Genomic DNA, 57,671 nt, shown 5'->3' with positions numbered 1-57,671 from the left:
ACAACAGTGCAAACGTCACTTCCAGTTCGGTCTTGGCCTGCTCGGCTTGCAACGCGTCAAGGCATTGCCAGAGCAGGTGCAGCCCATCGAACCAGAACATCGCACCCGCCAGGCTGGCCTCGAGTTCAAGCACCAGGTCGGCGTGATGACCCTGGGCGAAAAGCGCCTGGTACCGCTTGAGCTTGTCTGGGGCCGGCCCACGTAGAGCGGTGACGCGTTCGTTGCTGGCGTCCGGGTAGCGGGTCAGTGCCAGCCACATCAATGTTCGACTCAAGCGCAATGCGCGCAGATCAGTGGCGTTCTGACGCAACCACCATGCACACAATGGACGGGCCTGTTCCTGCAAGGTACGCAGTAACCTATGGGCGTCTTTTTCGCTGTCCACCACGGCCTCGGGCTTGAGCAGTTGGCTGGTGGCTTGCTTGACCTGGGCAATGACGCCGCTCAACCCTGGCGTAGGGGAATCGCCCTGCGCAGCACGCTCCAGGCGCTGGGCCAACTGCCTGCGAATCGGCAACAGCAATGGCGCGTCATCCCCAAGGTGCTCGGCCCACACCTCATCGAGGCGCACCAGGTGCTCATGCACGGCGTGAAACAACGGCAGCTGGTTCTGGAGTGCCAAGCCCTCGGTAAACAGGGGTTCAAGGCGCAGGACCAACCAACCGAAGGCCGCCCCACGGGTACGCAGTTTTTCGGGATAGACCTGCGGCCAATGATGGTCGCAGAGGTAGCGCAGCAACCCGAGCCCGGCCAGCAACCCCGGGTAGGACTCACGCTGGTGCAATGCCCAGGTGAGCCACACCGCGACCCTCAGGTCCTTGGACTGCTCGCGTAACACCAACTCGCCGGTCTCCAGCACTTTGTGCCAGTCAGGCTGACCGTTGCCATGCATCGATTGCGTCTTGGCAAGCTCAGATTCTAGAACTTCATACTCACTCGAAAACCGCACGTCTTCGCCTGCAAAACGTGTTTGCATGCAAGGCGAACGTGCAAGTTCAAGGTAATGATCATAAAGTTTGCCTGAATAAGACATGCGGCATCCTGCGCAACTAACGAAATAAGCAGAGGCAACTAATCCCTCTCAACTTCGCTGGTTTTCCTGCGAAGCTCACGAACCTTAGCCATGCCTAAAACATTCAGCAAGCAATGGAGCGTTACTTAATCTTTTTCCTACAGGCTCCTTAATCCCTGCAGTGCGCAGCATCTTGCGCACCCATTCATAGCACTCCCATAAAAATTCTTTTAATTACAGCACCCATAGCCTGAGCAAATAAATGCGCACTAACGCGCACTCTTTTACCTATAAAACCTACTTACACCCTCACAACTAACGAACAATCACTAGCCCAAAAATTTCACACCCCTTATTTCCTTGGCCCGAACACTTTCAGGCACGCTTCTTGTTATAGGCAACTTACCCAGCCGACAAACGCTTCGGTTGGAACTACCTCATCAATCAGACAAGGAACTCCGTCATGCCAACACCCGCGTATCTCTCCGTTACCGGTGTAAAACAAGGTTTGATCACGGCAGGCACGTTTACCCAGGACTCGGTAGGCAACATTTACCAGGAAGGCCATGAAGACCAGATCCTGGTCCAAGGCTTTTCTCATCAGGTGATCATTCCGCGCGATCCGCAATCGGGCCAGCCAACCGGCCAGAGGGTCCACAAGCCCTTGATGATCAGCAAGGTCTTCGATAAGTCCTCACCTTTGCTGTTCAGCGCATTGACCAGCGGCGAAGAGGTCAAGTGCCGGCTGGAATGGCTGCGCACTTCGTCAGCCGGCACCCAGGAGCACTACTTCACCATCGAACTGGAGGGTGCAACCATCGTGGACATCCAGTCACGCATGCCCAACTGCCAGGACCCGGACAACGCCCATTTCACCCACCTGGAGGATGTGTACTTCACTTATCGCAAGATCGTGTGGACCCATGAAGTGTCCGGCACTTCCGGGTCGGATGATTGGCGCAGCCCGGTAGCGGGTTAAACCGGGCCCACCCAGGTGCGGCGCCAAGGACGGCGCCTCACCTGACAGGCGACTAGACCATCGCTAGCGGGTGCTTGCGCTTGGGTGCGCCAAACACGCGATCGATGGCGTCGAGGTCGTGCTCATCCAGCACCAGCTTGGCGGCGGCAGCGTTGAGTCGCACATGCTCGGGGGTGACGGCCTTCGGGATCGCGATTACGCCGTCTTGGCGCAGCACCCAGGCCAGGGAAACCTGGGCGGGCGTGACCTCGTGACGGCGGGCGATTTGCTTGAGGGTCGGGCTGGACAACAGTTCGCCGCCTTGGGCGATTGGGCAGTACGCCATCAAGGGCAAGTGGTGCTGTTGCCACCAGGGCAGCAGGTCGAACTCGATGCCGCGCTCTTCGATGTTGTAGAGCACCTGGTTGGCGGCGCAGGCCGGGGATGCGAGTTCCTGCAGGTCGGCGACATCGAAATTGGAGACGCCCCAACGTCCGATCTTGCCGGCCTCGCGCAGGCGCTCGAAGGCTTCGACGGTTTCTTCCAGGGGGTACTGGCCGCGCCAGTGCAGCAGGTACAGGTCGATGTAGTCCGTGCCCAGGCGTTGGAGACTGGCTTCACAGGCACGGGGCACACCTTTGTGGCTGGCGTTGTGCGGGTAGACCTTGCTCACCAGGAACACTTGGTCGCGGCGCCCGCGAATGGCTTCGCCGACCACCGTTTCGGCACCGCCCTCACCGTACATTTCGGCCGTATCGATCAGGGTCATGCCCTCGTCGATGCCCAGTTGCAACGCCGCGACTTCAGCGCGGTGCTGGTCGGGGTTTTCGCCCATGCGCCAGGTTCCCTGGCCGATGACAGGGACGGGAACGCCCGCCAGATCAATGGTACGCATGACAACCTCCTGATGAGTTCGCGGATTAACAGTGTGGCATTGGCCGGACAAAAGGGTTCAATCGAAGTATGGTTAGCCTCTGCCAAGTCGCCAGGAAGAACCTGCAATGCTGTTTGTCGTCATGCTCGGGGGTAAGCACCCACGGGCGAAAATTGAAGTTCACGATGTGGTGTTTGCAGTGGCGGACACGCTGGAAGCGGCCTACCCGCAACTGCGCGCCGACTGGTTCGGCAGCCCAAAAGGCGTGCATATCGATTCGTGGATGGCGGTGGATGGCGTCGACGGCTGGAAAGTCGACATCAGCCCGCTGGCACCTGCCGCCGGCGCCCATCACCTGTACTTCATCAACCTTGGCGGTTACGAAGCCAACAGCTTTGGCGAAGCCCACCACTACCTGCTGGTGGTGGCGCGCAACAAACAGGAGGCCATGAGCAAGGGTAAGCAACGGATGCTGCGCCATTGGTCCCAGCCCCACACCGATGGCGTGCTGGATATCGACGACTGCCTGCCCATCGACCTGGTGGACGGTCGCTATGTCCACCTGGTGCAGGGCGCCCATCGGCCGATCATCCAGCAAAACGACTACATCGTCCTGACCTGAACCCTACCCGAACGGGGTATGGCGCCTGCCCGCCACCTGCCTGAGAGTGCAATCAGTCCCTCGGCCTGACAACACGCACAACTCAAGGTGGGTCCCCATGCGTAAAGCCCTTATCGCCCTGTTCAGCGTCGTATCGCTTGCTTGCTCCCCCTTGAGCCAGGCCGCCGACGACCCAGGCAACACCTTGCGCATCTACAACTGGGCGGACTACATCGGCGACACCACCCTGGCCGACTTCGAGAAGGCCACAGGGATCAAGGTGATCTATGACACCTACGATTCCTACGAAACCGTGCAGGGCAAGCTGCTGTCCGGGCGCTCCGGCTATGACCTGGCCCTGCTCAACGCCTCCCTGGTGCCGTTGCTGATCAAGGGCAACGTCTTCCAGCCCCTGGATAAGGCGCAGTTGCCAGACTGGAAAAATCTCGACCCCTTGGTGCTCAAAAGCCTGGAGGCCCACGACCCCGGCGTCACCTATTCCGCGCCCTACACCTGGGGCAGCAATGGCGTGACCTACAACGTCGACATGATCAAGGCGCGCATGCCGGACGCGCCCATCGGCTCCCTGGCGATGATCTTCGATCCAAAGGTGATCTCCCGTTTTGCCGATTGCGGCATCACCTTCATGGACTCGCCCACCGATATGATTCCCCTGGCCCTGACCTACCTCGGCCTGGACCCCAACAGCGTCGCCCCCAAGGACTTGAAGGCCGCCCAGGACGTGCTGATGGCCGTGCGGCCCTACATTCGCAAATTCGACTCCAGTGGGTTCATCAATGGCCTGGCCAATGGCGACCTGTGCCTGGCCACCACCTGGTCGGGCGACTACGCCACGTCCCAGGCTCGCGCGACGGAGGCCGGGGCCAAGATCAAGCTGGATTACTTCATCCCCAAGGAGGGTTCGTTGATCTGGTTCGATAACTTCTACATTCCGGCCGATGCGCCCCATGTCGCCAATGCCCACAGGTTTATCGAATTCCTCCTGCAACCCCGGACCATGGCGGGCGTCAGCAACACCATCCATTACGCCAACAGCAACCTGGCATCCAAACCGCTGGTCAACGCCGATGTCCGTGACAACCCCGCGATCTACCCGGACCCGGTGACGATGCAGCGGCTGTTCACCCAGAAAAGCCAGCCACCGGCCGCCGTGCGCCTGATCACCCGTACCTGGAATGCCGTCAAGACCGGCAAGTGACCCCCAGCCATTGAAGGTAAATGCCATGACCCTGCCAAATCCTGCTTTCTTCGCCCAGTTCGACCACGACGCGCTGGACACTGCCGACAAAGCCCACTACATGCACGGTTTCCATATGTTCGACGAACACCGTGAACAGGGTTCGTTGAACATCGCCATGGGCGATGGCGCCTACATCTACGACACCCACGGCAACCGCTACTTGGACGCTGTCGGCGGCATGTGGTGTACGAATATCGGTCTGGGCCGTGAAGAAATGGCCGAGGCGATTGCCAACCAGGTGCGCCAACTGGCGTACTCCAACCCCTTCTGCGACATGGCCAACGTCACCGCCATCGAACTTTGTGCCAAGCTCGCCAGCCTGGCACCTGGCGATCTGGACCACGTATTTCTCACCACGGGCGGCTCAACGGCGGTCGATACGGCTTACCGCCTGGTGCAGTTCTATCAGAACAGTCGCGGCAAGCCGACCAAGAAGCACATCATCTCGCGCTTCAGTGCCTACCACGGCAGCACGTTCCTGACGATGTCCATCGGCAACAAGGCGGCCGACCGCGCGCCGGAATTCGATTTCATGAGCGACGTGTTCCACCACATCTCCTGCCCCAACTACTACCGGGCGCCAGAGGGGATGAGCGAGGCGGACTTCCTCGATTTCCTGGTGAACGAGTTCGAAGACAAGGTGCTCACCCTCGGCGCGGACAACGTGGCGGCTTTCTTTGCGGAGCCGATCATGGGGTCGGGCGGCGTGATCATTCCGCCCAAGGGCTACCACCGGCGCATGTGGGAAATCTGCCAGCGCCACGACGTACTGTATGTCGCTGATGAAGTGGTGACGTCGTTCGGACGTCTCGGTGCGTTCTTCGCCTCCGAAGAGGTGTTTGGCATGCAGCCCGATATCATCACCACCGCCAAGGGCCTGACCTCCGGCTACCTGCCCCTGGGGGCGTGCATTTTCTCGGACCGCATCTGGCAAGTCATCGGCGAACCGGGCAAGGGTCGCTGCTTCACCCACGGGTTCACTTACAGCGGCCATCCGGTGAGCTGCGTGGCGGCGCTGAAAAATATCGAGATCATCGAACGGGAGCACCTGCTGGCGCATGTCGAGGATGTCGGCGTGTACCTGGAACAGCGCCTCAAAACCCTGGCCGACCTGCCACTGGTGGGCGATATCCGCTGCCAGCGCTTGATGGCCTGCATCGAGTTCGTCGCCGACAAACGCACCAAGGCCCTGCTGCCGGACGCCGTCAACATCGGCGAGAAAATCCACCTGCGCGCCCAGGCCAAGGGTTTGCTGGTGCGCCCCATCGGGCATCTGAACGTGATGTCACCGCCCTTGATCATCACCCACGCCCAGGTCGATGAAGTGGTGGAAACCTTGCGCGAATGCATCCTCGACACAGCGGCCGAGTTGCGCGAGAGCGGCGAGTACCAGGGCCGATGACCGCCAGCGCCGAGCCTGTCTCGGCGTGGTGGCCTGGGCACAGGCAGCCGGGTAGACTGGCCGTCATGACGACCGCCAGCCCTGCCCCCACCCTGCAGCAACTGGAAGCCTGGCACCACGCCCTGGGCCAGGCGCTTATTCATGTGGACGAAGCGTCGTTCCTTGAACACCTGGCCACTGCCCTCTGCACCCTCACCCCCATCGAATCGATGATGATCAGCCTGGAACGCCAGGGCCTGCCTCCGCACCTGCTGTATCAACAGGGCATTCCCCGGGCCTACCAGGATGAAATCATCCACCGCTACTTTTCCCGTGGCTACTTGCTCGACCCCTTCTGCCTCGCGGTGGACAAGGGCCTTGCCGAAGGTTTCTACCCCCTGGCCGAGATTGCCCCGGACGACTTCTTCAACAGCGAGTACTACAAGACCTACTACTTGCGCAGCGGCGGTGCCCAAGAGAGCTACTACATTGTCGACCTCTGCCCCCAGAGCAAGATCTCGCTGTGCATGTTCCAGGGCCTGAGCGCCGGCCAGTTCACCGGGCAACAGTTGGCGGTGCAGAAGGCCACCCAGGCCATGGTCCGCGAATTGCTGCGGCGTTTCGGTACCACGGGCGGCCTGGCCAAGGTGATCAGCGACGACGCCTTCACCCAGACCCAAGCGCATCAGCAGATAGAAGCGGCGTTCATGGGGTTCGGCAGCGGCGTGCTCACGGTGCGTGAGCGGGAGATCGCGCACTTGATCCTGCGCGGGCATTCGGTGAAATCCACCGCCCAGGTCCTGGGTATTTCACCGGAAACCGTGCGCATGCACCGCAAGAACCTGTACACCAAACTGGCGATCAGTTCCCAGGCCGAGCTGTTTGCGCTGTTTATCGAATGGCTGACCCGCAGCGGCGCCATGGCCCGCGCCTGAGCCACTCGGGTCATCCGGCGGAACTTTGCCAGGAAATAACCGACTGAATCCGGTAGGCTCACCTTTTTTATTCAAGGAGTTACTTCCCATGGCCAAAGCCACCGCCCGCCACATCCTCGTTTCCACTGAAGACAAGTGCAACGATCTCAAGGCCCAAATCGAAGGCGGCGCCGATTTCGCAGAAGTCGCCAAAGCCAACTCCAGCTGCCCATCCAGCCGCCAAGGCGGTGACCTGGGTGCGTTCGGTCCAGGCCAGATGGTCAAGGAATTCGACACCGTCGTGTTCAGCGCCCCGGTCAACACCGTGCAAGGCCCGGTGAAAACCCAGTTCGGCTACCACCTGCTGGAAGTCACCAGCCGCCAGGACTGATCCAGTCTGTGCTGATGCTATAAACAACGGCCCGCCTTTTGGTGGGCCGTTGTGCATGTGATGACTGGCGACGCTGATGCCGTTAGCGTACAAATCCATTTTCTTCTTCATACGGCGTTCAAGGCTGACAATGCGATTGGCTTTTTCCTACATGTTGAGCTCGACCCTGGCCCTGCTGCTGGCCAGTTCCGCCGTGATCGCGGCGCCCCAACCCTACCTGACGGTGTACGGCGAACCGGCCAAGTACCCCGCCGGCTTTACCCATTTCGACTACGCCAACCCCAACGCCCCCAAGGGCGGTAGCCTGCGCCGCTCGGCCATCGAGATCGGGCGCTTCGACCATGTGCTGCCGTATATCGACAAGGGCATCGGCGTGTCCCAGGTCGACGGTTGGCTCTACGCCCCTCTGGCCCAGCGTTCCCTCGACGAGCCCTACACGGTCTACGGCCTGGTCGCCGAAAAAATGGAGCGCGCCGATGACGGCCTGTCGCTGCGTTTTTTCCTCAATCCCAAGGCACGTTTTGCGGACGGCACGCCGATCACCGCCGAAGACGTACGCTACAGCTTCGACCTGCTGATGACCCAGGGCAGCCTGCGCTTTCGTACCCTGTTCGCCGACGTCAAGCACGTCGAAGTCGAAGGTGAGCGCCAGGTGCGCTTTGATTTCTCCAGCAACGAAAACCGCACCCTGCCCCTGGACATCGCCACCCTGCCGGTCTTCCCGGAACACTGGTGGAAGACCCGCGACTTCGCCAACGGTGGCGGCTATGAAGCCCCACTGGGCAGCGGCCCGTATACCGTCAGCAAGATCGACTCCGGCAGCACCATCACCTTTACCCGCGACCCGAACTGGTGGGGCAAGGACTTGCCCGTCAGCCGTGGCCTGTACAACTTCGATCACCTGAGCCTGGAGTATTTCGGCGACACCGAAGTGGCCCGCCAGGTATTGCGTGGCGGCGCCTACGATTTCAACCGCGAATTTTCTGCCACCGGCTATTCCATCGGCTACAACGGCCCGGCCCTGGATGACGGTCGCCTGCAACGCGCGCACCTGGCCAAGGAGATGCCGCAACCGGCCCAGGGCTATGTGTTCAACGTGCAAAAACCGATGTTCAAGGACCGCCGCGTGCGCCAGGCCCTGGCGATGCTGTGGGACTTCGAATGGGCCAACCGGCAGATGATGCGAAACATGTACATCCGCCAACAGAGCTTCTTCTCCAACAGCCCGCTGGCGGCCAGCCAGCCGCCGACCCCAGAAGAACTGGCGATTCTTGAACCCTTGCGCGGCCAAGTGCCGGACGAAGTGTTCACCCAGGTATTCAAGGCGCCGGTCACCGACGGCAGCGGCATGATCCGCGACAAGCAATTGCAGGCCCTGGCCTTGCTGGAGGAAGCCGGCTGGAAACCGGACGGCGACAAACTGGTGAACGCCGAGGGCGAGCCGCTGGAATTTACCTTCCTCAACGCCCAAAGCGGCCTGGAACGCCTGTTGCTGCCGTACAAACGCAACCTGGCGCAGATCGGCATCACCCTGAATATCCGCCGCATCGACTCCTCCCAGTATGTGAACCGGGTAATGGCACGGGACTACGACATGATCGTCACCGGCTTTCCGGTCACCACATCGCCGGGCATGGAGCTGTACAACTACTTCGGCTCGGCCGCCGCCTTTGACCCCGGCGCCAACAACTACATGGTGCTCAAGGACCCGGCCGTCGACAGCCTGATCAAGGGCCTGGTCAAGGCCGACACCCAGGCGCAGATGCTCACCTACGCCCACGCGCTGGACCGCGTGCTGCAATGGAATTACCTGTGGATCCCCAACTACTACCCGCCCGGCACGTCCGCTGCGTGGTGGAACCGCTTTGGCCGCCCGGCCATCGAGGCGAAAAACGACGAAGCCCTGGAAACCTGGTGGGAAATCAGCCCCACGCCACTGACCAACGAGCAAATGAACGCTGAACTGAAAAAACGCGGAGGGGCGCGCTGATGTTTGCCTATATCGTGCGGCGCCTGCTGCTGATCATCCCGACGCTGGTGATCATCCTGCTGGTGAATTTCGTGATCGTGCAGGCCGCCCCTGGCGGCCCGGTGGAACAGGCCATCGCCCACCTGCAAGGGATCGGCGGCGGCGGTGTCGGCGGCTCGTCCGGCGAAGGCATCAGCGGCGGCTCTCGCGCCAGCCGTGGCCTGGACCCGAAGCTGATCGCCGACATCGAGAAACAGTACGGCTTCGACAAGCCCGCGCCGGAACGCCTGTGGCTGATGCTCAAGAGCTACGCGCAGCTGGACTTCGGCAACAGCTTCTTTCGCGGCAAGACCGTGATCGACCTGATCCTGGAAAAAATGCCGGTGACCATTTCCCTCGGCCTGTGGGCCACGCTGATCACCTACCTGGTGTCGATCCCCCTGGGGATTCGCAAGGCCGTGCGCCATGGCAGCAGCTTCGATGTGTGGAGCAGCACCGCGATCGTCATCGGCTATGCGATGCCGGCGTTCCTGTTTGCGATGTTCCTGATCGTGGTGTTTGCCGGCGGTACGTCGCTGAACTGGTTCCCGGTGCGCGGGTTGGTGTCGGAGAACTTTGAAGAACTGAGTACCGTGGGCAAAATTGCCGATTATTTCTGGCACCTGGTCTTGCCCGTGACCTCGTTGGTGATCGGCGGGTTCGCCACGCTGACCATCCTCACCAAAAACTCATTCCTCAATGAAATCACGCGCCAGTACGTGGTGACCGCGCGCGCCAAGGGCTTGAGCGAGCGGCGTGTGCTCTACGGGCATGTGTTCCGCAACGCGATGTTGCTGGTGATCTCCGGGATTCCCCAGGCGTTCATCGCCGTGTTCTTCGCCGGCTCCCTGCTGATCGAAGTGATCTTTTCCCTCGATGGCCTGGGGCGCATGAGCTACGAGGCTGCGGTGTCCCGCGATTATCCGGTGGTATTCGGTTCGCTGTTTATCTTCACGTTGTTCGGCCTCTTGATAAAACTCATCGGTGACCTCTGCTACACCCTGGTGGACCCGCGTATCGACTTCGCCGCGAGGAACGCCTGATGCTTAAGCTGTCTCCCGTGGCACGCCGGCGTTTCGAGCGGTTCAAGAAAAACCGGCGTGGCTGGTGGTCGCTGTGGCTGTTTATCGGCCTGTTTATCCTGACCCTCGGCGGCGAATTGATCGCCAATGACAAGCCCCTGGTGCTGAGTTTCAAGAACGAGCTGTATTTCCCGGTGTTCAAGCGGTACACCGAGCAACAGTTTGGCGGCCAGTTACCCTTCCAGGCCGACTACCGCAGTGACTACGTGCAAAAGCTGATCAAGCAGGACGGCGGCTGGATGCTGTTCCCGCCGATCCCGTTCAGCGACGACACGCCCAACTACGAACTGACCCGCCCTGCCCCCAGCCCGCCCTCGGCGGTGAACTGGCTGGGCACTGACGACCAGTCACGGGATGTGTTGGCGCGGGTGATCTTTGGTGCGCGGGTGTCGATCCTGTTTGCCTTGGCACTCACCGCGATCAGCGCCGCCATCGGTATTGCGGCCGGCGCATTGCAGGGCTATTACGGCGGCTGGGTGGATTTGATTGGCCAGCGCGTGCTGGAGGTGTGGTCCGGGCTGCCGGTGCTGTACCTGCTGATCATCCTGTCGGGTTTTGTCGAACCGAATTTCTGGTGGTTGCTGGGGATCATGGCGCTGTTTTCCTGGCTGGCCCTGGTGGACGTGGTGCGCGCCGAGTTCCTGCGCGGACGCAACCTGGAATACGTCAAGGCAGCAAGGGCCTTGGGTTTGGGTGACGGCAAGATCATTCGCCGGCATATCCTGCCCAACGCTATGACGGCCACCTTGAGTTACCTGCCGTTTATCCTGACCGGGGCGATTTCTACCCTGAGCGCCCTGGATTTCCTCGGCTTCGGCATGCCCGCCGGCAGCGCGTCCCTGGGTGAGCTGATCGCCCAGGGCAAGCAGAACCTGCAAGCGCCCTGGCTGGGCCTGACGGCGTTCTTCACACTGGCGCTGATCCTGTCGCTGTTGGTGTTTATCGGCGAGGCATTGCGTGATGCCTTCGACCCACGCTCATGAGTGCCCCGCTATGAACCTGATCGAAATACGCGACCTCAGCGTCGCCTTCAGCGGCCAGACCGTGGTGCGCAACCTGAGCCTGGACGTGCGTCCCGGCGAGTGCCTGGCGCTGGTGGGTGAGTCAGGCTCGGGCAAGTCGGTGACGGCTCATTCGATCCTGCAATTGCTTCCGGAGGCCGGCACTGAAACCACCGGCTCCATCAAGTACCGTGGCCAGGAACTGGTCGGCGCCTCGGCTGCCACCTTGCAGAAGCTACGCGGCAACCGCATTGCCATGATCTTCCAGGAGCCGATGACCTCGCTCAACCCGCTGCACAGCATCGAAAAGCAGATCGGCGAAACCCTGCTGTTGCACAAGGGCCTCGGTGGCAAGGCGGCCCAGGCGCGCATTCTGGAATTGCTTGACCTGGTGGGCATCCAGAAACCCCAGGAGCGGCTCAAGGCCTATCCTCATCAACTGTCCGGCGGGCAACGCCAGCGGGTGATGATCGCCATGGCCCTGGCCTGCGAGCCGGAGCTGCTGATCGCCGACGAGCCCACCACTGCGCTGGACGTGACCGTGCAGCGCAAGATCCTGTTGCTGCTCAAGTCCCTGCAACAACGCTTGGGCATGTCGTTGCTGCTGATCAGCCACGACCTCAACCTGGTGCGCAGCATCGCCCAGCGCGTGTGCGTGATGCGCGCCGGCGAGATTGTCGAGCAGGCCGATTGCCAGAGCCTGTTCAATGCGCCGCAACACCCGTATAGCCGCCTGCTGCTGGATGCGGAACCGGACAGTGATGCGCTGTGCAGTGACGAACGCGAAACCGTTTTGCAGGTGGACGACCTGACCGTGCAGTTCCCCCTCGGCGGCGGGTTGTTCCGGCGCAAGACCTACCTGCGTGCTGTAGACGGCATCAGCCTCAGCGTGCAACGCGGCAAGACCCTGGGGATTGTCGGCGAGTCCGGCTCGGGCAAATCCACCCTGGGCCAGGCGATCCTGCGGCTGCTGGACTCCACCGGCAGCATCCGCTTCCAGGGCGAAGCCCTCGACCCGCTGAATAACCAGCAGATGCGCCCATGGCGCAAGCAGATGCAGGTGGTGTTCCAGGACCCCTACGGCAGCCTCAGCCCGCGCATGACCGTGGAGCAGATCATCAGCGAAGGCCTGGAAGTGCACGCACCGTGCAGCCTGGCCGAGCGTGATGCGCAGGTGATCCAGGTGCTCAAGGACGTGGGGCTCGACCCCGCCAGCCGGCACCGCTACCCCCATGAGTTTTCCGGTGGCCAGCGCCAACGCATCGCCATCGCCCGCGCGCTGGTACTCAAGCCGGCTTTGATGCTGCTTGATGAACCGACCTCGGCCCTCGACCGCACCGTACAGAAACAAGTGGTGGCATTGCTGCGCGAGCTGCAAGACAAGTACGGTCTGACTTACCTGTTTATCAGCCACGACCTGGCCGTGGTGCGCGCCATGGCCCATGACATGATCGTGATCAAGGACGGCCAGGTGGTGGAGCGCGGCGCCAGCCATGAGGTGTTCGATGCACCGCAACATCCGTACACCAAAGAGCTGCTGGCAGCGGCGCATATTCCCTTGTAAACACGCCCGCTCCCACAAGGATCGCGATTCCATGTCCAATTTGTGTTGGTAGCCTAAACATGAACATCACCGATAACCTCAAGGACTATCAGCAGGTGCGCGGCCTGGCCATCCAGTCGCTGTTCGAGATCATCGAGCAGTCCAGCGAAGGCACGGTGATTGTCGACCGCGACGCCAATATCGTGTGGATGAACGAGCGCTATGCCAAGCGCTTTGGCCTCAAGAGCGCCGACGAGGCCATCGGCCAGCCGTGTGAACAGGTGATTTCCAACAGCCTGTTACGCCAAGTGGTGCGCAATGACCAGCCGATCCTGCTGGATATCCAGGACACGCCCAAGGGGCCGCTGGTGGTGATGCGCTTGCCGATCCACAACGAAGCGGGCGCGGTGATCGGCGCGATTGGTTTTGCGCTGTTCGATGAACTGCGCAACCTGTCGCCGCTGATTGAGCGTTACTTGAGCATGCAGCAGGAGCTGGCCTCGACGCGCTCCTTGCTGCGTTCGCGCCAGAGCAAATACAACTTCGCGCACTTTATCGGCACCAGCGCCGCCAGCCTCGAAGTGAAACGCCGGGCGCGGCGCAGTGCCAGCGCCGAATCGCCGGTGTTACTGCTGGGCGAGACTGGTACCGGCAAGGAATTGCTCGCCCAGGCGATTCACGGCGCCTCAAGCCGTGCGCACAAGGCGTTTGTCAGTATCAACAGTGCAGCGATTCCCGCTGACCTGCTGGAAGCCGAGTTCTTCGGCACCGCGCCAGGTGCATTTACCGGCGCCGACCGCAAGGGCCGTCCGGGCAAATTCCAGATTGCCCAGGGCGGCACGTTGTTCCTCGATGAAATCGGCGACATGCCCCTGCCGCTGCAAAGCAAATTGCTGAGGGTGTTGCAGGAAAAGGAATTCGAGCCGGTGGGCTCCAATGAAATGCTGCACAGCGATGTGCGGGTGATCGCGGCCACGTCGATGGACCTGGAAGCGGCGATCAAGCGCGGCGAATTCCGTGCCGATCTGTATTACCGGCTGAACGTACTGCCGATCCAGGTGCCGCCGCTGCGGGAGCGACTGGACGATATTCCGGCGTTGAGCGAGGCGATCCTGGAAGAACTGCGCAGCCAGCACGAACTGGACCGCGAAGCCCTGGCATTGCTGGCGCAGCATGCGTGGCCGGGGAATATCCGTGAACTGCGCAATGTGCTGGAGCGGGCGGCGCTGCTCAGTGATGACCTGGTGTTGAATGCCCCGGCCATCCGCGCAGCAATCGGCACCTTTACGCCGGTGGAGCGTGGCAGCGCGGTGGCGGCGGTTGAGGGAGAAAGCTTCAGCGCAGCGCGGGAGCGGTTTGATCGGCAGGTGATCGGCACGGCGTTGCGGGCCTGTGAGGGAAATGTGGTGGAAGCAGCCAAGCGATTGGGGCTCGGGCGGTCGACGTTGTACAAGAAAATGGTGGCGTTGGGCATCGCCTAATCTCCAAATAGAGACAAAAATCTCGAAACCAAGACGCTCCTGTAGGAGCCCGGCTTGCCGGCGATAGCGCCCGCCAGCCCTGTGCACATCATGGGACCGCCATCGCCGGCAAGCCGGGCTCCTACAAAGGGTGCGTCTCCATAACGAGACAATTGAATCAGCGCCATCATAAAAGTTAAGAAATTCTCTTATATTTCAATGCGTTGAAAACATGGCACATATCTCGCTATAGCCCTTCCCCACCGTTACGCCCCACAAAAATAACAATCCGATGGAGACACACCATGAGTGTGATCATTGCCCTGGCAGCCCTGGCGCTGCTGATGCTGGCTGCCTACCGTGGCTATAGCGTTATCCTGTTTGCCCCCATCGCCGCCCTCGGCGCTGTGTTGCTCACCGACCCGTCCGCCGTCGCCCCTGCCTTTACCGGGGTGTTCATGGAGAAGATGGTCGGCTTTATCAAACTGTATTTACCGGTGTTCCTGCTCGGTGCAGTGTTCGGCAAGCTGATCGAGCTGTCGGGCTTTTCGCGCTCGATCGTGGCGGCGGCTATTCGCTTGCTCGGCACCCGCCAGGCGATGCTGGTGATCGTGCTGGTCTGCGCCCTGCTCACCTACGGCGGCGTGTCGCTGTTCGTGGTGGTGTTTGCGGTGTACCCGTTCGCGGCGGAGATGTTCCGCCAGAGCAATATCCCCAAGCGCCTGATCCCGGCCACCATCGCCCTGGGTGCGTTCTCGTTCACCATGGACGCCTTGCCCGGCACGCCACAGATCCAGAACATCATCCCCAGCACCTTTTTCAACACCACCGCCTGGGCCGCGCCGTGGCTGGGCCTGATCGGTACGATCTTTGTGTTTTGCACCGGCATGCTTTACCTGGCGCGCCAGCGCAACAAGGCCCAGCGTGCCGGTGAAGGCTATGGCACCGACTTGCGCAACGAGCCGGAGACCGCCGAGAACCTCACCCTGCCCAACCCCTGGATCGCGCTGTCGCCGCTGATTCTGGTGGGCGTGATGAACCTGTTGTTCACCCACTGGATCCCGCAGTGGTACGGCAAGACCCACAGCCTCAGCCTACCCGGCATGAGCACCCCGGTGACCACTGAAATCGCCAAGCTCACCGCGATCTGGGCGGTGCAGGCGGCATTGCTGGTGGGGATTATCGTGGTGCTGGTGTTCGGCTTCTCGGCGATCAAGAGCAAGCTCGCTGAAGGCAGCAAGAGCGCGGTCAGCGGTGCATTGCTGGCGGCGATGAACACCGCATCGGAATACGGCTTTGGTGCGGTGATCGCCTCGCTGCCAGGCTTTCTGGTGCTTGCGGATTGGCTCAAGGGCATCCCCAACCCGCTGGTCAACGAAGCGATCACCGTGACCCTGCTGGCCGGTATCACCGGTTCTGCGTCGGGCGGCATGAGCATCGCCCTGGCGGCGATGTCCGAAAGCTTTATTTCGGCGGCCCATGCGGCCAATATCCCCCTTGAAGTGCTGCACCGCGTCGCGGCCATGGCCAGCGGCGGCATGGACACCCTGCCCCACAACGGCGCGGTGATCACGCTGCTGGCGGTCACCGGCCTGACCCACCGCGAAGCCTACAAGGACATTTTCGGCATCACGATCATCAAGACCCTCGCGGTGTTCGTGGTGATCGGTACTTTCTACGCCACCGGCATTGTGTGAGGTTTTCATGACGACATTGAACGGCAAGACCGCCCTGGTCACCGGCTCCACCAGCGGTATTGGCCTGGGCATCGCCTTGAGCCTGGCCAAGGCCGGCGCCAACCTGATCCTCAACGGCTTCGGCGACGCCAGCGCAGTGGTCGCCCAGGTGCAGGCCTTTGGCGGCAAGGTCGGCCACCACCCGGCCGACGTCAGCGACCCGGCGCAGATCGCCGACATGATCGCCTACGCCGAGCGCGAATTCGGCGGCGTGGACATCCTCGTCAACAACGCCGGCATCCAGCACGTGGCGGCGGTGGAAGACTTCCCCGCCGAGCGCTGGGACTCGATCATCGCGATCAACCTGTCGTCGGTGTTCCATAGCACGCGCCTGAGCCTGCCGGGCATGAAGGCCAAGGGCTGGGGGCGTATCGTCAATATCGCCTCGGTGCATGGCCAGGTCGGTTCGGTGGGCAAGGCGGCGTATGTGGCGGCCAAGCATGGCGTGATCGGCTTGACCAAAGTGGTGGGCCTGGAGACCGCCACCAGCAACGTCACCTGCAACGCCATCTGCCCAGGCTGGGTACTGACGCCGCTGGTGCAGAAGCAGATTGATGACCGTGCCGCCGCAGGCGTGGACCCGCAGCAGGCGCAGCATGATCTGCTGGCGGAGAAGCAACCGTCGCTGGAATTTGTCACCCCGCCGCAATTGGGCGAACTGGTGTTGTTCTTGTGCAGCGAAGCCGGTAGCCAGGTGCGCGGCGCGGCGTGGAATATCGACGGCGGCTGGCTGGCCCAGTAACCCTCGATCAACCGTAGGAGCCCGGCTTGCCGGCGATGGCGTACTCGTTATTGGCGCAGGGTTCTAGACCGCCATCGCCGGCAAGCCGGGCTCCTACAGGTTTTGTACCAGAACAAGAGACTTGCGTATGTCCGAGATCCTTTGGCAACCCTCCCCGGAACGCATCGCGAACACGCGGATGGACCAGTTCCGGCGCTACATCAACGAACGCTACAGCGTGCAGCTCAGCGACTACCCGGCCCTGCACCAGTGGAGCATCGACCAGCGCCCGGATTTCTGGCGGGCCATCGTGGCGTTCTTCGACGTGCAATTTCGCAGCCCACCCACGGCGGTGCTGATCGAAGACGCCGAGATGCCCAGCGCCCAGTGGTTTCCCGGCGCAACCCTGAACTTTGCCGAGCACCTGCTGCGCCGCCGCGATGATCACCCAGCCGTGGTAGCCATCAGCGAAGACGGCCAGCGCGAACAGTTGACCTACGCCGAACTCGCCGCCCACGTCGCCGGCCTGCAACACAGCTTGCGGGCGGCCGGCGTGACCCAGGGCGACCGCGTCGCGGCGTGCATGCCCAACACCTGGCAGACCCTGGTAGGCATGCTCGCCACCACCAGCCTCGGCGCGATCTGGTCGTGTTCATCGCCGGACTTCGGCACCCAGGGCGTGATCGACCGCTTCGGCCAGATCGAGCCCAAGGTGTTGATCACCTGCGCCGGGTACCGCTATGCCGGCAAGGACATCGACCAGACCCTCAAGCTCAATGAAATCCTCGCGCGCCTGCCGTCCCTGGAACAGTTGATCATCGTGCCGTACGCACGCCCCCAGGCTCGGGTGGAGGACTATCACACCCACGCCCGCGTCTCGCTATGGCAGGACTTCTACCAACCCGGCGGCGCACCTGAATTCGTCGCGGTGCCGTTCGATCATCCGCTCTATATCCTCTATTCCAGCGGCACCACCGGCGTGCCCAAGTGCATCATCCACAGCACCGGCGGCGTGCTGCTCACCCACCTCAAGGAACACGGCCTGCATGCCGACCTGTCCCGCGAGGACTGCCTGTTCTACTACACCACCTGCGGTTGGATGATGTGGAACTGGCTGGTGTCGGTGCTCGCCATCGGCGCCACGGCGGTGCTGTATGACGGCTCGCCGTTTCAACCCGGCCCCGAACGCTTGATCGACCTGATCGACGCAGAACAGATCAGCGTGTTCGGCACCAGCCCCAAGTTTCTCGCCACCCTGGAAAAAGCCGGGCTGCAACCGCGCCTGAGCCATGACCTGGGCAGCCTCAAAGGGCTGATTTCGACCGGCTCGCCGCTGTCGCCCCAGAGCTACGACTACGTGTACCGGGAGATCAAGGGCGAGCTGTGCCTGTCGTCGATGTCGGGCGGCACCGATATCGTTTCCTGCTTTGTGATCGGCAACCCGGTGTTGCCGGTCCGGCGCGGCGAAATGCAGTGCAAGAGCCTGGCGATGGCCATTGAAGTGTGGGACGACCAAGGCCAACCCCTGGTCGGCGAAAAAGGCGAACTGGTGTGCACCCGGCACTTCCCGGCCATGCCCATTGGCCTGTGGAACGACCCGGACCGCCAGAAGCTGCGCGCCTCCTACTTCAGCCAGTTTCCCGGCGTGTGGGCCCAGGGTGACTACGCCGAGCAACGCCCCAACGGCAGCCTGCTGATTCACGGGCGCTCCGACGCGGTGCTCAACCCCGGTGGCGTGCGCATCGGCACGGCAGAGATTTATCGCCAGGTGGAAAAAGTCCCACAGGTGCAAGAGAGCCTGGCCATCGGCCAACGCTGGCAGGACGACGTGCGGGTGGTACTGTTTGTGCGCCTCAACGACGGCGTCGAATTGGACGCCGCCCTCGAACAGCAGATCCGCCAGGTGATCCGCGCCAACACCACACCCCGTCACGTACCGGCAAAGATCCTCGCTGTCACCGATATTCCCCGCACCATCAGCGGCAAGATCGTCGAATTGGCGGTACGCAACGTGGTGCACGGCGAGCCGGTGAAGAACACCGACGCCCTGGCCAACCCGCAAGCTTTGGAGCAATTTCGCGACCGCCCTGAACTGACGGATGGATGAAAGGTTTCAGCCCTGGCGTACTGATTTGAGGACAAACCCCCAATGCATGCTATTTTTCGGGGGTAGTCACCCATTCCCGACTCGCGGGATAATGGGTGTTGTCATCTTTCAAAGCGTTACGCTCAGGGCTTTTACATGAAGGGAACATCCACCGGTAGCGACGCCGCTGCATTGATAGCGCGGCTGGACTGGGCGCAAAGCCCCCTCGGTGAGGCCAATGACTGGCCGCAAAGCCTACGCACCGCCGTGGACATCGTCGTGCACTCGCCGATGCCAATGCTCCTGCTGTGGGGCAACCAGCTCACGCAACTCTACAACGACGGCTTCGCCTTGCTGGCCGGCAACAAGCACCCCGAGGCCATGGGCCAGCCCGCGCACCAGACCTGGCCGGAGCTGGAAAGCTTCACCGCGCCCATCTACGACGCCGTGCTCAGTGGCCAGGTGCGCACCTTCAGCGAGCAGCGCTTCGTGCTGCAACGCCATAATCGCGACACCGAAATCTGGCTGGACCTGACCTACAGCCCGATCCGCGATGAAAGCGGCAGCGTGGCCGGGATCCTGGTCACCGCCATTGAAACCAACGAACGCCGCAAGGCCCGGCACAACACCGAACAGCGCCTGCAGCTCGCGCTGGCCGCCACCGATGCAGTGGGCACCTGGGACTGGGACATCGGTGAAGACCGCTTTATCGCCGACGCGCATTTCGCCTACCTGCACGGTGTCGACCCCAGTGAGGCAGGCCTGTTGCCGATCAGCGACTACCTGCACGGCGTGCACCCCGAAGACCGCAGCATGGTGGCGCGCAGCATCAAGCACTGCATCACCTTTGGCACCGAGTACGCCGAGGAATACCGCCTGTTGCAAGCCGACGGCCAAGTGCGCTGGGTGTTTGCGCGCGGGCGTTGCTACAAGGATCACCAAGGCCGCCCGGCGCGCTTCCTCGGCGCCGCCCTGGACCTGACCGAACGCAAGCACACCGAACAGGCGCTGCGCCAAAGCCAGACCGAGCTGCAACTGATCATCAACGCCATGCCGGTGCTGATCGGCTATGTCGACCATGAACAGCGGTTCCGCCTGAACAACAGCGCCTACCTGGAGTGGTACGGCATGACGCCCCAGGAGCTGTACGGCAAGACCATCCGCGAAGTGCTCGGCGACGAGGTGTATGCCGGGCGCGCCGACAAGATCGCCGCCGCGCTCAAGGGCAAGGCTTGCAGCTTCATGACCGTCACCCCGCACCGGGACGGTCGGCCACGGCATGCCCTGATGAAGTACCTGCCGCGCTTCAGCAATGACGGCTCGGTGAATGGCTTCTACATTTTTGTGATCGATGAGACCGAACGCAAACTCACCGAAGAGGCCCTGCGCCACCTCAACGAAAACCTTGAGGAACGCGTGTCCCAGCGCACCCAGGCACTCGCCGAAGCCAACCAGCGCCTGCAGAACGAAATGTTTGAGCGCGAGCGCGCCGAAGACGCGCTGCGCCATGCGCAGAAGATGGAAGCGGTGGGCCAGCTCACCGGCGGCATCGCCCATGACTTCAACAATATGCTCACCGGCATCATCGGCAGCCTCGACCTGATGCAGCGCTATATCGCCGCTGGGCGCAGCGATGACATCGGCCGCTTTGCGGACGCCGCAGTGTCCTCCGCCCACCGCGCCGCTGCCCTCACCCACCGGCTGCTGGCGTTCTCGCGGCGCCAGTCGCTGGACCGGCGCCCGACCGACCCCAACCAATTGGTGGCGTCGCTGGAAGACCTGTTCCGCCGCACCAAGGGCGCGCACATCACACTCAAGGTGCAACTGGGCAACGATATCTGGCCGGTGAACACCGACGCCAGCCAGCTCGAAAACGCCCTGCTCAACCTGGTGATCAACGCCCGCGACGCCATGCCCGATGGCGGCGAATTGCTGATCGAAACCGCCAACAGCTACCTGGACGGCACCGACATCACCACCCTGGAACCGGTCAAGGCCGGCGACTACGTGATGCTCGGCGTGTGCGACAACGGCACCGGCATGGCGCCGAAAATCCTCGCCAAGGCCTTCGACCCGTTCTTCACCACCAAGCCCATCGGCCAGGGCACCGGCCTGGGTCTGTCGATGATCTACGGGTTTGCCCAGCAATCGGGCGGCCATGTGACCATCCAGAGCGAGCCGGGCCAGGGCACCTGCGTACGCCTGTACCTGCCGCGCCTGCATGGCACGTCGCTGGAAAGCACCCTGGCGCCGCATTCGGCCGAGGCGCCCCTGGCGCTGGCGGGTGAGGCCGTGGTGGTGGTCGAGGACGACCCGGCGGTGCGCATGCTGGTGGTCAATGTCCTCGACGAACTGGGCTACACCGCGCACCAGGCAGCGGATGCCCGCGCGGCCTTGCCGCTGCTGGAGTCGGACCTGCGCGTGGACTTGCTGGTCACCGATGTCGGCCTGCCGGGCATGAATGGCCGGCAATTGGCCGAGATCGCCCGCCAGCATCGCCCGGGCCTGCGCGTGTTGTTCATGACCGGCTACGCCGAAAAGGCCGCCGAGCGCCAGGGCTTCCTGGAGGATGGCATGGACATGGTTGCCAAGCCGTTTTCCATCGACCTGCTGGCGACCAAAATCCGCAGCATGATCAGCGTCGACCCATGAGTTCAGGCATAATCGCGCGCCGTCGCACACCTGGTAGAGATCAATGAAAGCCCAAGCCCGTCATATCCTGGTGAAAACCAGCGAAGAAGCCGAACAACTCAAGCAGCGCATTGCCAAGGGCGAAGCCTTTGATGTGCTGGCCAAGAAGTACTCCACCTGCCCGTCCGGCAAGCGCGGCGGCGATCTGGGTGAAGTGCGGCCAGGGCAGATGGTGGGGGCGATTGATGCGGTGATCTTCAAGAAGCCGGTGAAAGTGGTGCACGGGCCGATCAAGAGCAAGTTCGGGTATCACTTGGTGCAGGTGTTCTACCGCGATTGACCAACACCCCTCTGTAGGAGCCGGCTTGCCGGCGATGGCGCCCGGCAGATGGGCGCAATGCTTGAAGGCCTCATCGCCGGCAAGCCGGCTCCTACAGGGGCGGTGTCAGGCTCGGGGGATGAGTGCGCCGGGTACCTGGATGACCCGGCTTGCCAACCGATGCCCGGCCAATGCAGCCTGCTGCGGCGAGCCGCCCTTGAGCCGACTGGCCAGATACGCCGCACTGAACGAATCCCCCGCCGCCGTGGTGTCTACCACTTTCTCGACCTTCAGCGCCGGCACGGCAAAGCGCTCGCCGTTGCAGCGGATCAGGCAGTCATCGGCACCGCGCTTGAGCACCACTTCTTCAATGGCCGGATACGCCGCGAACACCTGCTCGCTGTCGGCATACCCAAACAACGCGCGCTCGTCATCCTCGGTGAGCAAGGCGATATCCACCTCGGCCAACACCGTGCGATACGCGGCACGCGCTGCCTCGACACTGGCCCACAGGCGCGGCCGATAGTTGTTGTCGAACACCACCTTGCCGCCTCGTCGACGGGTTTCGATCAGGGTTTGCAATAAGCGCCCACGGCCAATCTCGCCCAGCACTGCCAGGGTAATACCGCTGAAGTACACCACGTTGTAGTCCGGCAAGGCGGCCAGGATCGGTTCGGCAGCGGGCGTGGTGAAGCAGTCGCGCACGGCTGCTTCGTTGCGCCAGTAAAGGAATTTGCGCTCGCCCTTGGCGTCGGTCTGGATGCAATACAAGCCGGGCAAACGTCCGGCCAGGCGCTGGACCATGCCCAGGCCCAGGCGTTCTTCCGTCCATTGCTGGCACATGGCGTCGCTGAAACTGTCGTCGCCCAGGGCGGTGACGTAGTCGACGCTGCCGGTGTCGCCCAGTTCGCGGCGCAGGTACACCGCCGCGTTCAGGGTGTCGCCGCCGAAGCTCTGGTGCAGGCTACCGTCGGCGCGGTGTTGCAGTTCGATCATGCATTCGCCGATGAGGGCGATGCGGGGTTGGGTGGTCATGGCGTATGTCTCGGGCGGGGCTGATGACGCCATCGCCGGCAAGCCGGCTCCTACAGGTGTGCGCGCTCCCCTGTAGGAGCCGGCTTGCCGGCGATAGCAGCGACACGGTCTAGAAGCAGGTATGCAGACTCTCAACCACCTGCAACTGCTCATCCACCAGACAGCCGACTTGCCACTTGTCGAACGTCAAACAAGGGTGGGATGTGCCAAAGGAAATGATGTCGCCAATACGCAATTCAACCCCCGGCGCCACGCTCATGAACGCATGCTGGTCCATCACCGCCGTGACCTTGCACGCGCCCACGTCATCGCCTTCCGCCGGCACGATACCGGCCTTGTAACGCTTGAGCGGCACCGGCAGGCCGGCGTCGTAGGCCACGTCGCGCTTGCCCAGGGCGATCACCGCAAAGCCAGGCTCCGGCAGCGATTGCACGTGGGCCCAGACTTCCAGGGCTGGGCGCAGGCCTTCGCTGAGGTCGCTGCGGCGGTCGAGCACGCAGCATTGCGCTTCTTTGTAGATACCGTGGTCATGGGCCACGTAGCTGCCGGGGCGCAGCACGCTGAGGAAGCGACCGGCAGCGTTTTGCTCCTCGAACGACTCGGCGATCAGGTCATACCAGGCCGAACCGGAGGCCGTGACGATAGGCTTGGGCAGGTCGAAAGAGCCGTTGTTCTGCAGGTCCACCGCCAGGCGCACCAGGCTGGCGGCGAAGTCGCGAATGCCGCTGACGGCATGCTCGCCGTGGATCACGCCTTCGTAGCCTTCGATACCGGTGAGGGCCAGGGCCGGCTGGGCCTTGATCGCCTTGGCCAGCTCGCGCACTTCCTGCTCGCTGCGGCACCCGCAACGGCCGCCGACCACACCGTATTCGATCATCACGTTCAGGCGCAGGCCACGCGCAGCGAAGAACAGACCCAGGTCGGCGACGTTATCCGGGTGATCGACCATGCAGTGGAAGTCGAAATCCTTGTCAGCCAACAGGTCAGCAATCAACGCCATGTTCGGCGCGCCCACCAACTGGTTGGCCATCAACACACGGCGCACACCACCGGCATAAGCGGCGCGGGTCTGCACCGCATTGGCCAGTGTAATCCCCCAGGCACCCGCTTCGATCTGGCGCTGAAACAGCGCCGGCATCATGCTGGTCTTGCCGTGGGGCGCCAGTTCGGCGCCGCTCTTGCTGACAAAGTCCTGCATCCACCGGATGTTGTGTTCCAGGGCGTCGCGGTGCAGCACCAGGGCCGGCAGGCTGACGTCACGGACCAGGTGGGCACCGACAGCGGCGGCGCCTTTTTCAACGGCGTTGAGGGCAGACATGGAAACTCCTATTCGTTGATGCGCCGGGCCAGGTTGTTGGCGCTTTCGATCAATACCCGGCGATAGTCGTTGTAGTTTTTGATTGCATCGGCGCGCGGCGCCACAATGCACAGTGTCGCAATACTGATGCCTTGCGCATCCCGCACCGGGGCGGCAAAGCAATGGGTAAAGGTGTCGGCCACACTGTCGAAGGAGAAGAAACCATCAAGGGTGGCCTGGCGGATTTGTGCCAGGAAGGTCTCCAGCGCCAGGCGCTGGCCGTCCGGCAGGATGAAGTCATCGTGGTCGATCAGGTCGACGATCTGCTGGTCGCTCAAATGCCCCAGCAACAGACGCCCGGAAGCCGTCCACGGGATCGGCGCGTTTTCGCCGATGTCCGAGGAAATGCGGAAGTGCCGCTCGCCCTCGCGCATCAGCGCCACCGTGTATTTGCGCCCGTTGAGCAGGCACATCTGCGCGGTTTCGTGGGTCTGGCTGACGATCTCCTGCAAGGCGTGGTCGGCCTCGCGGGTCAGGTCGAAATGGCGCAGGTGCGCCTGGCCCAGGAAGTACAGCTGGCGGCCGAGGTAGACGTGACCGTCCTTGCCCACCGTCTCCAGGATGCGCCGCTCAAGCAGCGACGCCACCAGTTCGTAGACGGTGGACTTGGGGCTGCCGATGCCGCTGGCAATATCATTCGGGCGCAGGGGCTGGCCGATTTCCTTGAGGAAATCGAGGATATCGAATGCACGGTCCAGGCCTTTGGCGCGGCGTTTGATGGTGTCTTCGGTCATGGCAGTTTTCGGTCCGGTCAGAATGTTGCTATCAACACAAATCCCCTGTGGGAGCGGGCTTGCTCGCGAATGCAGTGGATCAGTTACAGGTGCGTTTAATGACACACCGCATTCGCGAGCAAGCCCGCTCCCACATTTGATCAGCTTTGGGCTTCAGATCCGGGCATTTAGCCTTTTTTCTTGTACGCCACGCAATCGATCTCCACCTTGCAATCAACCATCATGTTGGCCTGCACACAGGCGCGCGCCGGGGCGTGTTCCGGGGTGAAGTATTCGCCGAACACCTTGTTGAAACTCCAGAAGTCACGCGGGTCTTCCAGCCATACACCGACGCGCACCACGTCTTTGAGCTCGTAGCCGGCCTCTTCGAGGATCGCCACCACGTTGCGCATGGTCTGCCGGGTTTGCTCGATGATCCCGCCGGTGATGATTTCGCCGTCCACCGCAGGCACTTGGCCTGAGACGTAGAGCCAACCGTCCGCTTCCACGGCGCGGGCGAAAGGACGAGGCTGGCCGCCACCGGCAGTGCTGCCGGCACCGTAACGAGTGATGCTCATAAAAATATGCTCCTGATTAAAAACGAATGTTCTTGAGAAATTCCGCCAGGCGCGGCGATTGCGGGCGTTCGAAGATGTCCTTCGAGGTGCCCTGCTCTTCAATGCGGCCCTGGTTCATGAAAACGATCTTGTCCGAGACTTCATAGGCAAAACGCATTTCGTGGGTGACCAGCAACATGGTCATGCCCTCCTCCGCCAGGCCCTTGATCACGCTGAGCACTTCGCCCACCAGCTCCGGGTCGAGGGCCGAGGTGACTTCGTCGAACAGCATCAGGCTGGGGTTCATGGCAATCGCACGGGCAATCGCCACACGCTGTTGCTGACCACCGGACAGCTGGCCGGGGAAGTGGTTGCGGCGCTCCAGCAGCCCGACGCGGTCCAGCCACTTTTCCGCCAGGGCGACGGCTTCGTCCTTGCCCATCTTCTTGACCTTGAGCAGGCCGAGTGTGACGTTCTGCAACGCGGTCAAATGCGGGAACAGGTTGAATTGCTGGAACGCCATGCCGGTCATGGCACGGTGCTGGGCAATCACACGCTCGGGGTGACGCACGCGCTTGCCAGCGATTTCGCTGTAGCCGATGGACTCGCCATCCAGGGTGATCTGCCCGCCCTGGAATTCTTCCAACAGGTTGACGCAGCGCAATAGCGTGGTCTTGCCCGAGCCGCTGGAGCCGATCAAGGTCACCACGTTGCCGCGCTGCATGGACAGGTCGACGCCCTTGAGCACTTCCACCTGGCCGTATTGCTTGCGAAGGCCGCGGATATTCAGCAGCGGTGGGTTGGTTTGAGGTTGGTTCATGGCAAGGCCACCCGCTTTTCAATGTAGCGCCCGAATAACTCGATGGCGTAGTTGATGACAAAGAACATAAAGCCTGCGAACAGGTAGAACTCCAGGGTCATAAAGGTGCGCGCGATCACTTGCTGGGTACTCAACAGCAACTCGGCCACGCCGATCACCGAGAGCAAGGTCGAGGCCTTGACGATTTCCGTGGAAGAGTTGACCCAGGTTGGCAGGATCTGGCGCAGCGCCTGGGGCAGCAGCACGTAGCCCAGGGACTGGTAGAACGTCAGGCCGATCGCCTTGCCCGCTTCCAGTTGCCCACGGGGAATGGCTTGCAGCGCGCCGCGCACGATTTCCGACACGTGAGAGCCGCAGAACAGCGTCAACCCGACCGCGCCGGCCTGGAATGCGGTGATCTGCCAACCGAGCGCCGGCAGCATGTAGAAACACGCCAGCACCAGCACGAACACCGGCGTACCGCGGATCAGGTCGACGTACAAGCGGAACGGCGCACGCATCCAGAACTTGCCGTAGGTGAGGATCAACCCGGCGACGATGCCGATCAGGGTGCCAAAGATAATCGCCAACGCGGACACATAAACGCTGGCTTGAAAGCCCGCCCAGAGGGTATCCCGGGCGATCCACAACTCATGCAACCAGCTGGGGGATTCGTACATGGAAACCTTCCTTAACGACGGATCGCCAGACGCTGTTCCAGGTAACGGAGCAGCATGGCAATGAGGTAACAGGCGGCCACGTAGAGCGCGGTCGTGACCAGCCAGGTTTCAATCACCCGGTAGCTTTCGACGTTGATCTTGCGGGCGTAGTAGGTCAGCTCCGGCACCGCAATGGCGGCGGCAAGCGAAGTGTCCTTGAACAGCGAGATGAAATTGTTCGACAGCGCGGGCAGCACGTTGCGCATCATCACCGGCACGGTGATATACGCGCGGATACGCCACTCGCCCAAACCGATGGCCAGCCCGGCTTCACGCAAGCCCTTGGGAATGTTCAACAGCCCGGCGCGGAATACTTCGGTCAGGTAGGCACCGGCGTACAACGACAAGGTGATGATGAACGACGGGATCTTGTCCAGGCGGATACCCAGGCTGGGCAAGGCGAAGTAGATCAACAGGATCAACACGAGGATCGGCGTATTGCGCACCACCGTCACGTACACCGAAGCCAGCACGCGCAATGCCTTGTGTTTCGACAGCATGGCAAATGCCATCATCAAGCCGATCACGCAGCCAATCGCAATCGACAGCAGCGCCAGCTCAAGGCCCAGGCCGAGCCCCGCCAGCAAGCTGGGGAAGTCGCGCCACACGGCGGCAAAGTTCAACTGATAGTTCATGGTCAGCAGTACCTGATTGGGGCGCCGTCAGCGACGCCCCAGGTTTTCGATTTACTTGAACTCAACCGGGAAGCCGATCGCAGGTTCCGGCAGGTCCACACCGAACCATTGCTTGAACGAGGCCTTGTAGGTCGGGAACTCCACACCGGTCATGGCTTCATGCAACGCGGTGTTGACGAAGTTCAGCCAGTCCTGGTCGCCACGCTTGACGGCGCACGCGTAGGTTTGCGGGCTCCAGGCGTAAGTCGGGCTGCGGTAGCGGCCTGGGTTCTGCACCATCAGGTACTTGACCGAGGACTGGTCGGTGGCGGCGGCATCGGCGCGACCGGAGTTCACGGCCTGGTACATCAGGTCGACGCTGTCGTACTGGTCGACCTTGGCCTTGGGTAGCGCCTGGTGCACCAGTTCTTCGGCATACACGTTTTGCAGCACAGCCACGGTGACGCCGTCGCCGCCGGCCTGCAGGTCTTCGATCTCTTTGTACTTGCTGTTGTTCGGCAGCAGCAGGCCCACGCCTTCGCGGTAGTACGGCAGGGTGAAGGCCACTTGCTGCGCACGGCTGGCGGTGACGGTGATGAACTGGCAACTCATGTCGACCTTGTCGGTCAGCAGGTTGGGAATTCGCGCATCAGACGACTGCACCACAAACTCAACCTTGCTCGGGTCGTTGAACAACCCTTTGGCCACGATACGGCCGATGTCGATATCAAACCCCTGCAACTTGCCATCCGCTCCCTGGAAGTGCCACGGCGCATTGGTACTGCCTGTACCCACGATCAGGTGCCCACGCTTGAGCACATCATCGAGCTTGCTGTCCGCCGCTTGCACTACGCTTGCGAGGGAAGCCGATGCGGCGAAGAGAAAAACACACGCTTTAAACACGGAAGGTCGGTGATGCATGACAAGCACTCCAGGAGTTGTGTATTCCGCTATACCGGAACTTAGTATGTAACAACGGAATAGACAGCAGAAAGTGTGCCACACGCAGTAACAGAAAAACACGTCATGAATAAATAGCTTGTAAATCAGTTAGATAGAACATGATGCCGAGCACGGCGTTACGCCAGCACTTGAAAGCACTTTGCTACCCAAGGCCCCACACAGCGGTGACAGGCCCCAGTTGCGTGCGCCACAACAGCGTTACCGCGCACCGTTGCAGTGCGCCTGGCGCGTGGAAAAATCCCCACGCTGGGCTAGCCTTGGCACATTCATTCCGACAAGGACTCCGCCCTGATGAAGTTCCGCCTCACCCTGGTCTTGCTTTCCTTTCTGGTGGCCGGCAGTGCTTGGGCCAGTAACGACCGCCGCGAATGCAAGGAAGAACTGCGCAAGCTCAACGCAGCCCTGAGCACCAACTACACCAGCCAGAACCACCACGGCTACCGCCAGGCGAAGGCCTCAAGGGACAACCTTGAATACAAGAAATGCGCGAGCCAGGCGCGCAAGGCGCGAGAACGCGTGGAGCGCAAGGGCGACCTGTGAACATTGACAGTAGACCCGGACAATTTCCCGCCTTAGCGTGAGCTAAGCCTGGAGGGAAATGTCGATGAACTACGTGAATGCGGTGATTGCAGACAAGGCTGCGTTTGAGCGCGAACTGAAGACGAACCAGCCCGCCTTTGTGGTGTTCATGTCACATGACTGCGCGGCGTGCAGTGACGCGATGCCGCGATTCATGCGAATCAGCGAGCGCTACAAGGACCACGTCAAGATCTTGATTCTTGAGTGTCTCGACACCCCACCGCATCCAAGTGTCGACCGTATCCCGATGCTGCTGATCTACCATCACCAGAGACTGCTCGAAGCCCTTCCCGGTCTTGGCGAGCAAGCGCTGGAAAGCGCCTTCGAGCAGTACGCCCACCTACCCACCGTCACGCCTGGGGCAAAGGCGCCAGGCAAACCTGCGTGACCCGCCGCTCCTCCACCGCCGCCACCGTCAGGCGCCAGCCCTCATGCTCCAGGCTATCGCCCACCACTGGGAGGCGGTCGAGCAGGCTCATGACCAGGCCGGCGAGCGTCTGGTAATCCTCGGTCGCAACCGCCTTGAAGCCGGTGCGCTGGCGAATCTGCGTGAGGTTCAAGGCGCCATTGACGCGGAAACCGGCGCCCTCCTCGACGATATCCGGCCCCTCGATTTCGCTCGCGTCCGGCAACTCGCCGGCGATGGATTCTAGAATGTCGGTCATGCTCAACACCCCCATGAAGTCACCGAATTCATTAATCACGAACGCAATGTGGGTGGATTCCTGACGCATCTGCTCCAGTGCATTGAGGATCGAAAAACTCTCCAGCAGGTTGATCGCCCGGCGTGCCAGGTGCTCCAGGTTCGGCTCGTTGCCGGCCAGGTATTCCTTGAGCAACTCCTTCTTGTGCACAAAGCCCAACGGCTCATCCACAGCGCCGTTGCGGATCAACGGCAACCGCGAGTAGGACGAATGCATCAGTTTCAGGCGAATACTGTCGGGATCGTCCGCCAGATCGATGCAGTCCACCTTGGCCCGCGGCGTCATCAGCGTGCGGATCGGCCGTTCGGCCAGTTGCAGCACACCGCTGATCATCACGCGTTCACGTCGATCGAACAGCGGGCCCTGTGCCGCATCCGGCTCACCCAGCAGATCGGCGACGTCTTCGCCCACTTCTTCCACTGCCAGGCTGCGGCCGCCAAGCAGGCGCATCACTGCGTGGGCGGTGCGCTCACGCACCGGCAACACGCCTTGCGCCGACTTCTTGCGACGTGAGCGGGCAATCTGGTTGAACACTTCGATCAGGATCGAGAAACCAATCGCCGCGTACAGGTAACCCTTCGGAATATGGAAGCCCAGGCCTTCGGCGGTCAGGGCGAAACCGATCATCATCAAGAAACCCAGGCACAGCATGATCACGGTCGGGTGGGCATTGACGAAGCGGGTCAGCGGCTTGCTCGCCACGATCATCAGGCCGATGGACACGATCACCGCGATCATCATCACCGCCAGCTCATCGACCATGCCCACGGCGGTGATCACCGCGTCGAGGGAGAACACCGCGTCAAGCACCACGATCTGCGCCACGATCGGCCAGAACATGGCGTAAGCCACATTGCCCGTGCGCTGGGCCACATGCCCTTCGAGGCGCTCATGCAATTCCATGGTGGCCTTGAACAGCAGGAACACACCACCAAACAGCATGATCAGGTCACGACCGGAGAAACTCTTGTCGAACACCTCGAACAGCGGCTGGGTGAGGGTCACCAGCCAGGAAATACTCGCCAACAGGCCCAGGCGCATCAGCAATGCCAGGGACAGGCCAATCAAGCGCGCACGGTCACGCTGTTCCGGCGGCAGCTTGTCCGCCAGGATCGCGATAAACACCAGGTTGTCGATACCCAGTACCAGTTCCAACACAATCAAGGTCAACAGGCCGAGCCAGGCCGTTGGATCCGCTAACCATTCCATTTATAGAGTCTCTTGGGTCGATGTTCAGAATGCCGGGCACGGCGAGGCGCGGTCAGTGGACCGGGACAAGGCTGGCAGTCGGAATACGGGGTGCTTCAACGGGAACAGCGGCAGCGGATGTCTTGGGGAAAGACGACTGGGAGGCTCCGAGAGGGTGTTCATGCAAATCCTGCAATGACAAAAGGACTTGAATCGTACAGTCGAAACGGAAATCTCCCACAACGCAAAACTATTACAAGATCTGTAAAACACGCCCAGCAACTACGATCATATGATCACTCAATGAAACTTATATCATCACAAACCCATCAAAAGTCGCGCCATTCGTCCAACCAATACCGCCAAAACACCTTTAATAAGCCTATTTCGCAGTTTTTCACGAAAGCATTTGACCGATCAGATTTTCATTTGATAAACATATGATCAGCACAAGGCAATGAATGAACGACTGACTACAACAATAAATGGGGTGCTCATCATGAAACTTGCTACGACCTTCGCCGCCGCTGCGGCCCTCTCTCTCCTCGCCAGCAGCATCGCCCTGGCCGCCGACGGCAAGACCTACAAGGTCGGTGCCGCGGTCTACGGCCTCAAGGGCCAATTCATGCAGAACTGGGTGCGCGAGCTCAAGGAGCACCCCGCCGTGAAGGACGGCACCGTGCAGTTGACCGTGTTCGACGGCAACTACGACGCACTGACCCAGAACAACCAGATCGAAAACATGGTGACCCAGCACTACGACGCCATCCTGTTCGTGCCCATCGACACCAAGGCCGGCGTGGGCACGGTGAAACAGGCCATGAGCAATGACGTGGTGGTGATCGCCTCCAACACCAAGGTCGCCGATGCCTCCGTACCCTACGTGGGCAACGACGACGTGGAAGGTGGGCGCCTGCAAGCCCAGGCCATGGTCGACAAGCTCAACGGCAAGGGCAATGTGGTGATCATCCAGGGCCCGATTGGCCAGTCGGCGCAGATCGACCGGGAAAAAGGCGAGCTGGAAGTGCTGGGCAAGCACCCGGACATCAAGATCATCGAGAAAAAGACCGCCAACTGGGACCGCGCCCAAGCCCTGGCGCTCACCGAGGACTGGCTGAACGCCCACCCCAAAGGCATCAACGGTGTCATCGCGCAGAACGACGACATGGCCCTCGGCGCAGTACAGGCGCTGAAATCCCACGGCCTGACCTCCAAGGACGTGCCAGTCACGTCCATTGACGGTATGCCGGATGCAATCCAGGCCGCCAAGAAAGACGAAGTAACCACCTTCCTGCAGGATGCGCAGGCCCAGTCCCAAGGCGCGCTGGACGTGGCCCTGCGCGCCCTGGCCGGCAGCGACTACAAGCCCCGGTCGGTGATCTGGGAGCGGTATGCCAAGGACGTGAAATGGGGGGATGGCAGCGCGAAGAACTACATCCTGCCGTGGGTGCCGGTGACCAACGCCAACGCCGATGCGCTGTACAAGCAAGTCAGCGGCGCCAAGTAACCCGTCGTCGGTTGATCGCTCCTTATGCGGGAGCGATCCGTTCATCTTTGTTGTGAGGCCAGCCATGTCCACTGTCACCGAACGCCCGCAAGACCAACTGCTGCCCGTTATCCCGAAAACCATGCAGGCCGTGGTCTGCCATGGCCCGGAAGACTACCGACTGGAAACCGTCGATGTACCCATTCCCGGCCCTGAGGAAATCCTCACCAAGGTCGAGCTGTGCGGGATCTGCATGGGCGACATCAAGACGTATCGCGGCGCACCCTCGTTCTGGGGCGATGCCGAGCAGCCACGCTATGTGAAACCGCCGATGATCCCCGGCCATGAGTTCGTGTGCCGCGTGGTCGCCCTGGGACCTGGCGCGGAAAAACGCGGCGTAAAGGTCGGCGACCGGGTCATTTCCGAGCAGATCGTGCCGTGTTGGGGCTGCCGCTTCTGCAACCATGGCCAGTACTGGATGTGCCAGAAACACGACCTGTATGGCTTCCAGAACAATGTGCAGGGCGCCATGGCCCAATACATGATCTTCACCAAGGAAGGCATCATTCATAAAGTGCCGGACTCCATCGCCCCGGACGAAGCTATCCTGATCGAACCGCTGGCCTGTTCGCTGCACGCCGCCGAGCGCGCCAATGTGGACTTTGACGACGTGGTGGTTGTCGCCGGTGCCGGCACCCTGGGCCTGGGCATCATCGGCGCAGTACGCATGCGCAATCCGAAGAAACTCATCGTGCTGGACATGAAGCCCGAGCGCAGCGCCCTCGCCCTGCGTATGGGCGCCGACGAAGTGTGGAACCCGGCCGAAGTCGACGTGCTGGCGAAGATCCGCGAAATCACGGATGGCTACGGCTGCGACATCTATATCGAAGCCACCGGCCATCACACAGCCGTCAACCAAGGCCTGGCGATGCTGCGCAAGCTGGGGCGCTTCGTCGAGTTCAGCGTGTTCAATGACGAGGCCACGGTGGATTGGTCGATCATTGGCGACCGCAAGGAGCTGGATGTGCTCGGCTCGCACCTGGGACCCTATATGTACCCGCGCGCCATCGACTTTATCGGCAACCGCAAGATCGATATGCGCGACGTGGTCACCCACAAGTTCGCCCTGGCGGACTTCAAGGAAGCGTTCGCGGTGATGGAGCGTGGCGACAAATCCCTCAAGGTTGTGCTTGAGCCCTGACCTGCTGGATGTACCGCGCGACTGCCGGTGCTTTCTCGAAGCGCCGGTAGATCAACGACAGCCAGGACGACGCCGCGCTGTCCTGGATCGCGCGGTACACCACCCCCGGCAAGCTCACATGCCCAACCACCGACGCCGGCACCACCGCCACGCCCTGCCCCAATGACACCAGCGCCACCACCGCCACCAAACCACCCGGCTGCGGGCCCAGGCGCGGCGCAAAACCGCCTTGGGCGGCCACGTGCAGCGTGCCGCTGATTTGCTCCGGCAGGATGAAGGTCTCGTTTTGCAGGTGCTCGCAGTTGATGGCTTTCAACCCCAACAGCCACGAATCCTGCGGCAAGGCCAGCACAAACCCTTCACTGTCCAGGCGCACCGCCTCCACTCCCTCCGGCAAGGTCATGGGTGAACGGATATAGCCGATGTCGCAGCGCCCATCCGCCACCGCACCCGGCAATGTCGCCATGGCGCACTCGCGCACGTTCACGCTGACATCGGGAAACGCCTGGCAAAAACCCTGCATCTGCCGCTGCAGCACGCCGGAATACACCGCCGACGCCACGTAGCCCAACTCGACATGGCCTATCTCCCCGCGCCCGGCGCGCTGGGCATTGCGCTGGGCACATTCAAACTGGCGCACCGTCGCCTCCGCCTCGATCAGCAGCGCGGCCCCGGCCTCGGTGAGGCTGACTTCACGCTGCTGACGAATAAACAGGCGGGTACCCAGGCTGGTCTCCATGTCCTGGATCTGCCGGCTCAAGGTCGGGGGTGCAATCCCCAATTGCTCGGCGGCGCGGGTGAAGCTGCGCTGGCGGGCGACGGCGAGAAAGTAGCGAAAATGGCGGATTTCCATTTAAGGATTAGCTCAAAGGTAATGAAGTGGCGGCGCCTGGCTAACAAGAACACGGGGTAGCACGCCTATGCTGGAGCGACTAGAACAGTAGAGAGCCCTTGCGATGTCCGTCAACTGCATTTTCCCAATTGCCCCTGAGGTAATACCGTCATGAATCGCGTCAACCCACGCCTTACCTTGCTGACCGCGTCCGGGGTCTGCTCGCTGATTGTGCTCGACACCAATATCGTCGCCGTCACCCTGCCGAGCATCGCCCGCGACCTCGGGGCGAACTTTGCCGATATCGAATGGGTGGTCAGCGCCTACATGCTGGCATTCGCCGCGCTGTTGCTGCCGGCCGGCAGCATTGCCGACCGGTTCGGGCGCAAGAAAACCCTGATCTGGGGGCTGGGCATTTTTATCCTGGCGTCATTGGGTTGCGGTGCTGCGCCGACTGCGCTGATCCTCGATATCGCCCGCGCCATCAAAGGCGTGGGTGCCGCGTTGTTGCTGACCTCGGCATTGGCATCCATCGGTCACACCTTCCACGATGACGTGGAGCGCGCCAAGGCCTGGGCCTTCTGGGGCGCATGCATGGGGGTGGCAATGACCGCCGCGCCGACGCTGGGTGGCCTGATCACGCAGTACCTGGGCTGGCGCTGGATCTTCTACCTCAACCTGCCGGTAGGCCTGGTGCTGATGGGCATGGTGCTGCGCACCATTGCGGAGTCCCGCGATACCCAGTCCGCACGGCTTGATCCCTGGGGCAGCCTGGCCTTCAGCGCCAGCCTGCTGTGTTTGATCTGGGGGCTGATCGAGGCCAACCGGATTGGCTGGGATAACCCGCTGACCTATGCCCGCCTGTTGGGCGGCGCAGTGTTGCTGGGTGTGTTTGTTGGGGTTGAACGCGTGCAGCAACGGCCGATGGTCGACCTGCAATTGTTCCGGCACCCACGCTTTATCGGCGCGCTGCTGGGGATGTTTGCCTACGCCGGGTGTGCCCAGGTGATGATGACGCTGCTGCCGTTTTACCTGCAGAACGGCTTGGGGTTCTCCGCGATAGCCTCGGGCCTGGGCATGTTGCCGTTCGCCCTGACCATGCTGGTGTGTCCACGTATCGGCGCACGCCTGGCCACCCACTTTGCCCCCGCAACGATGATGGCCACCGGGCTGACGCTGGTCGGCTGCGGCAACCTGTTGAGTGCCTGGGCGGTGAACGCCGGCGGCTACCTGCCCTTCGCCCTGGCGATTGCCGTCACCGGCGCCGGTGCCGGCCTGCTCAATGGCGATACGCAGAAAAACATCATGGCCTGCGTACCACGCGACCGCGCGGGGATGGCGTCAGGCATGAGCACGACCATGCGCTTCAGCGCGATCATGTTGGCGATTGGCGTGTACGGGGCGTTGTTGAGCAGCCACAGCGAGCAACTGCTGAGCGCGACTATCGATGCGCAGTGGCAGGCACAGGTGGCGGGCATTGCTTCGCGGGTCGTGGCGGGCGATATGCCGGCAGCCATGGGTCTGTTGCCGGCGTCGGCACAGGCGTTGGTGCAGCCGCTGGCACGGCAGGCGTTTGTGGGTGGGTTCAGCGGGGTGTTGTGGGTGGCGGGGTTGCTGGGATTACTCGGCGCGCTGGTGGTCGGTACGCTGATGCGCAACCCCATCCCGTCAGCGCCCGCCCTGACACCGCAAAACCTGTAGGAGCCCGGCTTGCCGGTGATAGCGATTTTCAGCACGCCATCGCCAGCAAGCCGGGCTTCTACAGGTGATCATCTTGGGATCGGGGTTACCAGAACCGCTGCTGGGTCAACCGGCTCCACCAGGTCAGCAGCACCCGGTCCACCGAGCCACTGGCCGCCAGGCCCACGCGCTCCTGCAGGCTTTTGCGCTCGGCATAGTGCAGGTGGAACACTTCGGCGGTCTTGGCCTTGGTGGCCAGGTATTCGTCACTGGTCTGCAGCTCATCGACCAATTGCTTGTCGAGGGCTGCAACACCCAGCCACACTTCTCCGGTCGCTACATCATCGATTGCCAACTGCGGGCGATAACGGGAAACGAAGTTCTTGAACAACTGGTGAGTGATGTCCAGGTCTTCCTGGAACTTCTCGCGGCCCTTCTCGGTGTTTTCGCCAAACACCGTCAGAGTGCGCTTGTACTCACCGGCGGTCAGGACTTCGAAGTCGATATCGTGCTTTTTCAGCAGGCGGTTGACGTTGGGCAGTTGTGCCACCACGCCAATCGAACCAAGGATGGCAAATGGCGCGCTGATGATCTTCTCGCCAATGCACGCCATCATGTAGCCGCCGCTGGCAGCGACCTTGTCGATGCACACGGTCAATGGCACGCCTGCCTGGCGGATGCGCGCCAGCTGCGAGGACGCCAGGCCATAGCTGTGGACCATGCCGCCGCCACTTTCCAGGCGCAGCACCACTTCATCCTTCGGGGTCGCCAGGCTCAGCAGCGCGGTGATTTCGTGGCGCAGGCTTTCAGTGGCCGAGGCCTTGATGTCACCGTCGAAATCCAGCACGAACACCCGTGGCTTGGTCTCGGCTTTCTGCTTGCCCTTCTTCTTTTCAGCCTTGCCTTCGGACTTGCGCAAAGCCTTGAGCTGGTCCTTGTCGAGCAGGCTCGATTCCAGGCGCTCACGTAGGCCTTTGTAGAAGTCATTGAGCTTGCTGACCTGCAACTGGCCGGCAGATTTGCGACGACCTTTGCTGCGCAGTGCCGCGAAGCTGATCAGTACCACCAGAATAGCGACTACCAGGGTGACGGTCTTCGCCAGAAAGCTCGCGTATTCGGCCAGAAAATCCATAGTTCTCCTTACAAGTGCGGTGCGCCAGGCGCGGATGGCCCAAGCATACCGACGGCATCGCGTTCGGGCCAGTGATCAAACGGCCAGCAACGACCGGCTCCAACGAGCTTTTAAAACAAGCGTATGTTTTTTCATTGACAGCTCGCAGGCATCCTCATAACCTCGCCAGACTTTCAACGTACCGGGAAAACGGACGTGGGCAGCATCTATCTGATTCGACATGGCCAGGCCTCCTTCGGTGCAGACGACTACGACGTCCTGTCGCCCGTCGGCGTGGAGCAGGCGCAAGTGCTCGGCCGCCACCTGGCGGACATGGGCCTGGTGTTCGACCGCTGCGTGGCCGGCGACCTGCGACGCCAGCAGCACACCGCCACCGCCGCCTTCGATCAGTACAGCACCCTCGGCCTGCCGGTACCGGCGCTGGAAATCGACAGCGCCTTCAACGAATTCGATGCCGACGCGATCATTCGCGCCCTGCTCCCCGACTTGCTCACCACCGAACCCGAAGCCCTGGAGATCCTGCGCAATGCTGCGCAGAACCGCAGCGAATTCCAGCGCATCTTCGCCCTGATCATCGAGCGCTGGCTGGCCGGCACCTATGACCCACCGGGGCTGGAGAGCTGGCTGGGCTTTGTGGAGCGCGTGCAGGGTGGCTTGCAACGCATTCTTGAAGCGGCGGACAACGCGCAGAAGATCGCGGTGTTCACCTCCGGCGGCACTATCACCGCCCTGCTCCACCTGATCACTCGAATGCCCGCCGCCCAGGCCTTCGAGCTGAACTGGCAAATTGTTAACACTTCGCTCAACCAGCTGAAATTCCGTGGTCGCGAGGTGGCACTGGCTTCCTTCAACAGTCATACCCACTTGCAACTGTTGAAGGCGCCGCAACTCATCACGTTCCGATGAGCGGCGGCCAACCGTGACCCCAAGGTCACTGGACTCTACCCTAAAGGATCGAAACCATGACTGACGTAGCCAAAGCTGTAGAAGCAATGAAAGCCAAATTCAACCCAGCCGCCGCTGACGGCCTGGACCTGGTGTTCGGTTTCCGTATCGACGACACCCAGAACTTCTCGCTGGTGGTCAAGAACAACACCTGCGAACTGCTGGAAGGCGAAAACCCTGACGCCCAAGTGACCCTGGTCACCGACGGCGAAACCATGGAAGGCATCGTCAGCGGCGACACCGACGGCATGCAGGCCTTCATGAGCGGCAAGCTGCGCACCGAAGGCGACATGATGCTGGCCATGAAACTGAGCGAGCTGTTCCCGGCCTGATAAGGCTGCGCTCAAAAAAATCCCGCCTTTCGGCGGGATTTTTCGTTCAGCCAACCTCCCGGTCAGCGGGTGTTGGCGTCATCCATTTCTTCGAACGTGTCCATGTACGCAGGGTCATTACCATCGTTTTCACGAATCACACGCCCTTCATACTCGGCAGTGATTTCACCGGTATTGACGTCAAGCCCAACCACGATCACCAGCTTGTATTTGCCCACTTGCAAGTACATGTCATAGAGGTCCCGGGGTTCATCGGGCACCATAAAAAAGCTGTAGCTGTAACGTACGCGCTTGGTTAACACGGGCCACTGTGCTTCAAACGCGCGGGGATCGAAGGATGGAAGCACATCGCCGATTCCACGCAGCGCGGCCTCGACCAGTTGGTCATTGTCCTTGGCTTTGAAGACCACCGGATGAGTGCGAGTCATCGACCGCATCGGGTTGGGTACAATATCCGTTTCAAGGCGGTACATGCCGCTGCTGAACCATTTTGTTGCATCGAAGGTGTCGTCACCTTTCTCGCATTCGCGGCAATGCATCATCAGCGGCGCCGCAGCGCTTTCTCGGGAATACAGTGAAGTGATCAGCACGCCGCAGGTGATCAGCAGTGCCCCCAATAGGCCTGCACTGCCAACCCGCGCGATAACATTCGCCATCGTCTACATCCTTGTCTGAAGGGGTGGCGAATTTACCTGACTCAGACCTTTCGGTGGCGGGATTTTTTGCCTGGAGTTTCAATGTGGGGCTGGCTTGCCTGCGATAGCGGTGGCCCCGACAACATTGATGCAGGCAGTGCCGACGCCATCGCAGGCAAGCCAGCTCCCACAGAAAAGCAGATCAGTGGCGCAGCTTAGATTTTCGGCTGCAGCAGCAACGCCACCAACGCACTCCACCCGGTCTGATGCGACGCGCCCAACCCACGCCCGGTTTCGCCATGGAAATACTCATGGAACAACACCAGGTCGCGACTGGCCGGGTCTGCTTCCAATTGCGTATAGCCCGACATCGACGGGCGCAGGCCATCTTCATCGCGCAAAAACAATCGCGTGAGACGTTGGCTGAGGCTGTCGGCCACTTCTTCAAGGGACGCCAGATAACCACTGCCCGTCGGGTACTCCACCGAGAAGTTGTCAGCGTAGTAGCGGTGAAATTCACGCAGCGATTCGATCAGCATGTAGTTCACCGGCATCCACAGCGGCCCGCGCCAGTTGGAGTTGCCGCCGTACAGGCGCGAGTCGGATTCGCCCGGTTGGTAGCGCGCACACAGGGTGTTGCCATTCATCTTCAACGCCAGCGGCTGTTCGGCGAAGGCCTTGGACAGGGAGCGCACGCCAAACGCCGAGAGAAACTCGTTGTCATCGAGCATGCGCCGCAGCAAGTCCTTGGTGCGCTCGCCACGCAACAACGCCAGCAACAGGCGGTTGCCCTGCCCCGGTTCGTTCCAGCGTGACACCAGTTTGGCCAGGTCTGGCCGGTGCTTCATAAAGCCCAGCAAGCGCTCGCGCAAACCTTCCAGGCCTTCATGCTCACGCTGTTCCAGCACCAGCACGGCAAACAGCGGCATCAGGCCAACCATCGAACGCAGGCGCACCGGTTCGTTCTGGCCGTCGGGACGGTGCAGCACGTCGTAGAAGAACAGGTCCTGCTCATCCCACAGGCCTTCGGCGCTGTCGTCGACGCGGTTGATGGCGCCGGCGATGTACAGGAAGTGCTCGAAAAACTTCACCGCGATATCCACGTACACCACGTTGCGCTTGGCCAGCTCCAGGCCGATGCGCATCAGGTCCAGCGCATAGGCGGCGACCCAGGCGGTGCCGTCGGCCTGGTCCAGCTGATAACCCGTCGGCAGCGTGGCCGAACGGTCAAACAAGGCGATATTGTCCAGCCCCAGGAACCCGCCCTGGAACAGGTTGCGGCCCTCGGCGTCCTTGCGGTTGACCCACCAGGAAAAATTCAGCAGGAGCTTGTGGAAAATCCGCTCTAGGAAATCCATATCGCCTACGCCGGTCAGTGCCTTGTCCTGCTGATAAACGCGCCAACTGGCCCACGCATGCACCGGTGGGTTGGCGTCGTCGAAGCGCCACTCATACGCCGGTAACTGGCCGTTGGGGTGCATGAAGCGATCCTTCACCAGCAACAGCAGTTGTTGCTTGGCATACCCTGGGTCGATCAGCGCCATGGCCACGGCCTGGAAGCCCTGGTCCCAGGAGGCATACCACGGGTATTCCCACGTGTCGGGCATGGAAAGGATGTCGAAATTCGACAGGTGCCGCCAATGGGTATTGCGGATATGCAGGCGCTCGGGCGGTGGCGCGGGCTGGGCCGGGTCGCCGTCGAGCCATTGGTTGACGTCGAAATAGTACAGCTGCTTGGACCACAACAACCCGGCCAACGCTTGGCGTTGCACATTGCGCGCACCGTCATCGTGGATGTCGTGTTGCAAGGCCGCGTAGAAGTCATCGGCCTCCTGGCGGCGCGCCTCGAACAGCTTCCGGGCGTTGACCTGCGGCGCGTCGACGGGCGCAAAGCGCAGGTAGAGGGTTTTGCTTTCCAGGCCTGCCAGTTCGACGATGAAACGCGCCGCGACTTTGGTACCACTGTCCCGCCGAATGGCCGACTGAACACCCTCGACCACGTAATCGTTGATCCCGTCCTTGAACGGCCCCGGCGCCGGCTGCCCATCCAGGCGGGGAAAGTTGCTCTCGTTTTCGCAGAACAGCCATTCCACCCCCTCCTGGCCCCAGGCGCTGAGGTGACGATCTGTCAGTTCAGGGTGGTGCGCCAGTACCTGTTCCCCGTCCAGCTTAAGTTGCGGCTTGGCCGCGTCAAAGCTCCAGCTCCAGTCATTGCGCGCCCACAGCTGGGGCATTACCTGCAAGCGGGTTGGCTGGTCGGAGCGGTTATGCACGCTGACGCGCATGAAGAGGTCATCGGGTTGATGCTTGGCGTATTCGACGCTGACATCGCAGTAGCGGTTATCTTCGAAGACGCCGGTATCGAGGATCTCGTACTCGGCATCGTCCAGGCCACGGCGGGCGTTCTCGCTGATCAGGTCGGCGTAGGGAAAGGCGGCATGCGGGTATTTGTAGAGCATGCGCATGTAGGCATGGCTCGGTACGCCGTCAACGAAGAAGTACAGTTCCTTGACGTCTTCACCGTGGTTGCCCTCGGCGTTATTGAGGCCGAACAGGCGTTCCTTGATGATCGCATCGCGCTCGTTCCACAGGGCCAGGCCCAGGCACCAGCGTTGCGCCTTGTCGCTGAAACCGGCCAGGCCATCTTCGCCCCAGCGGTAAGCGCGGCTGCGCGCATGTTCATGGGGGAAGTAAGCCCAGGCATCGCCATCGGCGCTGTAGTCTTCACGCACCGTGCCCCATTGGCGTTCACTTAAATAGGGGCCCCACTCGCGCCATCGCTCGGCATCCGGCAGCGCCAAACGTTGGCCTTCGGTTGTATCAAGTATTCGGGTGTCGGGGGTGGCCGTCATTGGGTCCTCCATCGCCTACCAGGTGAGAGGCAGTGTAGAGCCCAATGACGCCCGGGTGCACATGAAGACTTAGAAGATAGCGTAGGTGTAGTTGAAGATCAGGCGGGTTTGATCCTGGTCGGCGGTGCCGGTGTTCTTGCCGTGATAGGTGCCTGTACGCAAGGTGGTACCGAAGCCTTTCAGAGGACCGGCCTGCACCACGTAGTCCAGGCGGAAGTCGGCTTCGTTTTCTTTCTGGTCAGGGCCGCCGGCGACCTTCGACTTGATGTCCGAACCGTCCAGGTAAGCCACGGATGCCTTCAAGCCAGGAACGTAGGCCTTGAAGTCATACGAGTACTGGCCAAAGTTGACCTGCTCGCCCGCGCGGGAGAACTGGCCGACCACGGCGTCGGTGAACAGGTAGAAGTCGCTGCCGCCGGCGCCTTGTGCGTGAGGGTCGGCCAGGCTGCCCTGGTTGACCCACACAAAGCCGCCATCGTCACCTACGCCAATGTGGCCGAGCATCAGGCTGCTGCCACCCAACTGATAGGTGAAGGCCGCACTGTAGGTTTTGTTGTCCACTTCGTTGGCGTGCTTGGCGTAGCCACCGTTGTTGTTGAACTGGTAGCCGCTCTCGCCGTTCTTGCCGTCGCTGGAGCTGTCGAAGTAGCGCAGGTCGGTCTTGAACGACTGGTCATTGCCCAACGGCAGCACGTGGACCAGGCCGACGTAGTTCTGTTTGTAGAAGTCTTGCAGTTGGGCGTAGTAGTACTGCAACGTCAGGTTTTTCGCGACCACGTTGTCGGAAGAACCGAACGGCTTGTAGTCCACCCCGCCGAATTTGAAGCTGTCGCTGTCGCGGGTACCGCCTGCCACGCTCAAGCCTGTGGAGTTGCTGGAGGCACGGCCTTCGGCGCGGTTCAGCTCACCACCGGTGAAGGTGACATTGGGAATGTCATTCGAGGTCAGGATGCCGCCGTCGAAAGTCTGCGGTGCCACGCGGCTGTCGTTGGACACCAGGATCGGCAAGACCGGCGCCAAGCCGCCACCCACGTGCAACTCGGTCTGGGAGATGCGGAACTTCACATTGCCCGCCGCGCGACCGAAGGAATCGGCAGGCTCGGTGCCGTTGTTCTTGGTCGGGAAGAAGCTGTTGCCGTTGCCCGCCAGGCCTGGGCCCGCGGTGTGACCATCACCACCGTCCAGGCGCAGCGCACCGAAGGCCATGACGTCGAAACCAAGGCCAACCGTGCCCTGGGTGAACCCGGATTTGTAGTCAAAACGCAGCGCGGTGGCGGCTTCGCGCAGATCGTTGTTGGTCCCCGAGCGATTGTCTGCGCTGTAGTACATGGTCCGCGAACTGACGGACGCATGGCTGTCTTCAAGGAAACCGCTGTGACCGTTGCCCGTGCCCAGAGAGCCAAGCCCGAAATCGTCAGCGAATGCGTGTTGTGCAAGAACGGCGGCGGTGATCGACAACGCCAGTGTAGAAATTTTCATTAACGACGGCCCCTAAACATTTTTTTATGTGCGTGATGTGCATAACGGCGTTTTCATCCTTGCAAACGTGACGATTCTTTCATGCCGACCGGGGCAGGTTCCGTGAAGAATTAGTTAGGAAAAACGCGCGAAAATGAAATTTCGCACGGGCCGTTTTTTGTCATCTTCACGTCATCTCATTCATTTGCAGAATGAAGTCCTGAAGAATCTTCGTTTGCCACTTGGCCTGGCGCTCAACAGAATCCAGGCAAAGGCCACCTTCGTCGCCACAGCCATCAGGAATTTTTCTATGCCTAGCACCGTACATGTCAGCCCAGACGAGATCCGCAAGGGCTTTTCCAAGGCCATGTCCGACATGTACCGGGATGAAGTTCCGCTGTATGGCGCGCTGATGGAGCTGGTGGCCGAGACCAATGCCCACGTGCTCGACACCCAACCGCAGCTGGCGCAACAGCTGCAACGCACTGGCGAAATCCAGCGCCTGGACATGGAACGCCACGGCGCGATCCGCCTGGGCACCGCCGCTGAGCTGGCGACCATCTGCCGCTTGTTCGCGGTGATGGGCATGCAGCCGGTGGGCTACTACGACCTGACCCCGGCCGGCGTGCCGGTGCACTCCACCGCCTTTCGCGCGGTGCACGAGCAGGCACTGCAAACCAGTCCGTTTAGGGTATTCACCTCATTGCTGCGCCTGGAACTGATCGAAAACCCCGAGCTGCGCGCCTTCGCCGAAGCGGCGCTGGCCAAGCGTTCGATCTTCACCCCAGGCGCCCTGGCGCTGATCGAACAGGCGGAACAGCACGGCGGCCTCAATGCCCAGGACGCCGACGAGTTTATCCGCCAGGCCCTAGAAACCTTCCGCTGGCACCACACCGCCACCGTCACCGGCGCGCAGTACCAGCAACTGAGCGACCAGCACCGCCTGATCGCCGACGTGGTCGCCTTCAAAGGCCCGCACATCAACCACCTGACCCCGCGCACCCTGGACATCGACCAGGTCCAGGCCGCCATGCCCGGCAAGGGCATCACCCCCAAGGCCGTGATCGAAGGCCCGCCCCGCCGCCACTGCCCAATCCTGCTGCGCCAGACCAGCTTCAAGGCCCTCGACGAACCCATCGCCTTCACCGACGCCCAAGGCAGCCACAGCGCACGCTTTGGCGAAATCGAACAGCGCGGCGTCGCCCTCACCCCCAAGGGCCGCGCACTGTACGACCAACTCCTGAACGCCGCGCGCGACGAACTCGGCGCTTTTCCCAATGAGGGCAACGCCGCACGTTATGTCGAATTGATGGAACAGCACTTCCAGGCCTTCCCGGATAACCACGCGCAGCTGCGTGACCAGGGCCTGGCGTACTTCCGCTACTTCCCCACCGCGCAAGGTGTGGCAGCCCGTGGCACTGCCAATCAACCGCGCACACTGCAAGCACTGATCGCGGCGGGCCATATCGATGTGGAGCCGTTGGTGTATGAGGACTTCCTGCCGGTGAGTGCAGCGGGGATTTTCCAGTCGAACCTGGGGGATGCGGCGCAGAGTCACTACGCGGCGAATTCGAACCAGGCTGAGTTTGAAAAGGCACTGGGGCGCCAGACGATTGATGAATTGAAGCTGTATGGCGAGACGCAGCAGCGCTCTGTCGATGAATGCACGAGAACACTGCTGGCATGAAATGAAGTGCCCACCCGGCTCACCAGCGCAATCCTTGCGCCGCAAAAGTCCCCAGAGCCGGGTGGGCGGTCGGCATGATAGGCAGTGGGAAGAATCCTGTCCCCCGGACAATTCTGAATAAATGTGTCCGCGCCCCGTAGGAACGCGGACGGTGGGCTACCCCAACTTCACCACAATCTCATCCTTGATCAACAAGCGTTTCTTCTTCAGCTTCTCCACCTCTTCATCGCCGGCGCTTGCTGATTCTGCCTTCAGCACTTCCTTGTCAGCGTCGTCGTACTGCGTGAGTAGCGAGTCCAGGCGTTTGTCGCTCGCCCTGCGTTCGTGAACGACTTCCTTGCTCAACCCCAAGTCCTGATACAGGTCGTGTTTCACTGGCATGGCGTACCTCCGCAAGTTGATCAATGGCTTACGCCCTAGAAGCTAGACCATTGCGAGGGGTCTTGTCATGTCCGGGGTCAATAAGGCCCCGTTCGTCGCGGCGCAGGCGTTTGGATCAAACCTTTGCCGCGCCCTGCCCTCCACTCTAGATAGCCACCCGAGGGAGACCGGTTTCATGACTCATGCTGCCACCGCTGTCGACACCCAATGCATCAACACGATCCGCACCCTGGCCATGGACGCCGTGCAGAAGGCCAATTCCGGGCATCCGGGCACGCCCATGGGCCTGGCGCCGGTGGGTTATACGCTGTGGAGTCGCTTTTTGCGGTACCACCCGCAGCATCCGGATTGGCCTAACCGCGACCGCTTTGTGTTGTCGGTGGGGCATGCGTCGATGTTGCTGTATTCGCTGTTGCACCTGGCCGGCGTGGTTGAGATCGATGCCCACGGCAAGCGTTCCGGCCAGCCGGCGATCAGCCTGGACGATATAAAGCAATTCCGCCAAGCCGACTCCAAGACCCCGGGCCACCCGGAATACCGCATGACCACCGGGGTGGAAACCACCACCGGGCCACTCGGCCAGGGCTGCGCCAACAGTGTCGGCATGGCGATGGCCGAGCGTTGGTTGGGCAAGCGGTTCAACCGCAACGACAAGGTATTGTTCGACTACAACGTCTACACCCTGTGCGGTGACGGCGACATGATGGAAGGCATCAGCAGCGAAGCGGCGTCGATGGCCGGGCACTTGAAGCTCGATAACCTGTGCTGGATCTATGACAACAACACCATCAGCATCGAAGGCCATACCGAGCTGGCGTTCAGCGAGGATGTGATCAAGCGTTTCCAGGCCTACGGCTGGCACACCTTGCACGTGACCGACGCGAATGACTTGCAGGCTCTGAGCACGGCGCTGGAGACCTTCAAGACCAACACCGGTGCGCCGACCCTGATTGTGGTCGACAGCGTCATCGGCTACGGCTCGCCCCATAAGCACAACACCGCCGCAGCTCATGGCGAGCCACTGGGCGATGATGAAATCCGCCTGACCAAGGCCGCTTACGGCTGGCCACAGGATTCCAGCTTCCTGGTGCCCGACGAAGCCCGCACCGTCTTGCGTGATGCGCTGCTGGAGCGCAGCCAGCCGTTGTATGAGACTTGGCATCAGCACCTGTCGCAGCTTGAGCAATACGAACCCGAACTGGCTGACGAACTGCGCCGTATGCGTGCCGGGGAAATGCCTGAGCATTGGCAAGACGACCTGCCGCACTTTGACAGTGACGCCAAGGGCGTCGCCAGCCGCGCCGCCGGTGGCGAAGTATTGAATGCATTTGCCCAGCAGATCCCCTGGCTGCTGGGCGGCTCGGCCGACCTGTCACCGTCGACCAAGACCAACCTCACCTTTGACGGTGCCGGGCGTTTCAGTGCCGACGACTACAGCGGGCGCAACCTGCACTTCGGTATCCGTGAACACGCCATGGGCGCGATTGCCAATGGCATGGCGCTGTCGTACCTGCGGCCCTATACCTCGACCTTCCTGGTGTTCAGCGACTACATGAAACCGCCGATCCGCCTGGCGGCAATCATGGAGTTGCCGGTGGTGTTTGTGTTCACCCATGACTCGATTGGCGTGGGCGAAGATGGGCCGACGCACCAGCCGATCGAGCACCTCACGCAGTTGCGTGCGACCCCAGGGTTGCTGACGCTGCGACCGGGTGACGCGAATGAAACCCTGGAGCTGTGGAAGGTGGCCCTGGCGCAAACCCATCGGCCGAGTTGCGTGGTGTTGTCGCGCCAACCGTTGCCGACACTGGATCGCAGCCAATACGCGCCGGCGTCCGGTGCGGCCAAGGGCGCTTATGTGTTGGCGGGTGCCGACGAACCCAAGGTGATTCTGCTGGCGACCGGCAGCGAAGTCGGCCTGGCCGTGGCGGCTTATGAGCAACTGACCCAAGAGGGCATTGCCGCGCAGGTGGTGTCCATGCCCAGCTGGGAATTGTTTGAAGACCAGGACCAGGCCTACCGCGACAGTGTGTTGCCGCCAGCGGTGAAGGCGCGGGTAGTGGTGGAACAGGCAGGCCCGTTGGGCTGGGACCGGTACGTGGGCCAGACCGGCGCCAAGGTCGTGATGAACAGCTTCGGCGCGTCAGCGCCGTTGGCCAAGTTGCAGGAGAAGTTCGGGTTTACCGTGGAAAACGTCGTGAAGCAGGCGAAAGCGCAGATCCAACTGAATCAACAGTGAGTCACAATGTGGGAGCGCGCTTGCTCGCGAAATCGGTAGATCAGTCGATATTTTTGTCGCCTGATACGCCGTATTCGCGAGCAAGCCCGCTCCCACACTTGTTCGGTGTTGGCGGTTAGATCAATTCTTTAGCCAGGAACGGCGCAGTCCGGCTTTTCTTGCTCGTAGCAACCTTCTGCGGCGTGCCGCTGACCACTACCTTACCCCCCAGATCCCCGGCCCCCGGCCCGATATCAATCACCCAGTCACTCTGCGCCACCACGCGCATCTCATGCTCCACCACAACCACCGTATGCCCCGCGTCCACCAAGTGGTTCAACTGGCTGAGCAAGCGGTCGACGTCGCGCGGATGCAAGCCGGTGGTGGGCTCATCCAGCACATACAAGGTGGCGCCCCGGGCATTGCGTTGCAACTCGGTCGCCAGTTTGATGCGCTGCGCTTCGCCACCCGACAACTCGGTCGCCGGCTGGCCCAGGCGCAGATACCCCAGGCCGATGTCCCGCAGCACCTGCAGTGAACGCAGCACCCCTGGCTGCTCGGCAAACACTTCCACCGCCTGCTCCACTGTCAGCCCCAGCACGTGGGCGATGCTCAGGCCTTGCCATTTGATCGCCAGGGTCTCGGGGTTGTAGCGCGCCCCATGACAGGTCGGGCATGGCGCGTACACGCTGGGCATGAACAGCAATTCGACACTGACAAAGCCCTCACCCTCGCAATTCGGGCAACGGCCCTTGGCAACGTTGAAGGAGAACTGCCCGGCATCGTAGTGACGCTTCTTCGCTGCCGGCGTGGCTGCGAACAGTTTGCGCACGTTGTCGAACAGCCCGGTATAGGTCGCCAGGTTGGAGCGCGGCGTGCGGCCAATAGGTTTCTGGTCCACCTGCACCAGGCGACGTATGTGTTCGAGCCCGGCGCTGATCCGCCCGCCGCTGGTTTGCGGCGCGTCGTCTTCCAGGCTCGGTTCTTCGTCATTGTCCACTACGCGTCCAAGGCCAGCGCCCACCAATTCCAACAGCGCCTGGCTGACCAGGCTGGACTTGCCCGAGCCGGAAATCCCGGTGACCGCCGTAAAGCAGCCGAGCGGGAAATCGACGCTCAGGTCATCGAGGTTATTGCGCGTTACCCCTTCCAGTTTCAGCCAACCCGTGGGCTCGCGACGTGGGTGATTGGCCACGCGCTGTTCAGCGAACAGGTACTCGCGGGTCTGCGACGCCTCTACCTGCGCCAGCCCCGCAGGCGGGCCGCTGTACAGCACTTGCCCACCGTGCTCGCCAGCTGCCGGGCCGACATCGATCAGCCAGTCGGCGCGGCGCATGGTTTCCAGGTCATGCTCCACCACAAACAGCGAGTTTCCCGCTGCTTTCAAGCGGTCCAGCGCAGTGAACAATGCCTCGCCATCCGCAGGGTGCAAACCTGCCGAGGGTTCATCCAGCACATAGATCACACCGAACAACTGCGAGCCCAACTGCGTGGCCAGGCGCAGCCGCTGTAGCTCCCCGGATGACAAGGTCGGCGTACTGCGTTCCAGGGACAGATAACCCAGCCCCAACTCGGTCAAGGTGCTGACCCGCTCAAGCAGGTCCTGGGCGATGCGCTGCGCGGCCAGGCGTTTTTCCACGGACAGTTTCATCTTGTCCTGCCCTGCCGCCACGGGCCGCAGCAGTTCGGCCAACTGCGCCAACGACAGTTGCGACAACTCACCAATGTCCACCCCGGCAAACTTCACCGACAGTGCCGCCTTGGTCAGGCGCTTGCCGTCGCACAGCGGGCAGGCGCTGCCCTGCATGAACTGCGAGACGCGCTTTTTCATCAGTGCGCTTTGGGTGTGGGTGAAGGTGTGCAGGATGTAGCGCCGCGCGCCGACGAACGTGCCCTGGTAACTCGGCTCCACCTTGCGTTTCAACGCATCGCGGGTCTGTGCCGGGGTAAAGCCGGCGTACACCGGGACGGTGGGGGTCTCTTCGGTAAACAGGATCCAGTCGCGTTGCTTTTTTGGCAGGTCACGCCAGGGAATGTCAACGTCATAGCCCAGGGTCACCAGGATGTCGCGCTGGTTCTGGCCTTGCCATGCCAGCGGCCAGGAGGCCACCGCACGCTGGCGAATGGTCAGGGACGGATCAGGCACCATCAGCGCCTCGGTCACCTCATACACACGGCCCAGACCATGGCACTGCGGGCAGGCACCTTGAGGCAGGTTCGGTGAGAAGTCCTCGGCATACAGCATCGCCTGCCCCGGCGGATAACTGCCGGCGCGCGAATACAGCATGCGGATCAGGCTCGACAAGGTGGTCACGCTGCCCACTGACGAACGCGCGCTCGGCGTACCGCGTTGCTGTTGCAGGGCTACCGCGGGAGGCAGGCCTTCGATGCTGTCCACGTCGGGCACCCCGACCTGGTCGATCAGCCGCCGCGCATACGGCGCCACCGACTCGAAATAACGCCGCTGCGCCTCGGCATATACCGTGGAAAACGCCAGGGAGGATTTGCCGGAACCCGACACCCCGGTGAACACCACCAGGGCGTCCCGGGGGATGTCCACATCGACATTGCGCAGGTTGTGTTCGCGGGCGCCACGCACACGGACAAAGCCGTGCTGCTGGGCAGTGATCGGGGGGAGAGTGCGCTGTGAAGTCATGTGCAACCTTATCGGGCGCAGAGCACGCTGCGGACCCGTTGCGCCAGGGCTTCGGGACTGTAGGGCTTGCTCAGCAGATGAATGTCGGGGCTCAGCAGGTGGTTGCTGGAGAGAATGTCGCGGGTGTGGCCGGAGGTGAACAGCACCGCCACCGGCGGGGTTTGCTCACGGGCCCAGGCGGCCAGGTCCGTGCTCTTGATGCGGCCGGGCATTACCACGTCGGTGAAGATCAGCTCCGGTTGCACGCCCGCCTTCAGCATCTGCATCGCGCGGTCACCGTCTTCGGCCGTGAGCACGGTATAGCCCGACTGCTCCAGCAGTTCGACGACGGTGCAGCGCACGTCTTCGTTGTCTTCAACCACCAGGATGGTCTCGTGGCCCGCGGCATGCAGCGCTGGCTCACCGTGGGTTTCCTCGACCTCTTCGCCGAGGCTGCGGGGGAAGTACATCTGCACCACCGTGCCCTTGCCTTCCTCGCTCCACAGCTCGACATGCCCACCGCTTTGGCGCACGAAGCCAAACACCATGCTCAGGCCAAGGCCAGTGCCGTGACCATTGCGCTTGGTGGTGAAAAACGGCTCGAACACCCGCGCCAGGACCGCCGGCGACATTCCCACACCGATATCGGTGACGGCCAGCCGCACATACTCGCCGGGCTTGATGCTTTTACCCACGCAATCGCCAGGGTTGAGGATGATGTTATCGCCAGTGATGCGAATCACGCCTTCACCGAACATGGCATCCCGGGCATTGATCGCCAGGTTGAGCAGCGCATTTTCCAGCTGGTTGCGGTCGACGTTGATGCACCAGGAATCCTGGGGCAATTGCACATCGATGCGAATGGTTTCGCCCAGCGCCCGCTGCAGCAATTCGCCGAGGCCCGCGTAGATGCGTTGCGGGTTGTACACCGCTGGCGACAAGGGTTGGCGGCGCGCGAACGCGAGCAACTGTGACGACAGCTTGGCGCCGCGCTCCACTGCCGCGATGGCGGCGGCGACCCGGCGCTGCACCTGGGGGTTATCCGGTTCATGGCGCGACAGCAGGTGCAGGTTGCCGGCGATCACTTGCAGCAGGTTATTGAAGTCGTGGGCCACGCCGCCCGTGAGGCCGCCGATGGCCTCAAGTTTCTGCGACTGGCGCAGCTGGGCTTCGGCGGTGGAGCGTGCATGCACTTCCTCGGCCACCCGTTGTTCGAGGTTGTGCGTCAGTTCCTGGCGCACTCGTTCGGACTTCACGTGCTCGGTGGTCTCGGTGACGATCACCAGGACCCCGGCGGGTTGATGGTGATCGTCGGCCACTGGGCTGTAGGAAAGGTCCATCCAGACTTCTTCAGGCTGACCGTTGCGCAGTAATTCCAATGGAAAATTGCGGTACGACAACGTGCCCCCGGCCAAGCAGGTGTCCAGCACGTTGCGGTTGAAATCGGCGACTTCCGGCCAGCCCAGTTCCACAGGCTTGCCCAGCAAGTACGGGTGGCGACCGCCGGCAAACACGGAGTAACTGTCGTTGTAGATCATGTACCCCACCGACCCCCACAGCATCACCATGGGCATGGGTGAAGCCAGCAGCATTTGCACCGCGCTGCTCAGGCTGCAGGGCCACTGGTCAATCGGACCCAACTCGGTGGTCGACCAGTCGAAGGCGCGAATCCGCTGGGCCATTTCACCGCCCCAGCCTTCGCAGCCGTGGGTATTGGATAAAAATTGCATGTTGGGCTCTTGGCGACGATAGCGTTGGTGGGGAGCGCTGTTCCACTGTAAAGCGTTGGAGCGTGGCCGCAATGAATCGTTTCATTTGCATATAGCTTATCCGGCACAGCGGCCGCAAGAGCCCGTCAGTGGAAATCCCGACTGCGCACATGGATGCCTTCCAGCAGCACGGTCAGGTCGGTCAAACGCCCGGCAATCAGATGCCTCACCTCGCCCACCGCTTCCCAGCGCCCATCCACTTTCAACAGCCGCGACCCTACCAGCGCCTGGCGCTGACGCTCGGCGAGGTCGCGCCAGACCACCACATTGAGGTTGCCGAACTCATCTTCCAGGGTCACGAAGGTCACCCCGCTCGCCGTGCCTGGACGCTGCCGGCCCGTCACCAACCCGGCGACGCTGACATTGCGCCCATGCTCGACCTGCATCAGCTCCTGGGAACTGCGGCAGCGTCGCTTGCGCAGCTCGGCGCGCAACAACGCCAGGGGATGCGGACCCAGCGTCGTGCCGAGCGTGGCGTAGTCGGCGTGCAGGTCTTCGCCCACCGTGGGTGCCGGCAACGCCACCACGGCTTCGTCCGGGCTGGGCAGGCCGGCAAACAGCCCGAGTTGCTTGTGCACGCCGGCCACTTCCCAACGGGCGGCGTGCCGGTTGCCGGCCAGGGAGCGCAAGGCACCGGCATCCGCGAGCAAGGCCTGGGCGCGCGCCTCCAGCCCGGCGCGATCGTCGAGGTCGGCAATGTCACTGAACACACGATGCTGGCGCGCGGCCTCAATGCGCCGTCCCTCCTCTTCGCGAAACCCCGAGATCATGCGCAGGCCCAGGCGAATCGCCGGCTGCGCACCGTCGATGGGCTCCAGGCTGCAGTCCCAGTCGCTGGCCAGCACATCCACCGGCCGGATCTGCAAGCGATGGCGCCGCGCGTCCTGCAGGATCTGGTCGGGACTGTAGAAACCCATGGGCCAACTGTTGATCAGCGCGCAGGCGAAGGCTGCCGGTTCATGGCACTTGAGCCAGCAACTGGCGTACGTCAGCAAGGCGAAACTGGCCGCATGGGATTCGGGGAAACCATAGCTGCCGAAGCCCTTGATCTGTTCGAAGATCTGCGCGGCAAAGGCTTCGCTGTAGCCATTTTTCAGCATGCCGGCACGCAGGCGCTGCTGGTGCGGTTCCAGGCCACCGTGGCGTTTCCAGGCAGCCATGGAGCGGCGTAACTGGTCTGCCTCGCCGGGGCCATAGTCGGCGGCGACCATGGCGATCTGCATCACTTGCTCCTGGAACAGCGGGATGCCCAGGGTGCGCTCCAGCACCACCTTCAGTTGGGGTGACGGATACGTGGTTTCCTCTTCCTTGTTACGTCGGCGCAAATACGGGTGCACCATGCCGCCCTGGATCGGCCCGGGCCGCACGATGGCGACCTCGATCACCAGGTCATAGAACGTCTGCGGCTTGAGCCTGGGCAGCATCGACATCTGCGCCCGTGACTCGATCTGGAACACACCGATGGTGTCGGCCTTGCTGATCATCGCGTAGGTGGCCGGGTCCTCCTTGGGGATGGTCGCCAAGGCCAGGTCCCGGTTGCGATGGCGGCGCAGCAGATCGAAGCAGCGGCGGATCGCGCTGAGCATGCCCAGGGCGAGGATATCCACCTTGAGCAGGCCGACGGCGTCGAGGTCGTCCTTGTCCCACTGGATGATGGTGCGGTCCGCCATGGCGGCGTTTTCCACCGGCACCAGGGTGTCCAACGGGTATTCGGAAATCACGAAGCCGCCGGGGTGCTGGGACAGGTGCCGGGGAAAGCCAATCAATTGCTGGGTGAGCGTGAGCACACGACGCAGGATCGGGCTTTGCGGGTCGAAACCGCCTTCGCGCAGCCGCTCCAAGGGTGGCGCATCTTCACTCCAGCGCCCGCAGCACTCGGCCAGGGCGTTGATCTGGTCCGGCGGCAACCCAAGGGCCTTGGCCACATCGCGCACCGCGCCGGACGCGTGGTAGCTGCTGACCACGGCCGTCAACGCTGCACGGGTGCGGCCATAGCGCTGGAACACGTACTGCAGCACTTCTTCGCGGCGTTCGTGTTCGAAGTCCACGTCGATGTCCGGCGGTTCGTTGCGCTCCTTGGACAGGAAGCGTTCGAACAGCATGTTTGTCAGGCTTGGGTCGATCTCGGTGATGCCCAAGGCAAAGCACACTGCCGAGTTGGCCGCCGAGCCACGGCCCTGGCACAGGATCGAACGGCTGCGGGCGAAGCGCACGATGTCGTGCACCGTCAGGAAATAACTTTCGTAGCCCAGCTCGCTGATCAGCACCAACTCTTTGTTGATCTGCTGCAAGGTCTTGGCGTCGACACCCTGGGGCCAGCGCTGGGCGATGCCCTCTTCGGTCACCGCGCGCAGCCAGGATTTCGCGTCGTGGCCGCTGGGCACCAGTTCGCGTGGGTAGTGGTAGCGCAATTGGCTGAGGTCGAAGGTGCAACGACGGGCAATGGCCTGGGTCTCGTCGAGCAAGCGTTGCGGGTACAACGCGGCCAGGGCGTCGAGGCTGCGCAGATGGCGCTCGCCATTGGGGTGCAGGCGCGTGCCGGCCTCGGCCACGGGCACGTGGTGACGGATGGCGGTCATGGTGTCTTGCAGGGCCCGGCGGCCGCGCGCATGCATATGCACATCACCGCAGGCCACCGCCGGAATGCGCAGGCTGGCGGCCAGGTCAAGGCGTTGTTCCAGGTGGCGCGCATCGTCCTGGCCACAGTGCAAGTGCACCGCCAGCCACAGGCGCTCGGTGAAGGTGCGACGCAGCCATTGGATATCGGCCTGGGTGTCGCTGTCCTCGGCAACCCACAGCGCCAGCAGGCCGGGCAGTGGTTGCGCGAAGTCCTCGTGCAGCAGGCGATAGCGGCCTTTTTCGGCACGCCGCCGAGCCAGGGTGATCAAGCGACACAGGTGCTGGTAGCCGCTGAGGTCCTCTACCAGCAACACCAGTTTCGGGCCGTTCTCGATGCGCACCTCGCTGCCGATAATCAGCGGCAACTCCACCGCTTTCGCCGCCTGCCAGGCGCGCACGATACCGGCCAAGGTGCACTCGTCGGTGATCGCCAGGGCGCTATAGCCTTGGCGCTTGGCCCGCTCGAACAGCTCCAGCGCACTGGACGCACCGCGCTGGAAGCTGAAGTTGGACAGGCTGTGCAACTCGGCGTAACTCATGATCGCCTCTGCCCGTAGGCGCTGGCTTGCCGGCGATGGTCGTTAGCGGTGGCGTGGGCTCCCAGAGGTAGCGCAGTGCCTGGGCGATTTTCGCTGGCAAGCCAGCTCCTACAAGGGGGGGTGGTGTTCATGAGAACCAGCCTTGCAGCCATAGCCCATCAGTCTGCCCTAGGGTGCGGTAGGCCCAGCCTTGCTGGCCGGCGCGGGTCTGGATCAGGTAGTAGTCGCGGCGTACATCGGCGCCGTCCCACCAGCCGGATTCGATGCGTTCCGGGCCCATGAGGATCTGCACGCCGTGATCGGCCAATAATGTGGGCTCGTTCAGCAGCCAGCCGGGGCGTTGCACTTTATTCAGGGTCGGGCACGGGTTTTTATCCGCCGCCGCTTGCCAGGCGCATTCGGGGCGGTGATCAGCGTGAAAGCGCAGGCCCTGCACCGCCTCATCCCCCAGGCGGGCACGCAGGCGCTCGCGCAATTGCTCCCAGGGCAAGGTCTGTTGCGGGCGGTCGTCGAACAGGTCCTGGCGCTGCGGCACAAACACCGGCAGGTCCTGGGCCACCAGGCGAAAGCCGCGCACCGGTGAGGTGACCTGGACCTGCTCCAGGCGCCCCCGGGCCAATTCAAACAGCATCGCCGCTTCACGCTCGGCGCTGAGCAGCCCGACCTTGATCACGCTGTCCGGCGCCTGGGCATGTTCCAGGTGCAGGTCGAAGCGTTGCACGCCACTGTCGCGGCCGCAGAGGAAGGCGGACAGATCACCGGTCAACCGGCGCAGGGGAAACAGCAGCGCTTGGTGGGATTGCACATCGAAATGCAGCTCGATGCGCACATCGAACCGGTCCGGCGGCTGATAAAACGCCAAGGCCAATGGCCGTTGCCCGGCCAGTGCATCCAGGTGCTTGAGCAGGCTGGCCTCAAAGCGTCGCGCCAAGGTGTGCCGAGGCAGTGCCTGCACCTGGGCCAGGGTGCGCAGGCCCATGCGCGACAAAGCCGTGGCAGCCTGCGGGTCGAGGCCGGCGCGGTCGATGGGCAGCGGCGCCAGGGCCTGCATCAGGCCGTCATCCTGCACCGCCAGCCCATCGTAGATATTGGCCAGCACCCGCGCTGCTGCCGGGTTGGGCGCGGCGACGATGCGATGACGAAAACCCAGCTCGGTCAGTTCCCTGCGCAAGCGCGCTTCAAACTGCGGCCACGGCCCGAACAGGCCCAGGCTCGACTCGATCTCGAACAACAAGGCACGCGGGTAATACAGGCTGACCTGGGAGCTGAACTGGTAGGCCCAGGCGGCGAGGAATTGTTGGGAGCGCTCGATCTCGGCGGGGTCGTATTCGGCGCTGGCAAAGGTCTTGGCCAGGGCATGCGCGGCGGTCAGGGATTGGCCGGGGCGCAGGCCCAGGGCGCGGGCGGCGTCATTGACGGTTTGCAGCACACGCCGCTGTGGCGTGCCGGCCAGCAGGGCCAGGGGTTGGTCCGGTTCGGGGTGCACACGCTGCACCCCGTCCAGCGCCAATTGCGGGAAGACAATACACACCCAGCGCATGGCAACCTCAATGCCCCGCCAGGGCAATCGGCGCCGGATGCGCCAGCCCGCCCCGGCACTTGAGCACCCGCACCTGCGCGGGCCTGGCCTCGACCGCCAGGCGCAACGCCGCGGGCGAAGAATTGATCGCCTCGCTCAAGGCGCGCCAGGCAAACGCCAGGGTCTGCCCGGTTTCCGCCGCGACTTGCAGGCGCCGCAGCGCTCGGTCATCGGCCTTGCGCGGCCAGCACAACACCGCGCCGCAACTGCCGGAACGCAGGCATTGCTCCACCGCCCACAGGGCATCGCGTTCCTCGGCCTGGATCACCGAGAGCAGGCGCAGGTCCACCCCGGCGTTCTGCCAGGCATGGGGGTACGGCGTATAAGGTGGCGCCACCAGCACAATGCGCTCGCCGGCCTTTGATAAGCGCGCCAGGGTCGGCAGCACCAGTTGCAACTCACCTACCCCTTCCTTGGCCATGAGGATTTCACTCAAGGCCGCCTCCGGCCAGCCGCCCGTGGGCAGCACTGCATCCAGCGCCGC

The 57,671-nt window shown here is 62.2% G+C and carries 47 protein-coding genes (2 of these 47 only partly in view); 25 read left to right on the top strand and 22 right to left on the bottom strand.

What is annotated here, in order from left to right; translation table 11 throughout:
* A protein-coding gene (gene tssA, locus AC0IYN_RS23860) for a type VI secretion system protein TssA (protein ID WP_457266763.1) crosses the window boundary here: on the bottom strand, positions 1-1,033 show its 5' portion. It extends 521 nt beyond the left edge of the window; 1,033 of the gene's 1,554 nt are visible here — the first part of the coding sequence; its start codon is at positions 1,031-1,033; its stop codon lies off the left edge, out of view.
* A 442-nt stretch (positions 1,034-1,475) separates the two neighbouring features.
* Here tssA and AC0IYN_RS23855 point away from each other — a divergent pair, with 442 nt between their 5' ends.
* Positions 1,476-1,991: an Hcp family type VI secretion system effector gene (locus tag AC0IYN_RS23855; protein ID WP_078048793.1), complete on the top strand. Its 516-nt coding sequence runs from the start codon at positions 1,476-1,478 to the stop codon at positions 1,989-1,991.
* 52 nt (positions 1,992-2,043) lie between these two features.
* On the opposite strand, the gene AC0IYN_RS23850 is transcribed toward AC0IYN_RS23855, so the two are convergent.
* A complete protein-coding gene (locus AC0IYN_RS23850; RefSeq protein ID WP_406598009.1) occupies positions 2,044-2,865 on the bottom strand; it encodes an aldo/keto reductase in 822 nt (273 codons plus the stop codon).
* Positions 2,866-2,971: 106 nt separating this feature from the next.
* On the opposite strand from AC0IYN_RS23850, the gene AC0IYN_RS23845 reads away from it, so the two are divergent.
* From AC0IYN_RS23845 to AC0IYN_RS23775, 15 genes are all read left to right on the top strand, one after another.
* On the top strand, positions 2,972-3,466 hold the full coding sequence (locus AC0IYN_RS23845) for a DUF1543 domain-containing protein (RefSeq protein ID WP_406598008.1): 495 nt from the start codon (positions 2,972-2,974) through the stop codon (positions 3,464-3,466).
* A 97-nt stretch (positions 3,467-3,563) separates the two neighbouring features.
* Positions 3,564-4,664 (top strand): polyamine ABC transporter substrate-binding protein, encoded by a 1,101-nt coding sequence (locus AC0IYN_RS23840; protein WP_406598007.1) that lies wholly within the window; start codon positions 3,564-3,566, stop codon positions 4,662-4,664.
* A 25-nt stretch (positions 4,665-4,689) separates the two neighbouring features.
* A complete protein-coding gene (locus tag AC0IYN_RS23835) occupies positions 4,690-6,108 on the top strand; it encodes an aminotransferase (protein WP_406598006.1) in 1,419 nt (472 codons plus the stop codon).
* A gap of 65 nt (positions 6,109-6,173) precedes the next feature.
* Positions 6,174-7,022, top strand: a complete 849-nt coding sequence (locus tag AC0IYN_RS23830) for a helix-turn-helix domain-containing protein (RefSeq protein WP_406598005.1) — start codon at positions 6,174-6,176, stop codon at positions 7,020-7,022.
* Positions 7,023-7,110: 88 nt separating this feature from the next.
* Complete coding sequence (locus AC0IYN_RS23825; protein WP_406598004.1) at positions 7,111-7,392, top strand: peptidylprolyl isomerase; 282 nt, start codon at positions 7,111-7,113, stop codon at positions 7,390-7,392.
* A 130-nt stretch (positions 7,393-7,522) separates the two neighbouring features.
* Positions 7,523-9,382, top strand: coding sequence for an extracellular solute-binding protein (locus AC0IYN_RS23820; protein ID WP_457266762.1), 1,860 nt, complete (start codon positions 7,523-7,525; stop codon positions 9,380-9,382).
* The gene (locus AC0IYN_RS23815) at positions 9,382-10,443 is read left to right on the top strand and encodes a microcin C ABC transporter permease YejB (protein WP_016976573.1); all 1,062 of its coding nucleotides are present in this window, start codon (positions 9,382-9,384) and stop codon (positions 10,441-10,443) included. Before AC0IYN_RS23820 ends, AC0IYN_RS23815 begins: the two co-directional genes overlap by 1 nt.
* Positions 10,443-11,465: an ABC transporter permease gene (locus AC0IYN_RS23810; RefSeq protein WP_471843543.1), complete on the top strand. Its 1,023-nt coding sequence runs from the start codon at positions 10,443-10,445 to the stop codon at positions 11,463-11,465. Before AC0IYN_RS23815 ends, AC0IYN_RS23810 begins: the two co-directional genes overlap by 1 nt.
* A gap of 10 nt (positions 11,466-11,475) precedes the next feature.
* A complete protein-coding gene (locus AC0IYN_RS23805; RefSeq protein WP_471843541.1) occupies positions 11,476-13,047 on the top strand; it encodes an ABC transporter ATP-binding protein in 1,572 nt (523 codons plus the stop codon).
* A 59-nt stretch (positions 13,048-13,106) separates the two neighbouring features.
* Positions 13,107-14,507, top strand: coding sequence for a sigma-54 interaction domain-containing protein (locus tag AC0IYN_RS23800; RefSeq protein ID WP_406598001.1), 1,401 nt, complete (start codon positions 13,107-13,109; stop codon positions 14,505-14,507).
* A 284-nt stretch (positions 14,508-14,791) separates the two neighbouring features.
* Positions 14,792-16,183: a GntP family permease gene (locus AC0IYN_RS23795; protein ID WP_471843538.1), complete on the top strand. Its 1,392-nt coding sequence runs from the start codon at positions 14,792-14,794 to the stop codon at positions 16,181-16,183.
* Positions 16,184-16,190: 7 nt separating this feature from the next.
* Positions 16,191-16,964 carry a 3-hydroxybutyrate dehydrogenase gene (locus AC0IYN_RS23790; RefSeq protein WP_177076504.1) on the top strand — a complete coding sequence of 258 codons (774 nt, stop codon included), beginning with the start codon at positions 16,191-16,193 and terminating at the stop codon, positions 16,962-16,964.
* 127 nt (positions 16,965-17,091) lie between these two features.
* Complete coding sequence (locus AC0IYN_RS23785; protein WP_471843535.1) at positions 17,092-19,050, top strand: acetoacetate--CoA ligase; 1,959 nt, start codon at positions 17,092-17,094, stop codon at positions 19,048-19,050.
* A gap of 135 nt (positions 19,051-19,185) precedes the next feature.
* The gene (locus AC0IYN_RS23780; RefSeq protein ID WP_078048806.1) at positions 19,186-21,681 is read left to right on the top strand and encodes a PAS domain-containing hybrid sensor histidine kinase/response regulator; all 2,496 of its coding nucleotides are present in this window, start codon (positions 19,186-19,188) and stop codon (positions 21,679-21,681) included.
* Between the two features lie 43 nt (positions 21,682-21,724).
* Positions 21,725-22,000: a peptidylprolyl isomerase gene (locus AC0IYN_RS23775; RefSeq protein WP_003174397.1), complete on the top strand. Its 276-nt coding sequence runs from the start codon at positions 21,725-21,727 to the stop codon at positions 21,998-22,000.
* A 105-nt stretch (positions 22,001-22,105) separates the two neighbouring features.
* Here AC0IYN_RS23775 and AC0IYN_RS23770 read toward each other — a convergent pair whose 3' ends face one another.
* The 8 genes from AC0IYN_RS23770 to AC0IYN_RS23735 form a co-directional block, all read right to left on the bottom strand.
* Entirely contained in the window at positions 22,106-23,014 is a 909-nt protein-coding gene (locus AC0IYN_RS23770; protein ID WP_471843532.1) for a sugar kinase, read from the bottom strand.
* A 109-nt stretch (positions 23,015-23,123) separates the two neighbouring features.
* Positions 23,124-24,332 carry an amino acid deaminase gene (locus AC0IYN_RS23765; RefSeq protein WP_471843530.1) on the bottom strand — a complete coding sequence of 403 codons (1,209 nt, stop codon included), beginning with the start codon at positions 24,330-24,332 and terminating at the stop codon, positions 23,124-23,126.
* An 8-nt stretch (positions 24,333-24,340) separates the two neighbouring features.
* On the bottom strand, positions 24,341-25,105 hold the full coding sequence (locus AC0IYN_RS23760; RefSeq protein WP_406598551.1) for an IclR family transcriptional regulator: 765 nt from the start codon (positions 25,103-25,105) through the stop codon (positions 24,341-24,343).
* A 167-nt stretch (positions 25,106-25,272) separates the two neighbouring features.
* Positions 25,273-25,662, bottom strand: coding sequence for a RidA family protein (locus tag AC0IYN_RS23755; RefSeq protein ID WP_010210958.1), 390 nt, complete (start codon positions 25,660-25,662; stop codon positions 25,273-25,275).
* 16 nt (positions 25,663-25,678) lie between these two features.
* On the bottom strand, positions 25,679-26,461 hold the full coding sequence (locus AC0IYN_RS23750) for an amino acid ABC transporter ATP-binding protein (protein WP_078048810.1): 783 nt from the start codon (positions 26,459-26,461) through the stop codon (positions 25,679-25,681).
* Positions 26,458-27,120: an amino acid ABC transporter permease gene (locus AC0IYN_RS23745; RefSeq protein ID WP_016976586.1), complete on the bottom strand. Its 663-nt coding sequence runs from the start codon at positions 27,118-27,120 to the stop codon at positions 26,458-26,460. Before AC0IYN_RS23745 ends, AC0IYN_RS23750 begins: the two co-directional genes overlap by 4 nt.
* Before the next feature lie 11 nt (positions 27,121-27,131).
* Positions 27,132-27,794 carry an amino acid ABC transporter permease gene (locus AC0IYN_RS23740; protein WP_471843527.1) on the bottom strand — a complete coding sequence of 221 codons (663 nt, stop codon included), beginning with the start codon at positions 27,792-27,794 and terminating at the stop codon, positions 27,132-27,134.
* A 51-nt stretch (positions 27,795-27,845) separates the two neighbouring features.
* Positions 27,846-28,694 carry a transporter substrate-binding domain-containing protein gene (locus AC0IYN_RS23735; protein ID WP_406598549.1) on the bottom strand — a complete coding sequence of 283 codons (849 nt, stop codon included), beginning with the start codon at positions 28,692-28,694 and terminating at the stop codon, positions 27,846-27,848.
* 333 nt (positions 28,695-29,027) lie between these two features.
* Here AC0IYN_RS23735 and AC0IYN_RS23730 point away from each other — a divergent pair, with 333 nt between their 5' ends.
* Positions 29,028-29,276: a hypothetical protein gene (locus tag AC0IYN_RS23730; protein ID WP_078048813.1), complete on the top strand. Its 249-nt coding sequence runs from the start codon at positions 29,028-29,030 to the stop codon at positions 29,274-29,276.
* A 64-nt stretch (positions 29,277-29,340) separates the two neighbouring features.
* The gene (locus AC0IYN_RS23725) at positions 29,341-29,703 is read left to right on the top strand and encodes a thioredoxin family protein (protein ID WP_458375401.1); all 363 of its coding nucleotides are present in this window, start codon (positions 29,341-29,343) and stop codon (positions 29,701-29,703) included.
* Here the strand turns inward: AC0IYN_RS23725 and AC0IYN_RS23720 are convergent.
* Positions 29,666-31,228 carry a TerC family protein gene (locus AC0IYN_RS23720; RefSeq protein ID WP_458375402.1) on the bottom strand — a complete coding sequence of 521 codons (1,563 nt, stop codon included), beginning with the start codon at positions 31,226-31,228 and terminating at the stop codon, positions 29,666-29,668. The two genes, AC0IYN_RS23725 and AC0IYN_RS23720, sit on opposite strands and share 38 nt — an antisense overlap.
* Before the next feature lie 478 nt (positions 31,229-31,706).
* Here AC0IYN_RS23720 and AC0IYN_RS23715 point away from each other — a divergent pair, with 478 nt between their 5' ends.
* Both AC0IYN_RS23715 and AC0IYN_RS23710 read left to right on the top strand, forming a co-directional pair.
* Complete coding sequence (locus tag AC0IYN_RS23715) at positions 31,707-32,714, top strand: substrate-binding domain-containing protein (RefSeq protein WP_078048815.1); 1,008 nt, start codon at positions 31,707-31,709, stop codon at positions 32,712-32,714.
* A gap of 64 nt (positions 32,715-32,778) precedes the next feature.
* Positions 32,779-33,894 carry an MDR/zinc-dependent alcohol dehydrogenase-like family protein gene (locus AC0IYN_RS23710; RefSeq protein WP_457238924.1) on the top strand — a complete coding sequence of 372 codons (1,116 nt, stop codon included), beginning with the start codon at positions 32,779-32,781 and terminating at the stop codon, positions 33,892-33,894.
* Here AC0IYN_RS23710 and AC0IYN_RS23705 read toward each other — a convergent pair.
* Positions 33,872-34,747, bottom strand: a complete 876-nt coding sequence (locus tag AC0IYN_RS23705; RefSeq protein ID WP_471843521.1) for a LysR family transcriptional regulator — start codon at positions 34,745-34,747, stop codon at positions 33,872-33,874. The genes AC0IYN_RS23710 and AC0IYN_RS23705 overlap by 23 nt on opposite strands.
* Positions 34,748-34,897: 150 nt before the next feature.
* Between AC0IYN_RS23705 and AC0IYN_RS23700 the strand changes: the two genes are divergently transcribed.
* A complete protein-coding gene (locus AC0IYN_RS23700; protein ID WP_457238923.1) occupies positions 34,898-36,427 on the top strand; it encodes an MFS transporter in 1,530 nt (509 codons plus the stop codon).
* A gap of 85 nt (positions 36,428-36,512) precedes the next feature.
* Here the strand turns inward: AC0IYN_RS23700 and sohB are convergent, their stop codons facing one another.
* Entirely contained in the window at positions 36,513-37,538 is a 1,026-nt protein-coding gene (gene sohB / locus AC0IYN_RS23695; protein ID WP_406598543.1) for a protease SohB, read from the bottom strand.
* A gap of 195 nt (positions 37,539-37,733) precedes the next feature.
* Here sohB and AC0IYN_RS23690 point away from each other — a divergent pair, with 195 nt between their 5' ends.
* Together AC0IYN_RS23690 and AC0IYN_RS23685 are read left to right on the top strand one after the other, a co-directional pair.
* Entirely contained in the window at positions 37,734-38,444 is a 711-nt protein-coding gene (locus tag AC0IYN_RS23690; protein ID WP_099491681.1) for a histidine phosphatase family protein, read from the top strand.
* A 56-nt stretch (positions 38,445-38,500) separates the two neighbouring features.
* Positions 38,501-38,815: an SCP2 sterol-binding domain-containing protein gene (locus AC0IYN_RS23685; protein ID WP_016969749.1), complete on the top strand. Its 315-nt coding sequence runs from the start codon at positions 38,501-38,503 to the stop codon at positions 38,813-38,815.
* 62 nt (positions 38,816-38,877) lie between these two features.
* On the opposite strand, the gene AC0IYN_RS23680 is transcribed toward AC0IYN_RS23685, so the two are convergent.
* The 3 genes from AC0IYN_RS23680 to AC0IYN_RS23670 all read right to left on the bottom strand — a co-directional run bounded on the left by AC0IYN_RS23680 (position 38,878) and on the right by AC0IYN_RS23670 (position 43,781).
* Positions 38,878-39,471 carry a hypothetical protein gene (locus tag AC0IYN_RS23680; protein ID WP_406598542.1) on the bottom strand — a complete coding sequence of 198 codons (594 nt, stop codon included), beginning with the start codon at positions 39,469-39,471 and terminating at the stop codon, positions 38,878-38,880.
* Positions 39,472-39,665: 194 nt separating this feature from the next.
* Complete coding sequence (locus tag AC0IYN_RS23675; protein WP_471843516.1) at positions 39,666-42,302, bottom strand: MGH1-like glycoside hydrolase domain-containing protein; 2,637 nt, start codon at positions 42,300-42,302, stop codon at positions 39,666-39,668.
* A gap of 69 nt (positions 42,303-42,371) precedes the next feature.
* The gene (locus AC0IYN_RS23670; RefSeq protein WP_078048822.1) at positions 42,372-43,781 is read right to left on the bottom strand and encodes an OprD family outer membrane porin; all 1,410 of its coding nucleotides are present in this window, start codon (positions 43,779-43,781) and stop codon (positions 42,372-42,374) included.
* Between the two features lie 289 nt (positions 43,782-44,070).
* Between AC0IYN_RS23670 and hglS the strand changes: the two genes are divergently transcribed.
* Positions 44,071-45,447, top strand: a complete 1,377-nt coding sequence (hglS, locus tag AC0IYN_RS23665) for a 2-oxoadipate dioxygenase/decarboxylase HglS (protein ID WP_406598540.1) — start codon at positions 44,071-44,073, stop codon at positions 45,445-45,447.
* A gap of 156 nt (positions 45,448-45,603) precedes the next feature.
* Here hglS and AC0IYN_RS23660 read toward each other — a convergent pair whose 3' ends face one another.
* Complete coding sequence (locus AC0IYN_RS23660) at positions 45,604-45,828, bottom strand: DUF465 domain-containing protein (RefSeq protein ID WP_406598539.1); 225 nt, start codon at positions 45,826-45,828, stop codon at positions 45,604-45,606.
* 175 nt (positions 45,829-46,003) lie between these two features.
* Here AC0IYN_RS23660 and tkt point away from each other — a divergent pair, with 175 nt between their 5' ends.
* On the top strand, positions 46,004-48,067 hold the full coding sequence (gene tkt / locus AC0IYN_RS23655; RefSeq protein WP_457238921.1) for a transketolase: 2,064 nt from the start codon (positions 46,004-46,006) through the stop codon (positions 48,065-48,067).
* Positions 48,068-48,182: 115 nt separating this feature from the next.
* Here the strand turns inward: tkt and uvrA are convergent, their stop codons facing one another.
* The 5 genes from uvrA to imuA form a co-directional block, all read right to left on the bottom strand.
* A complete protein-coding gene (uvrA, locus tag AC0IYN_RS23650) occupies positions 48,183-50,702 on the bottom strand; it encodes an excinuclease ABC subunit UvrA (RefSeq protein WP_471843513.1) in 2,520 nt (839 codons plus the stop codon).
* Between the two features lie 8 nt (positions 50,703-50,710).
* Complete coding sequence (locus tag AC0IYN_RS23645) at positions 50,711-52,411, bottom strand: ATP-binding protein (RefSeq protein WP_457267222.1); 1,701 nt, start codon at positions 52,409-52,411, stop codon at positions 50,711-50,713.
* 125 nt (positions 52,412-52,536) lie between these two features.
* On the bottom strand, positions 52,537-55,608 hold the full coding sequence (locus tag AC0IYN_RS23640; RefSeq protein ID WP_471843511.1) for an error-prone DNA polymerase: 3,072 nt from the start codon (positions 55,606-55,608) through the stop codon (positions 52,537-52,539).
* Positions 55,609-55,735: 127 nt separating this feature from the next.
* Positions 55,736-57,148, bottom strand: coding sequence for a Y-family DNA polymerase (locus AC0IYN_RS23635; RefSeq protein WP_471843509.1), 1,413 nt, complete (start codon positions 57,146-57,148; stop codon positions 55,736-55,738).
* A 7-nt stretch (positions 57,149-57,155) separates the two neighbouring features.
* Positions 57,156-57,671 carry the 3' portion of a translesion DNA synthesis-associated protein ImuA gene (gene imuA / locus AC0IYN_RS23630; RefSeq protein ID WP_406598533.1) on the bottom strand. The gene runs 99 nt beyond the window's last position, so only the last 516 of its 615 coding nucleotides appear in the window; its start codon lies off the right edge, out of view — the gene reads right to left on this strand; it ends in the stop codon at positions 57,156-57,158.

It is taken from the genome of Pseudomonas sp. AC112, assembly GCF_979253545.1.
The sequence above is the reverse complement of the archived record's forward strand: the minus strand, read 5'-3'. Positions and strand labels throughout refer to the sequence as shown.

Excerpts from the sequence above, each read along its gene's own strand:
- AC0IYN_RS23855 (WP_078048793.1), top strand. The coding sequence starts at position 1,476 with ATGCCAACACCCGCGTATCTCTCCGTTACCGGTGTAAAACAAGGTTTG.
- AC0IYN_RS23850 (WP_406598009.1), bottom strand. The coding sequence starts at position 2,865 with ATGCGTACCATTGATCTGGCGGGCGTTCCCGTCCCTGTCATCGGCCAG.
- AC0IYN_RS23845 (WP_406598008.1), top strand. The coding sequence starts at position 2,972 with ATGCTGTTTGTCGTCATGCTCGGGGGTAAGCACCCACGGGCGAAAATT.
- AC0IYN_RS23840 (WP_406598007.1), top strand. The coding sequence starts at position 3,564 with ATGCGTAAAGCCCTTATCGCCCTGTTCAGCGTCGTATCGCTTGCTTGC.
- AC0IYN_RS23835 (WP_406598006.1), top strand. The coding sequence starts at position 4,690 with ATGACCCTGCCAAATCCTGCTTTCTTCGCCCAGTTCGACCACGACGCG.
- AC0IYN_RS23830 (WP_406598005.1), top strand. The coding sequence starts at position 6,174 with ATGACGACCGCCAGCCCTGCCCCCACCCTGCAGCAACTGGAAGCCTGG.
- AC0IYN_RS23825 (WP_406598004.1), top strand. The coding sequence starts at position 7,111 with ATGGCCAAAGCCACCGCCCGCCACATCCTCGTTTCCACTGAAGACAAG.
- AC0IYN_RS23820 (WP_457266762.1), top strand. The coding sequence starts at position 7,523 with ATGCGATTGGCTTTTTCCTACATGTTGAGCTCGACCCTGGCCCTGCTG.
- AC0IYN_RS23815 (WP_016976573.1), top strand. The coding sequence starts at position 9,382 with ATGTTTGCCTATATCGTGCGGCGCCTGCTGCTGATCATCCCGACGCTG.
- AC0IYN_RS23810 (WP_471843543.1), top strand. The coding sequence starts at position 10,443 with ATGCTTAAGCTGTCTCCCGTGGCACGCCGGCGTTTCGAGCGGTTCAAG.
- AC0IYN_RS23805 (WP_471843541.1), top strand. The coding sequence starts at position 11,476 with ATGAACCTGATCGAAATACGCGACCTCAGCGTCGCCTTCAGCGGCCAG.
- AC0IYN_RS23800 (WP_406598001.1), top strand. The coding sequence starts at position 13,107 with ATGAACATCACCGATAACCTCAAGGACTATCAGCAGGTGCGCGGCCTG.
- AC0IYN_RS23795 (WP_471843538.1), top strand. The coding sequence starts at position 14,792 with ATGAGTGTGATCATTGCCCTGGCAGCCCTGGCGCTGCTGATGCTGGCT.
- AC0IYN_RS23790 (WP_177076504.1), top strand. The coding sequence starts at position 16,191 with ATGACGACATTGAACGGCAAGACCGCCCTGGTCACCGGCTCCACCAGC.
- AC0IYN_RS23785 (WP_471843535.1), top strand. The coding sequence starts at position 17,092 with ATGTCCGAGATCCTTTGGCAACCCTCCCCGGAACGCATCGCGAACACG.
- AC0IYN_RS23780 (WP_078048806.1), top strand. The coding sequence starts at position 19,186 with ATGAAGGGAACATCCACCGGTAGCGACGCCGCTGCATTGATAGCGCGG.
- AC0IYN_RS23775 (WP_003174397.1), top strand. The coding sequence starts at position 21,725 with ATGAAAGCCCAAGCCCGTCATATCCTGGTGAAAACCAGCGAAGAAGCC.
- AC0IYN_RS23770 (WP_471843532.1), bottom strand. The coding sequence starts at position 23,014 with ATGACCACCCAACCCCGCATCGCCCTCATCGGCGAATGCATGATCGAA.
- AC0IYN_RS23765 (WP_471843530.1), bottom strand. The coding sequence starts at position 24,332 with ATGTCTGCCCTCAACGCCGTTGAAAAAGGCGCCGCCGCTGTCGGTGCC.
- AC0IYN_RS23760 (WP_406598551.1), bottom strand. The coding sequence starts at position 25,105 with ATGACCGAAGACACCATCAAACGCCGCGCCAAAGGCCTGGACCGTGCA.
- AC0IYN_RS23755 (WP_010210958.1), bottom strand. The coding sequence starts at position 25,662 with ATGAGCATCACTCGTTACGGTGCCGGCAGCACTGCCGGTGGCGGCCAG.
- AC0IYN_RS23750 (WP_078048810.1), bottom strand. The coding sequence starts at position 26,461 with ATGAACCAACCTCAAACCAACCCACCGCTGCTGAATATCCGCGGCCTT.
- AC0IYN_RS23745 (WP_016976586.1), bottom strand. The coding sequence starts at position 27,120 with ATGTACGAATCCCCCAGCTGGTTGCATGAGTTGTGGATCGCCCGGGAT.
- AC0IYN_RS23740 (WP_471843527.1), bottom strand. The coding sequence starts at position 27,794 with ATGAACTATCAGTTGAACTTTGCCGCCGTGTGGCGCGACTTCCCCAGC.
- AC0IYN_RS23735 (WP_406598549.1), bottom strand. The coding sequence starts at position 28,694 with ATGCATCACCGACCTTCCGTGTTTAAAGCGTGTGTTTTTCTCTTCGCC.
- AC0IYN_RS23730 (WP_078048813.1), top strand. The coding sequence starts at position 29,028 with ATGAAGTTCCGCCTCACCCTGGTCTTGCTTTCCTTTCTGGTGGCCGGC.
- AC0IYN_RS23725 (WP_458375401.1), top strand. The coding sequence starts at position 29,341 with ATGAACTACGTGAATGCGGTGATTGCAGACAAGGCTGCGTTTGAGCGC.
- AC0IYN_RS23720 (WP_458375402.1), bottom strand. The coding sequence starts at position 31,228 with ATGGAATGGTTAGCGGATCCAACGGCCTGGCTCGGCCTGTTGACCTTG.
- AC0IYN_RS23715 (WP_078048815.1), top strand. The coding sequence starts at position 31,707 with ATGAAACTTGCTACGACCTTCGCCGCCGCTGCGGCCCTCTCTCTCCTC.
- AC0IYN_RS23710 (WP_457238924.1), top strand. The coding sequence starts at position 32,779 with ATGTCCACTGTCACCGAACGCCCGCAAGACCAACTGCTGCCCGTTATC.
- AC0IYN_RS23705 (WP_471843521.1), bottom strand. The coding sequence starts at position 34,747 with ATGGAAATCCGCCATTTTCGCTACTTTCTCGCCGTCGCCCGCCAGCGC.
- AC0IYN_RS23700 (WP_457238923.1), top strand. The coding sequence starts at position 34,898 with ATGAATCGCGTCAACCCACGCCTTACCTTGCTGACCGCGTCCGGGGTC.
- sohB (WP_406598543.1), bottom strand. The coding sequence starts at position 37,538 with ATGGATTTTCTGGCCGAATACGCGAGCTTTCTGGCGAAGACCGTCACC.
- AC0IYN_RS23685 (WP_016969749.1), top strand. The coding sequence starts at position 38,501 with ATGACTGACGTAGCCAAAGCTGTAGAAGCAATGAAAGCCAAATTCAAC.
- AC0IYN_RS23680 (WP_406598542.1), bottom strand. The coding sequence starts at position 39,471 with ATGGCGAATGTTATCGCGCGGGTTGGCAGTGCAGGCCTATTGGGGGCA.
- AC0IYN_RS23675 (WP_471843516.1), bottom strand. The coding sequence starts at position 42,302 with ATGACGGCCACCCCCGACACCCGAATACTTGATACAACCGAAGGCCAA.
- AC0IYN_RS23670 (WP_078048822.1), bottom strand. The coding sequence starts at position 43,781 with ATGAAAATTTCTACACTGGCGTTGTCGATCACCGCCGCCGTTCTTGCA.
- hglS (WP_406598540.1), top strand. The coding sequence starts at position 44,071 with ATGCCTAGCACCGTACATGTCAGCCCAGACGAGATCCGCAAGGGCTTT.
- AC0IYN_RS23660 (WP_406598539.1), bottom strand. The coding sequence starts at position 45,828 with ATGCCAGTGAAACACGACCTGTATCAGGACTTGGGGTTGAGCAAGGAA.
- tkt (WP_457238921.1), top strand. The coding sequence starts at position 46,004 with ATGACTCATGCTGCCACCGCTGTCGACACCCAATGCATCAACACGATC.
- uvrA (WP_471843513.1), bottom strand. The coding sequence starts at position 50,702 with ATGACTTCACAGCGCACTCTCCCCCCGATCACTGCCCAGCAGCACGGC.
- AC0IYN_RS23645 (WP_457267222.1), bottom strand. The coding sequence starts at position 52,411 with ATGCAATTTTTATCCAATACCCACGGCTGCGAAGGCTGGGGCGGTGAA.
- AC0IYN_RS23640 (WP_471843511.1), bottom strand. The coding sequence starts at position 55,608 with ATGAGTTACGCCGAGTTGCACAGCCTGTCCAACTTCAGCTTCCAGCGC.
- AC0IYN_RS23635 (WP_471843509.1), bottom strand. The coding sequence starts at position 57,148 with ATGCGCTGGGTGTGTATTGTCTTCCCGCAATTGGCGCTGGACGGGGTG.